Raw genomic sequence first — 46,431 nt, forward strand, 5'->3', positions numbered from 1 at the left:
CTTTATCTCAGTATAATCATAATGCAAAGCTTGTTTTATATAGCATGGATTTTGGCGAAGTGACAACTTTATTACAAAATCAACAATATGAGGAAGTGCAAAACCAACTCGTTCAAGTAGCAAAAAAAGTAGAACATTCCGGTGCAGATTGTATACTTATGTGTTCAAATACAGTACACCAATTTGCGGAAGAAGTAGAACAAGCAATCTCTATCCCCCTTCTCCACATTGGAGATGTAAGCGCTGAAGAAATTGTTGAACATGATGTGAAACGGATTGGTTTACTTGGAACAAAACAGACAATGGAACAAGATTTTTATAAAACGAGACTAGCTAATTATGGTATTGAAACAATTATTCCCGAAGAAAATGAACGAAATTTCATTCATCATGTCATTCTCCACGAATTAAGCAAAGGTATTATTTCACATCAATCCAAAGACCGTTTCTTACAAATCATTCAAAAACTCATTGAAAATGGCGCAGAGGGAATTTTATTAGGATGTACAGAAATACCGTTACTCATTTCACAACAAGACCTTTCTATCCCTGTATTTGATACTGCTTTTTTACATGCTAAAACTGCAGTGCAATTCGCCGGCTAATAAAGAAAAGAAGCTGTCTTACAAATAATAAGACAGCTTCTTTTCTTTATTGTAACTCTATATTAATTTTCCTCATTGCTTTCTTTACAAAACCCCTGTTATAGATGGCATAGTCGAATGAGAAGTCACCTGCTCACTTTGAAACATGGGTAAATAAATAGTAACCAATGTTCCTACTCCTACCTCACTCATAATACTAATTCTTCCGTGATGACTCTCAATAATTTTATAACTGAGCATTAATCCAATACCCGTTCCTTTTTCTTTCGTACTATAGAAAGGTTCGCCTAGCCTTTTTATTCTTTCCTCAGGAATTCCTATGCCCTCATCTACCATATTAATAATAACTTCCTCACACTCTGATTTTTTCACAGAAATAGAGATTTTCCCACCATCTGGCATTGCTTCAATTGAGTTTTGTAAAATATTAACAAAAACTTGTTTTAATTGATTTTCACAACAATCAATCATTAATTCTTTTGACTCTATATACAGATCAATTTGAATATTTGTCATAATTGCCTTTGTGTTGATTAACGAAACGACATTTCTTAAGATCGAACAAATATTTTTCTTTTCAGTTGGAATGACATCAGTCTTTGCAATCGATAAAAACTCATGAAGTATAGATTCAATTCTTTCAATCTCTGATAGCATAAGATCAAAATATTTATCTTGATCTTCTTGGTTTATTTGAAATAATTGAATAAATCCTTTGATTACTGTTAATGGATTTCGGACTTCGTGGGCTACCCCGGCCGCTAATTGTCCAATTGCTGCAAGTGTATCTGATTTATTCAATAACTCTTCAGTCTTTTTCCGTTCGGTAATATCCCGAACAATTATCATAATCTTATCTTGTAAAAGTGGTAAACACCTAGCTTCAAAGAAACTAATACTTCCTTTAAGTGTTAGCGGATACTCAACAATAACTGTCGATTCCTTTTGTTGTACTTGATGAATGGCTTCTTGAAATTGCTGTGCTACAGGTGATGGCAAGACTTCGTAAAACTTTTTCCCCATAAATGATTCTGCAGGTACGTAAAATTTAGCTGTTGAACCGGCTTTATAATCTATAATTGTTCCATCAGCTTCAGTTAAAAAACATAAATCAGGTAATGCTTTGAAAATAAGCTCTAGCTCAGAAGTTTGCTGTTTTAATTGCTCTTCAATCCCTTTTCGATGAGTAATATCAACTCCCACTGCCCAATAACTATAACCAGGTACTGGGAATTGCTCTGAAATATTTGACCACATGATTGTTTTTATTTCTCCATTTTTGCATGTTAAATTCATTTCCCAATCTCGAAAACTTTTTCCACGAGTAGAAAATTTCTTTTGGATTTGCTTGCGATAGCTTTCATCAGGGTATAGCAATTCAAGCGCTTTGGGATTCCCAACGATCTCTTCCGCAGCATAGCCCGTTACAAGCTCGCATTCACGGTTCCATAATAGGAAATTTCCATCCTTATCAAGAGCATCGACTAAAATAGGCATGTTTTGCAAAATTGTATGTAGCTGTTCTTCTTTTTGAGAAAGTAAATGTATATTTTTCGTTTGGTTTTGAAGTTTATTCATTGCACTATCGACAATGAGATTTGAAAGCATTTCGAAGTATTTTTGACAAGTACGGATGTCATTTTTTTCTGAACAAGCAACAAATGACCCAAGACGTTGTTCATGTAAAAAAAACGGAATTTCAATCTTTGTAAATTGTATATTTTCTTCTTGATTTATACCAAATGAAAAAACACATTCCATATTTTGATCAAGAAGTTGATGTGAAATGTTTGTTAATTTATAAAATTGTTCTGCCATGGTTTCTATTGTGTTCACATCAATGAGTTCCAATAGCCGAGCATTCATTCTCTTTCCACCTCTATATGTAAAATTAATACCATTTTTTATTCACGCTTCTCCATTATACGAATAATGTTCTCGTAGGTATATAGTAAGAGCGTAATTATTCAAATAAATTTTATTTTTCAATAAAAAACGTTCGAAATGCTATATAATTCCCTTTCCATAAATGTGTTATTCACAAAATATTCACAAAAAAATTTAAAAATATATACAATTCTTCCAATATATTCTATAAAATAAAATGTAATAAGGCTTCTATGAATCTCATAGAATACCTTACCCCTAATAAAAATAAAAAAGAATCCTTGTTGGATTCTTTTTTATTTTTTTACCATGACATATTGGTAAAGAGCATGTGCAACGCCGTGTTCTTCATTCGATAGTGTTTCATAGTGACAAATTTGTTTAATTTCGTCCACTGCATTTCCCATTGCGATAGATATATTTGCCTTTTCCATCATAGAAATATCATTTAGACCATCACCTATTGCAATAGTATTTTCTACTGGAACATTAAGATGTTTCGCTAAAGTATATAAACCATTACCCTTTTGAGCATCACAATGATTAATCTCCACATTATGCCAATATGAAGCGGTAATTGCTAGCTCTGTATTATGTTGAAAATGCATTTTTAACTTTTTTAATTTCTCCATATCATAGGAAAATGGTAAAAGTTTATGCACATAAATCTCTTCTTCTAATATGGATTTACAACTTTCTGTTATATGAAACGCTGTATGTTCAAGGTATAACGCTGCGATGCTTTCAACCTCTTCTTGATCAATATCTTTATTTGACCTTTTTATCCATTCTATTTCATGATTCACACTTTCTTCACCATACGCCGGAACGTATACACCTCTGTCTGTATACAGTTGATAATACATACGATTTTGTTCAAGATACTCGACAATTTCAAGTGCCTGTGTATTTTGAATTGGATATCGCTTCATCATTTTTTGATCCGTATAAATAAGAGCACCGTTTTCTGCAATAATAGGACATTGTAAATTAGCTTCCAGTAGTAAACGTTCAATATCTACGATAGAACGTCCTGTACAAATCGCTACCACATGCCCCTGCTCCTGACATTTCCGAATCGCTTCTGCATTTTCTTTACTAATCACTTTATTTCCCGAAAGAAGAGTCCCATCTAAATCAATTGCAATTAGTTTCATTGTTCCGTCACCACTTTCTATAAATAAACATGCTCGTATAGATACATACACTAGGTATCGTTTTCATACTTGCGACATCAAGCACAACTTAGTTATAGTTTATGAAAAGCGTTTCAGGTCAAGGGATATTTTTCAGTTCGCTTGAAAATTTGTAGATATTATTAGGAATGGTATGACACTGTATTTTTTGTTGAACGAGACTCCTGCGCATTTTGCGATTAATTAAAATGGCTTCTTGCATGAAAAAAATATAAAAAATAACAAGAAAAGAAAAAATAGTGAATGAAAATGAGATTTATTATCAATACTATAATTAATAAAAGGGCAACCCCATACGGTTACCCTTTATCGTTTAAGCTTCAGGAATAAATGTTTTGCAATCAGTTTCTTCCGTCTTAGATGCTTGGTTACCTTTATGACTCACTACATAAATTGCATCTGCGTTACATTTGTTTCCGTTACCCCAATATTTACAGTTGTTTACTTCACATAAAACATCTTGTGCCATAAGTATCACACCTCCTTATTCTTTTATCATTAACAAATTTGTGAGGTATGATACCATTTGGTGATTCATTTTTTTACTTTTGACGTACTTTTTTGCTTAGAGTGATCTTTCTTAAAGCTCCCATATTCCCACTTACAATTACATCAATATTGTTAGAAATAGTCTTACTGTCCAAGTCCCACCACTTTATTTCTAACAATTCATTTATTATATCATTTGAAAATCTCTTTTTTATCTCAATAGCAGGATTACCACCCACAATTGTATATGGCGGAATGTCTTTTGTTATAACAGCCTTCGCAGCAATAATCGCTCCATCACCTATTTTAACTCCAGGCATAATCGTCGCATCCATACCAATCCATACATCATTTCCAATTACCGTATCTCCTTTAAACGGTAAATCAGAAAGTGTAGGCGTGAATTTCTCCCAGTCATGACCGAAAATATTAAATGGATACGCTGAAAATCCATCCATTCTATGGTTTGCGCCATTCATAATAAATGTAACACCGGGTGCTACGCAGCAGAATTTCCCCATAACCAATCGATCTCCAAAAATTTCATAATGATATAGCACTTGATCTTCGAATGTTTCCCCATCTTTCGAATCATAATAAGAATAATCTCCAACAATAATATTTGGTTTTGTTATTGTCTTTTTAATAAAATGAACACTCTTGTTTCCTTCAATCGGATATTTCACATTCGGATTAGGATTCATGCTGGACGGCACCCTCCTCATTTGAAGTTCCTACTACTGGTTTCAAATTGTATATTGGCAAAATAAATAAGGAACCAATAATAAATAGTAATGCTGTTCCTTCATACATTGTACTAAGTGAAAATACTTCTTTTAATGAACCGGCAATACTCATCGTTAATACCATTGAACCTGTAAATAAAGGGCTTAAAATCCCATTTACCCGTCCAATAAAGTCTGTATCTGAGTTTTGAATAATGAGTGTGTTTATCCCAATTTGGATACAAGGAAGAGCTAGACCACTGAAAAACTGAGCGATAAGAGTAATCCATAAATTTGTAGAAAATCCAATGATACCAATCCCAATCGCCTGTGCAAACATCCCCAAAATTAACATCTTTTGCGGAGCAACATTTTTGGCAAAAACCATTGCTAAAGCTCCTCCAATAATCATTCCTGCTCCATTTACAGTCAATAACCATTGTAAGCCTTCTTTTGATAAACCTAATTGTTCTGTCACGATAAAAATCCCTAGCGGTTGAATGAGACCGATGCCCAATCCAGCTGCCATAAAACAAATTCCGAGTAATGTTAATGCTTTCTTTGCTTTTACATATTTAATCCCATCCACCATTTCTTGTAGTAAGCTAACTTTTTTCTTTTCTTCTTGTTCTTCAACATCTTTTGGCAGAAATAACAACATTAAAGCCGCAAGTAAGAAAGCAATACCTGTCACAACAATGGAAATGTAAATTCCAAAGGCTTGAAATATAAATGTTCCAAGTATAGGGCCTAATATCATAAAAATTGCAAAAATGGTCTGATATAAAGACATGGCCAATTGTACTTCTTCTGTAGAAAGATGTTGTTTAAATAACTTCATACCTGAAGGCTGTGAAAATTGTGAAAGAATCGCAGAGATTAGTGTAACAAAAAATACAACTTTCCACGTACCAAACATAAGTGTGAGAAGTACCGCAAAGACAGATAAAGAGCTTAAAGTTTCACACCAAATCATTGTTCTTTTTGGTTTCCATCTATCCGCGAACGTCCCTCCTATAAATGAAAAAATAAAAATTGGTGCAAATTCTGCAACTGAAATCATAGAAATGGCAAATGCATCGCCATTCGTCATATCCATTACATATAGCAGTACCGCAAAGTTTCGGATCCAAATCCCTACTTGGAGAAATAATGCCGAAGCAATGATCGCTTGCACAAATCGATTTTTTAATACTACAGACATATTATTCTTTGGTTTCGTTTCTACATTCATTGACATAAAAAAGCCCCCTATTTCGCATTCTAAATAGGAGGCAGCACAATCATATCATAAAAGACAGGTCTATTCGCAGCGCGAAAATACATCCCTTTTACATATAAAAATGTACATACTAATCCTATTCAGAAGAATATTTCGTTTTATAACGAAGATTTCTTGAAAAATAGAATTAGTTGATCATTGGGATGTCTTCACCCTTCCGTTTCGATTTAAAAATGACACATACATACTCTATGTAAACCATTTAAAATATATGCATGTCTCAATAACCTATTTATTCTAGAAAGATAATGGTAATTCCTCTAAAGAACGCATTAAATAATTACCTTGCCACTTAATTTTTTCTCGCTCACCTTTTATTTCTATGCTAGGCATACGCTTTAGCAATGTGGCAATTGCAATCTTTGCTTCTAAACGAGCAAGCGGTGCTCCTAAGCAAAAATGGCTTCCATGTCCAAAGGCAATGTGCCTGTTATTTTTCCTTGTAATATCAAAAACCTCTGGATTTACAAAAACATTCTCATCACGATTCGCTGAAGCTAATGAAATAGTCACCATATCCCCTTTTTGAATTTCTTGATCATGTATCATAAAAGGTTCAGCTGCCCAGCGTGCTGTCGTAACTTCAACAGGAGAATAATAACGTAATCCTTCTTCAATTGCCGAATCAATAAGCTCTGGTTGTTCTTTTAATAGCTGTAGTTGACTTGGATTCTCCAGTAAAGCCAAAACCGTATTTGTAATTAAATTCACAGTCGTTTCATGTCCAGCTACAATTAGCAACATAATCATTGAGTAAAGCTCTCGGGCACTTAACTTACTACCTTCACTTTCAGCTTGGATTAATGCACTGACCAAATCTTCTTTTGGATTTTTCCGTTTTATATCTACTAAATATTGGAGATATGTAATGAATTCAGCTAGTTTCATTTCAGTTTCTCTTATTTCTTCAGGAGTTTCTGGTGAATCAATCACTGCATGAGACCACACTCTAAATTTTTCTTGATCCTCCTTTGGTATACCAAGCATTTCACTAATTACATTGATTGGTAATGGGAACGCATAGTCATTAACAAGGTTTAGAGAGCGTTTCTGTTCGGCATGATCTAATAAAGTATCTGCAATATGCTGAATACGTTCATCTAATTGTGAAATCATCTTGGGAGTAAATGCTTTCTGGACTAATGATCGTAATCGATTATGATCGGGCGGATCCGAATTTAACATATGAGTCGTTAAATAGTCTCCATTATCTACAGAAAGAAATGGATTAACCTCTACTTTTTCAAATACATTTTCAGGGTTTTTCTTTAAACGAGAATCTTTTAAAAACGCTAATGCATCTTCATATCTTGTAATAAGCCATTCTGTCCCGAGTTCACTCTGATTTACGAACAAAATAGGTTGTGATTTACGTGATTCCTTATAAATATCATAGGCATCTTCTTTAAATTCCTGAGAAGCTAACTGAATACCTTCTGTTATTTTTTGGCCAACCTTATTTTTAGAAGACATCGTACTCCCTCACTTTCATATATTTGTAAAAATCACTTCAATATATGAATTATAACTTAATAAAAATGCGAAAATTGTAAATTTAGTGTTATGATCTTACTTTACATATTGAAAAATAATAAAACGATGACATGTTCAAAAAAATAGGCAAGAAGAATGTATTTTCCTCTCGCCTACTGAAAATTTCTTTTCCACAGTTTATTTTATTACTAAGCGAAACACATGAAATTACTAATTTGCTGATATCGATAACTTACTTTTCGGCGACGTCCACCTTGCCATGTGTATCCTGATACCCCATCTCGTCTCACTTCAGTCGGGAAAAACCATAAATCTCTTCCAAAAGGCCCTGGGCGATGTAAACGTAAGTATCCCCATCTTCCTAGACAATTACACATCCATGCTTTTATATTACTGCTTTGTACAGGAGATGCGAATGTTGATGGTACGGCAGGCGCTTGTGATGGAGGGGGCCCTGTTGGAGCATCTTCAGCATCATCTGGTCGATATTCTTCAAGTTCGACATCTCTCATTTCATCAGATGCTTCATAGCTAGGAATTTGCGGGTTATAATATGCTGTTTGATTATAATCTGCATACGGAAAATACGTTGGTTGATTATACATAGAAAAAATCACCTCTTATGATTTATTACTCTATCCATTCATATGTTGTATCGCTTTTATATGAAGCTTATTTATATAGCCCAAAATAGAAGTTGAAGGATTCTGTATTGAAATTACTGTAAAACAATAAAGGGGTTCTCATTTCTTTCTCTGAACAAAAAGCCCAATTTCTCAACTTTAATGCTGAGAGATTGGGCTTTTTATAATGGACACTGCAAAGTACTCCTTTCTTAATGGTTCCTCTTCAGATTGACACTATAATAGCGCATCGCTTTCAAAGTACCCTCCATTTCAAATACACCTTGCTGGATTAATGTACGCAAGCGATATTCAAGAAAAACATCTCCAATTACTTGCTCAATATGTCCAAGCGCTTCCCCTATTAACCTTGGTGCCTTACAGAAAGAACTTGTTGCTTCTAATCTTTCTGCACATTCAATAATGAAAGAATCGAAGTAATCTTCTTGTACAGATTGAACTTGGTTTTCATTCCAAATTCGTAATAAGTCCATAGTTTCAGAGAGTAATTCCCATTCTCGTTCAAGAGTTTTCCGTGCCTCATTAGTCAGTAATGTATCTTTACCGTACTTTTCATAAATAACTGCTAGTTTCTCTGAAGATAACTCCCCTGTCCCGCGTATATCATAACCTTCTGGGAACAGTTCTCTGTATGCTTCTGATGTGTTAATTACACGAATATTATCTCGACTTTGTAAATGTGCAAGTACAAAACAAAGCCCCACATGTTCATGCGCATTATCTGCTTTCCATATTGTAATTGGTATATCTTGAGGAATAGACTGTAATTCTTCCATTGATTCTCTAAAGATTGATAAATATTCTTCTTCAAAATAAAGATCATAAGAGTTTAAATTTCTAGATAGCCATTGCTGGCGAGCTACTTGCCCAGCTTTTAACTCTAATTGATGAATGGGACCGATAGAGAATGCATCTGAGAAACAGACGACATAGTCTTCTGTTAAATCAGCTTGTTTCAGCATGTACTTAATACCCCCAGCTGGAGAATCACCAAATGCAATATGTATATGCTTACTCTCCCTAATATGTAGTTTAGGCTTTTGTGATTCAATAAGTTGTTTTGGAATTTCTGTTAATATTTTCATTCTATCTTCACTTGGCTCTGTTTCCATTAAATCAAGTTGAATTAAGATGAGACGGAGTAATGATTTTGCTTCATCTTCTGGCATATTATCGATTACTTTACTTAAATTATCTATCATCTATTTCCCTCTATTCATAAACTAATGTAATTTATAGTGTAACATACTTAATCTCAACTAATAATCGCTAAAAGAAATGAAAACGACAAGAAACCACAAAGTGGAATAAACAACATCGTATCCATCTTCGCAAAATACGTATCTTTTTTTCTTTTAAATATACCAAAGTAATTGAATTCTCCAATCACCCTTAATCCAAATACAAACATACAAATCCAAGAACCGATTTGAACGATGACACGTGGAATAAAAGAGGAGGTAAGGTTTGCCTGTAATAATAAAAGTAACGCCGCTACACATAGTAATAGCGCAACTAATAATGTCATTCCAGTTCCAGGAGTAAAAGCTTTTTCTCCGGAATCAGTTGGAATTGCTGCCTTTATTCCCCATTTCCCACCAAATGCCCAGTAAACATGCAATAAGCTAATACTTACTAAGAGACATGCTGATATAGTGATGATAATAAGCAATATTAACCCCTCCGTCAATGTGCTTCTTTTAAAATTAAGAATATTCAACAAAACAACAATGAACAATCTATTTCTAAATTGTTCACAATATCGTCATTTGTAATATTATTTAATCTTCATTTTTGATATTCCGATACCGTATAAAAACAATTAAATATAAAGGTAGTATAAGTTTACTTGTAATTAATGGGCGGATCGCTCTAATTAAAAAGGATGTGATTCCGGTGAAAAACATAGAGAAAAGCGATTTTCTATTCAAAACTGAACGAAAAATCGCTTTTCCAATTCTTTTACATACGTTTATTTCTGATTATTCATTTCAAATACTTGCTGTACGTCTTTATCGCCGCGCCCAGATAAATTAACAATAATACTTTGATTCTTTCGTAAGGTTGCTGCTAATTTCATAGCATACGCCACTGCATGAGAACTTTCCAATGCAGGAATAATCCCTTCAACACGAGACAATTTATGAAATGCTTCTAATGCTTCATTATCATTAATTGCTACATATTCTGCACGACCAGTTTCTTTATAATAACTATGCTCTGGTCCAACCCCCTGGTAGTCCAGTCCCGCGGCAATGGAGTGCGCCTCTGCAATTTCTCCATTTTCGTCTTTCATCATATAACACTTAAATCCATGGATGATACCAGGCTCTCCTGCTGTAAGAGGTGCTGCATGCATCCCTGTTTCAATCCCTTTACCACCTGGCTCAACACCTACCATTTTTACTTCTTTATCATTATAAAATGGGGCAAATAACCCAATTGCGTTACTTCCTCCACCTACACAAGCAACCAAATAGTCAGGTAGACGCTGTTCTTTTTCAATGTGTTGTGCTCTTGCTTCTCTTCCAATTACAGCTTGGAAATGACGAACGATTGTTGGGTATGGATGTGGGCCCAGTGCAGAACCTAATAAATAAAATGTACTTTCATAGTTTTGAGCGTAATCTTCAAGTGCTGCATCTACCGCTTCTTTAAGGGTACGCCCTCCCTCTTGAACAGCAACTACCTTCGCACCTAATAGTTCCATGCGAAATACATTTAATTGTTGACGTTCTGTATCCATTCCTCCCATATAAATCGTGCAGCCTATTCCGAACATCGCACAAGCAGTAGCTGTAGCAACGCCATGCTGCCCCGCTCCAGTTTCTGCAATGATGCGTTTTGCTCCCATTCTCTTTGCAAGCAAAATTTGTCCTAATACATTGTTAATTTTATGGGCTCCTGTGTGATTAAGGTCTTCTCTTTTAAGGTAGATTTTTGCGCCACCGATTTCTTCACTCAAACGATTGGCATAATACAATGGATTTGGACGCCCTACATATTCTTTAAGGTAGTATTCATATTCATTTATAAACTCTTGGTCATCTTTGTATTGATTAAATGCGCTCTCCAGGTGAAGTAAAGCCTCTTGGAGTTGTTCTGGCACAAAACTACCCCCAAATTCTCCAAAATATCCATTTTCCGCTTGTAATAAATTCATGTTAATTCCTCCCTCTGGTTTTTAATTGTTGAATAAGAAAAAGCGCTGAACGCAAAAAGCCCCCTACATGCATTAAAGCATGTAGAGGGCGATATATACGATTATACCGTGGTGCCACCTCTTTTGATTCTTTGTCACGTAGACTCAGAATCCTCTCGTTTTTGGATACGGAAAAACAAATTCGATATCCTCATCCTTGTAACGGCGGAACCCGGGTCGCATACTCCTAATGTTTCAGCGTACCTCTCCTAAGTCCATTCGGTATAATTTATCGTACTGGATCGCACCAATCCCAGCTCTCTGCAACGCATCAATTAAACGTACTCTTCTTAGTCAACGATTTTTTATTATTTAAATTTAATTATGATATTATCGAACTCTTTTTATTTTGTCAACAATAAATAATAGGAAATTCAATCTTTCTGAACAAGTTAATCAATTTATTCATTCTTTTATCATTAATCCTATATTTTAATACCGGTTTTTTCTTGTTCTGCAATCGGGCCATTTTCTTTAATAAGAAAAGGAATTATTAAAAGTAAATCGAAGCTTTAAGTTATTCAAATAACGGAGCTGTTTAATGTGATAATGAATAATTAATGAACTAAGTAATAATAGTATTTTAAGTACAAGATTAGCTTTATTTTTTCAATCTTCTTGTGTAATCAAACAAATTTTTCACATTAATAAAATCTAATTATAAAGGAGGCCAAAGTTATGAAAATTTCTAAGGGAATAGAGATGCTGCACCTTGAATTTCATGGGAATAGTATTCATCCAACCCTTTTATGGGATCAGGAAATGGCTATTTTAATAGACACTGGATTCCCTGGACAAATTGAAGATTTACACGTAGCAATGGATAAGGTAGGAGTGTCGTTCGATAAACTAAAGGTTGTGATTTTGACGCATCAGGATATAGATCATATAGGCAGTCTTCCTGAAATATTGCAGAATTGCGGAAGGAATATTAAAGTTTATGCTCACGAACTAGATAAGCCTTATATCCAAGGGGATTTACCTCTTTTGAAAGACGGGCACATAGAGAATCCACCGAAGGGAAAAGTGGATGATACCTTGATTGACGGTCAAGAACTGCCGTATTGTGGCGGGATTCGTATCATCCATACTCCAGGGCATACTCCAGGCCATATCAGTTTATATTTGAGGCAAAGTAAAACGCTTGTTGCCGGGGATTCGATGTACAGTGTAAACGGAACACTGGGGGGGATTCATGTTCCAACCACTTTGGATATAAAGGCTGCTCGACAGTCTTTGAAGAAATATTTAGACCTAGATATTGAATCCGTGATTTGTTACCACGGAGGATTAAGTAAGGGAAATATTAATGAGCAAATCCAAAAATTATAGAGGATACTAATAACAGATGATTATTTATTGAGGCGTTGTTGCTAAACGGGTGTGAAGGTTGAAAAATAGTTGTTCCTTTTGGGTAGCTCTATTTTATCTTTTTCGTTCTTCAACAATACTAACAGTCAATATAAGGTCGGCATTCTTCAGCAAATGGGGGCCATTGTGGAACAATACAAACAGAATATGATCAAACTTTTTTATAAAGAAATTTCCTAATTACATTAAATAGGAGCATGTTTTGAACAATCTTTTTCAATGACATGCTCTTTGTATTTTCTCTTTTATTAAGGTTATTAGCATCAAATTAATCAAACTGTATTTTAAAGTTACAAGAAACCAATCATATGTCTCACCTTTATTTACAACTATAGGTTTTGTAATAAAACCTAGCTGGTTTTCGATACCATACAAATCTGATTGATGGCTTGTCTCCCCACCTATAATCCAATTCATGTTCTTTAATATTATTTTATACATATTAAACTATATTTTTAACATACAATAACAAATCTAATATATATAAAAACAGAGGATAAACGCCCAGTTATTGAACATATTATCCTCTATTCATTATAGTCTATTTAAATCGTATAAAAGGGGATTGCGTTTTTAAATATTTGTCTAGAGATATCCTCTATGCATTATAACGATTTCTTCTTCGTTCCATCCTTGTTTGACCTTGTGATGTTTCCATTTCATGATGGTGATTATCTGGTTGTATTGTATGATACAGTGATGTTCTTTCTTCATGATTCGGTTCATACGTACGTGTTTCTTTTGAGTTAGAAGATTTTTTACTGAACTTTGGCATCTTCACTTTCAATCTTGGTAAACTAGGAATGCGAATTTTAAATTTCGGTTTGATTCTTTTCTTTTTTTGTTTGAATAGATTTGTTTTTTCTTGTTTTTCATTGATACTACCACGTTTTAGCATGTTGGCAAACAACCCACCAAGTATAAATCCGACTACTAATAAGAGTAGATACAATCGTTCTGAAGTCAATAAGTTCATCATACTTCCAAGAACAGTTAATGATTTGGCTTGTTTCACATCCCATAATAAACCGCCCCATAATGCCAATAATCCTATAGTAATTGCATAGGTACGAAATCGGAGTATAAGTGGAATCACGGCAACACATGCAGCGATTTTGGCATTTGCTAGCAAAGAACTAGTTGTTACATATTGATCCCAAATCGCCAACAAGAACGTGATAAATATTGTGTAAGCGAGCCAACTACATATTCGTGAATACATTCGTTTTGCATAATAGCTTCCAAAACTCGTGAAAAACAACAGTCCTCCTAAATAAAATGACAATTCAAGAGGAATTTGTTTCATAATACCTGCAATTGGGAACAGGAAGCTGAGTACCATTAAAAGCACATCAAGTTTCTTCAAAACTCTCATCCCTTTCAGTTTTCTATCTTTTTTCTATATAACAAAGCAAATTTTGTTGTTTTTAGCATATTCCTCACTTCCACCAAATTATAGTGTACATGCATGCGAATAATAACATTCCTAAAAAACATCTTAATCCTATTAGTACTAAAATGTAAACAAAAAAACAAAATGATAATTGACAATAGAGATCTAGATTTGTATAAAGAAATGACAAATCCCGCTATTTGTAAATTAGCGGGATTATCAAATTATCCTATTGTACATCTAACGTACTTTCTCATCTTCAAAAATGTGATGGACAAGAGCGCGACAACTTGGATATACCTAATTTATATGATTATACTTCTCCCTCACAACGCAGCCACTTCGCATAATAGAATTTATTATTTCTCATTTACTCCCAAAGCCTCACGTGCCATCTCCATATGTGCTTTCTCCTTCGTTTGTAGCGCAAACAATCCAATCATTACCGGATAAGCAGCGCCAAGTTCAATAATATGTTCAAACATTCTCGGCCAAACTTTTCCTCCTGCTTTTTCATATTCGTTTAATAATACTTTCAAATTATCCTCTCCAAAGATTGTGAGATACAGAGTGAAGTCAGTAGCCGGATCCGTTACTTTCGCTTCTGTCCAATCTAACAGACCTGTTACTTTGGTATTTTCATCAACTAAAATATGCGGTGGATGTAGATCCCCATGAACAAATGCAGAGTGCTTTGGCCAATACGATTCATCCCCAAGCCATGTTTGCCAACGCTCCCATAGTTCATCTGAAACTCCAAGTTGTGATTTTATTTGATGCATTCTATCTATTAACAATTGCTTTGCTTCAGCAGGTTGAAGAATTTCAATGCCATACTTAGTTGCCTCATTATGATTAATCGAATGCAAAGCAACGAGAGATTCTGCTAAAGATCGAACAAATGTTATAGATGGTGGGTTATTTTGAATATGCCACACATAATTTTGTATTTCTAAATCAATCACTGCTGCAGGATTCCCCTTTACTAATGGATACGCAATTAATTCTGGTGTGTTGATTTTCCAATTTGGTACTGCAACAGGTACATATTTTTGAACAAGCTCAAGTATTTTTCCTTCTAATGCTCCTCTTTCAATGACGTCTGGTCTTCTTGGTTTCCGGAGAACCCATGAAACGCCCCTCTCATCAGTAGCAAATACAACTTGAAAGTCCATTCCTGATTCATTTAATTCAGCGCTTTCTTTATTCAATTGTAAATCATTCTTTTCAGCGATTTTTAAAATTTCTTCTATACTTTTCTGTTCATTTGCATTTGTCATAGATAAACACTCCTCTGAAATTCTTCATATAAGTACAGAAAACACAGACTGGGTGCCCGTGTTTTTGTAAACGGAATGAGCTCTCACAAATATACTGTCCCTATTTTCATTTCGATTTTCCTTGCACCCAAGTAACAATATCATTTATAACATACTCAGGGATATTGGCAGGACTATAATATTCATCCGGTTTACTTAATTCCCCATCTCCTTCTGTAAAGAAATGATTTAACTTTGGATAAAGTCGATAATCAACGTTATCTCGCTCTTTTAATTGTTCTTTCCAGAGAGGAATTTCGATTTTTGATTGAACTTGATAGTCTCTTTCTCCTTGAATAATAAGAAGCGGTGTCTTTTGTTCTTTTGACATTTCTGCTGCCTTAATTTTACGGATAGAATCCCAAAATACTGGTGAGCCTAAATGAAAATCTTTTGGAGGGTTTTTGCTAGAAAAATTAGGATCATTTAATAATGCAAATTGCGCCTTGTAAAATTTATATTCTTCAGGTTTCATTCTACCGATAGAATACAAGTAATCAAACTGATCTAAAACAACATCCTGGATCGTACGAGCTGGTCCTCCCATCACAATTGCCCCAGCAATATTTTGATTTTGATCCTTTTCAATCATTTTCGGAACCATCATTCCACCTTGACTATGACCAAGGATATAAATTTGATTCTTGTCTACCATTGATTCATTTTGAAGAAAACGTGTGGCAAAAAGTGCATCGTCTGTTGTCTCTTTATCGACTGTATAAAAAGGGCTTAATTGTGTTTTTAAGCCATGTTCATACGTTCGTTTATTGTAACGAAGAACAGCTATTCCTTTTGAAGCAAGACCTTCAGCTAGATCGCGAAATGGTTTTAAGGCAAACGCCGTTTCATCCTGGTCGCTTGCCCCAGATCCTTGAACAAGAATAACGGCTGGGAAAGGTCCCTCTCCCTTTGGAACAGATAATGTTCCTGATAATGGAAACGCGCCACTCCCGACTACAACTTCTTTTTCAATAAATGATTCTGGCTTACTATATGATGGGCGCTCTGCAACAGGACTAAACGACATGCTAAGTTGAAAATCATCTATTTTTCCAGATGGATCTAATTTTATTAGTAAAGGCACAATAAATTGTTCAAAAACTAATCCAATCTCTACATTTGTATGAATGGAATTTGTCTCTTTTTGTTTTACCTCTCCAATTCCCATAAAAGAACCTGCTTGTAATTGCAGGGGAAGTCCCTTCCAATAACTCTCCAGCCATTTTTCAGATATTATCTTCTGTAAAGGTCGAGAAGTTAAATCAAATGCAGATTTATAATTTTCAGTATGCATATAACGGATAAATGTAAGAGTAGTAGATATAACAGGGTTTTCATCATCAGCATTGTTTATTTCTTTTATATTTGTGTTTGTTTCTTTGAATGTTGAGGTAAATTGATGGTTGAATGGATTATTATATGTATAGGGATAAAAATTTATTTTCAATGCATCTGTATTTCCCCTCTCATATAGACTTGGAGAAATCGCAAAATTTTTGGGTGGAATTGATTCTGCTGCGTATGAAACTGTGGGAATGCTTATTGCACAAATTGTACTAACGAGTAAAATCTTGTTCGTTATCCGTTTTCTCGTTTTCATATTTATTGACTCCTTTCAAAATTAAATTCTTTTAATACAACATTCCAAGCATTATAAGGAAAATAAAAAATATCAAAGAGATTAATAAACTTCTTTACGCCCCCTAACAAAGAATGTGATTATTATAAACAACCTTCAATAAAAACTACCTTCTTCCTTCTTTTTATTATGTAATTTTTTAATAATATATAAGCATCTAATTAGTGAAATTGATTTTTCTAAAACTAGAAATTATTATTTTCGTACAAAAAAATGACTAAACTAAGTTAGTCATTTTCTATACTATTGCATGCTTGATGAGAGACATATCTTTTTCTTATAAACTTACATCCTCTACTTGTTTTTCTACTGGCCATTTTTCTAATGTGTAAGCCATCTCCCAAAATGAATATTCATATTGACTGCTAATTACAAAATGCTGTTTCATACGCTTGCGATCAGCTTCTGTTACTGTTTCTGCAATAGCATCTAATCTTGCAATTTGCTCTTCTACTAAAGTACGGAACCAGTCAGAACCATATGCAGAAATCCATTCTTGGTAAATTGGTTCTTCCGGTTTACATTTCTTAAGTCGTTCACCAATTTCATAATAAAGCCAATAGCAAGGTAAAATGGCTGCGATAACATCCCCAATATGTCCCTCATATGCAGCGCGATACATATGTGATGTATATGCATAAGCTGTCGGTGCAGGAATGAACGATTCTTTTTCTTCTTCTGTAATTCCTAGTTTTTTCGCAAAATTCTCATGCAGTGATAATTCAGCTTGATATGTATTTTGTGCATGGTGCGCCATACGAGCTGTCGTTTCTAATTCAATCGCTTTTGCTGCTCCTAACGATTGAACTCTTGCAAAATGACTTAAATAATATGAATCTTGCAGAACGTAATAGCGGAAGTTAGCTAAATCTAATGTTCCAGCTCCTAGCTTTGTGACAAATGGATGATTAAAACTTGCTTCCCAAATCGGATTAACTTCTTTACGTAATAACTGTGAAAATGACATTATAGGCCCTCCAATTAACGTTTTGATAATAAAGAATGAAACAAGTTTCTTAACGAATTGCTCGTTAACTACTAGACTACTGGGATCTACTTCAAATAGGTGCGCAAAATAAAAAAGCTTTCTTTACACACACGTAAAGAAAGCAGACTGGACATCATCAATATTGTAAAAATATCATTTTCTGTCACTTCCACTTCCCTACGCTGGTATTACCCAAATCAGGTCCTAAGAGTTTCAAAAATATTCGTTGATCTCAGCCTTTAAAAGGCCCCCCTAGTGGATAGATATATAAAACTATTTAACTTTGATATTAATCATAACATATTCTAGAATACTATCAAATAGTATTTGTAAATTCAGCACTTATAATATAAAGGTGCACAAATGTTATCTATCTTCTTCTACTAACCTCTTAATTTGCTCCTTCACATTCGAATCACAAACACCACCGTGATAACAAATTACTCTATCGATATCAAATTCTAAAAATCTTCTAAGCGATTCTGTAGCTGTTTCCATATCTGGTGTCGTATGCGGAACTGGCCCTCTTAGTTTTCCATCAACGCATACCATCGCGTCACCCGCAATTAATGTTTTATATTTTTCACTATATAAACTAATATGTCCGGGAGTGTGCCCTGGTGTATGAATCACTTCAATGCCTCCGAAAAATGATAGTCTTCCTCCGTCTTCTAATGTCCGATTTACTTTTGCATTCGGAGGATTTTTATATAGAAATTGCATAACCTCTGGAAGTGCCTCCCATTGGTCTTTACTCATTTTACTTGGATCCGTTTTCATTAAATGCGCTTGTCCTTCAATATACGGCTTGTCTAATTCATGTGCGTATACTTCAATAGAATGGTCTGCCTTCTGCTGTATTTCAGGAAGACTTCCAATATGGTCTATATCTTGATGGGTTAAAATAACTGCTTGTAATTGCTCAAAAGGCACACCAATACCAATCATTGCATCACGAATCCCTTCTAATTGGCCTGGCATACCAGTATCGATTAATATAGCTTCTTTTTCATCCCAAAGTAACGTGGGATTTAATTCGAACTCTTGAATTTTTAATTTTAACACCGCTAGACCGTCTTCTATTTTCATATTACACGTCTCCCTCGATACATAAATTAGTGAAGTTATTTCACTTACTAAAATGTATCACGCTAAGGATAATTGTTCAAATGATTAATTTTTTATTATAACATAAAAATATTTATTTGTCAAGTTATTTCGTCTGGTTCACAACTATTTTTTTCATCAAACATCTTTTCGATACAAATTAATTAAATCTTTCAGAGCTGCAGCTGCTGCTCCTCTCGGGCTTGAAGCTCCCCCAGTCGAAGTAACTTTTCCCATCGCATCAGTATGAAAAGTGATTCCTTTTTCTGTTCCATTCACATGAGCCAGTGGATGTTCTTTCTCTATTTCACGCGGGCATACTTCAAGTTTCAGATTTCCTGAATGATCTTTATATGCCGCTCCAATTAGTTTTATAGATTTACCTTGTTCTTTCGCCTTCTCTATATCTTGTTTTGTAACATCCTCTATCCCATTTATACTTACGTAATCAAGAGAGTATTCTGACTGAAATAGACTATTCGCTAACAATAATAATTTACAGGCACTATCCATTCCGCTTACATCTAATGATGGGTTTGTTTCAGCGATTCCCTTTTGCTGTGCTTGATGCAATGCTTCCTCGAATGTTACATCTTCTTCGTACATCTTTGTAAGAATATAATTTGTTGTTCCGTTTAAAATACCTTCTATACGTTCAATTTGGCACCCTGCTAAACTAATTTGTCCAATATCTAATGTAGGGAGGGCCGCTGCAGTTGCACCGCTATAACGAATACGTACGTTTGCTAGTTTTGCTTTTTCATTTATTTCTTTCCACGCAGTAACAAGTGCGCCTTTAGAAATAGCTACTACATCCATATGGTTTTCAATCGCTGTTTCAATGTATGTTCTTCCTGGTTTACCAGTTTGAAGATTAGTTGGTGTTGATTCTATTAATACAGTACCAAGAGGAAGTTTTTCACTTTTATCAAGTGGATGTGGTTTGATATATTTTTCTAATGCATAAGAACCAGTACCATAAGTTAATAATTCTTCAATATGTAAGCCTTTGTCATTATAAAGATTGACTGTACTCCCAATAATTCCAGTAAAGATCAGTTCGATGCCGTACATTTCTTTTATATAGGAAGTTTTCTCAAATACCAATCTTGCAAACTCTTTTCCAACAGCTCCATATCCAGATATCACCATATTAACCCTCATATTATCACCTCAAACTATTATGCTATTTTAATGTTAACTCCATTATACTCCAAAGGTACGAGGTAATTCATGAATTGAAAACTCCCTCGAAATATTTGGAGGGAGTTTTTATCTTTCAACATAAATATGAAGACAGTTATTTTGGTAAATTGGATAACTTTTCAGCAATATCTCGATAAAAAGCATGAATATCAGAAAATCCTAACGAATCCGAAATACTCAGTCCTACCATATCAAGGTGATCCCAGTTTTGTTTTGTCTCAATATGATTCCATTTTCCAAGCTCCGCTGCGCCATTATTATTTATAATTGTATCAGTCGATGGTCCTACCATTGAGTTTGTATTCACTACACCATCATTTTGCCACCAAGATGAATTGATGAATGTACGATTCTGTTCATACCTTGCATATGATCCTAAGAAAACCGCATTTCCCATTAATGCCTTATTCATGGTAAGGTGCGGAAAATGAAGCCCTGTTATAGGGGCTGCCTGTGTGGCATGTCCACTGTAAGAAAAATAATATACATCTGGTTGTGCTTTTACCCAGTCATTCAGTTCCTTTGCTCCATCTGTACTTAAATCCCATTGACTTATATCTTTCGTATCCTTCAAAATAGAACTATTTAATACACGGTTTGAATATTGATAAAATGATTCTCCCGCTTTCTTTTTAATTCCCCATTGATCTAACTTAAAATCATATAATGCTAGATTATTATTTTCTCCAATTCCAGCTGTTGCGACGAGTAATTGCTTTACAGCAGGCAAAAGTAGACTTCCATCCGCAAGAGTTGTCCCGTTGTGAGGGGTTGCCAATGTCGTTACACTATGAACGTATGATTTTCCCCCCTGAAACAACGGAGACATTTTCACATCCGCATGTTCTTTTGCATACTCTCTTTCTTCTTGATTTCCTTCTTTCAATAATTGAACGAGCGTACGTATCGTTTGACCACCCATACTATGTCCTACTAAATGAACCTTATTTGTCTCACTCCAATTTTGAACAAACCCTGAATATGTTCTCCCATATCGATCGTGTCCATGCTTTTCAGCATGAGCTGTCCCATAATCTACTATTCCACCATTAATTTGAGCATATAACTCACATGCACGATCCCAATTACTTGATAACGGTCCAACAGCGGCAGTATATACATTGTATCCATCTCTCTTTAAGTTTTCTTGTATATCATGTACACCGCCCCAATACTTTACACCCAATAATTCATCTCTGCCCCATCCTGTAAAGCCATGCACTAAAATAATAGGATTGTTATTTTGCTTTCCTTCCTCTGCTTGTGTTGGCATCGGTAGCATTACACTCGAAGCGATAAAGCATAAAATTAATAATCCCCAAAATAATCTTTTCATTTTACATCCCCTTTTCTTTTTCTCCTTTTAAAATAAAACGCTTTCATTTAACTAGATTTTATGTAATAGAAAAAGATCCACAAAGATATACCTCCGCAATTTGCAAAGGTTATATAGTGTGGATCTCCAATTCTCTATCACATGTATTAACTTAAAAATACTGTAAACTATATTGTTTGAATTGTCCATCAATTATGCAGTATTACATAGTTGATAAATTTTTATTGACTATTCTCTTGTTAGCTCTCATCCTCAAAAGTAATAAATTTCACCGATATTAATTTATGAAAATCTTTGACTTGTCTTTTTAACTTTAAATATTCAATTACAATTGTATTATCTGTTGACATCTTAGGTTTTTCATATCCTAATGACTTTTTGAAGCGAATGAGTTGCAATTTTGTTTCATTAGCTTTTATTTCTTTATATACATCATTTTCCGCAACAATAAGGTACCATTGAGATTTGTAATCACGAGAGTTTCCAATCCAAGCATCGCTGTCATATGAAACAGGTATCTCTTTACTGTTTAAATCGATACTCGTAATATGATTTTCATCTTTATGCGTAAATATTAGCGAACTCCCTTTAGGAATATCCGGTAATTTTTTTATTGAAATAGAATCCGAACGATTATTTACATCATTCGTCCGCAAAATTTTAGCTTTTATCATAGCTTGAGCTGTAGATTTATCTATAATGAGTACTTTATTTTCATCTACGGCACCCGTTTTTACTTCAAACACCTCTTTTTCCTTTATATTTTCTTTATAACGTTCAAAAATAGGTAAAGTATATTGTTCATCCCCAATCATTACGATCCCGTTCGCAGGCTGTTTATTTTCTTCAGAGAAAGAACAAGCACTTAGGCTTATGACAATCAGGACAATTAATATAAAAAAAGATATTGTTTTTCTCATTATGACTCCTTTCATTGTCTAAATTAATTTTCAAGTATACTCATTATGGTTATTTTCCGTTTACCTTTGATACAATCAAAACTTAATAGTCATATTTTACTGATCCATAGTCCTATAAAGTTTTTGTAAGTAACGCCAACGAGTCATAAAGAAATACAAGATTTGTATACATACAAATGAAATTAAGATGATAATTGAACTATTTAAAATAGAAAAATCCACTAATTGTTGCAGTGCGGTATATGCGACTGCAGTATGAATTACCGCAACAACAATTGGTAAAAAGAACATGATTAACAACTGTTTTGTTACAACACCTTTTAGTTCTCGCTTACTTAATCCCATTTTTGAGATCATTTTATATTGTTGTTGATCCCGGTCTAAATCTGTATATAAACGGAAATAAATAAAGCTCGCTGCAAATGTAAAAAAGACAATTCCCACTAAAACACTTGCCATAAGTAACAATCCATTTGTTTGTTTCGCTTGTAACCACTGCAATGTTAGGGCCTCGAAATAAAAACTACGCTCTCCACTCTCTCTACCCAGTATGCTAATTAATTGATGTGAAATTTCCTTTGTTCTCATCCAATCATCTACAACAAATCCGTAAATACGCTCTTTAGAGAACGTGATATCCTCACGAGCAATGAATGGAACTTTATCATATACTTGGTCTTGTACTGCAATTAAAGTATTTCCTACTTCATGTGGTAGAACTAAGTTCTTTACAGCTTTCTTTACATGAAATGTTTTCATCCAATCCCCATGAATCACTTCAATTTCTTTTTTAAATTCACCATCTTTAAACTCTTGTTTTTGTGCTATCCATCCTGGGACTAACAAAATCTCATCTTCTCTATCAAGCGTTTCCCTTTGAAAACCAAGAGCTTTCGCAAGGTCATTATATTCACTTAATTTCATAACAGAAACATTGCTTTCTGTATATTTAGTAGAGGCAGAGCCCATTCGATAAGGAATATTTGCCTCATTAAGAGATTTCTTAATTACAGAAAGATGCTCATTTTCCATCTTATTTTCTTCAAAACTCATATACGTAAATGTATACGGATTGGTCATTCTTGACAGTTCTTTATTTCCAAGTGCAGCGGTAGTTCCGATTGCGGTGAACGCGACTGCCGAAATGATAGACACAATAAAAAACATCGTTGCATTATCTTTCATTCGATATATTAGCTCTGAAAACGTCAATATATTTGTTTTCTTTAAAAATAAAGATTCTCGCTTTTTGGCAGCTTGCAACAGAAAAACACTGCATTGTGTATACAGAAAATAAGTACCGATTATAACCAATAACACACCTAATCCTAGTAACGGAAAAGAGATAATTCTTCTAAAGTTAATATAAAGTACGATTCCATATCCAGAACTGATACTAACAAATGATAGAAGCGATAAAATAATAGAAGCTTTCGGTTCAGGTTTTGGTTTTTCTTCTGCTTGAATGAGTTCCACAAGCTCTGTTACTTTTATCATTTTAAAAGTAAACAATGATACAATTAAAAATAAGAAAAGAAATGTAATAACAGTTAATAATACTGCTTGAGTTGGAATATAGAAAGGTAATCCATTGTTAATCATTAAAATACTCGCACTAATGAGTAGTACCAATTTGGAAAATATAAGGCCGATCATAATGCCTATAAAGATTGAACCAAATCCAATTAACATATTTTCAATGAGCACTAACTTTTTCAACTGTCTTATAGACATTCCTTGCATCATTAAAATGCCAAACTCTTTTTTACGTGTTTTTAAAAATGAGCTTACTGAATATAAGATAAAGAAAAATGAAAACACAAAAATCAAGCTTTGTGAGATCTTAAATCCAATTGTACCAAGTTCACTTATCGTTTCACTTGTCGATTTTAACTCACCAGTTAAATCAGGGTGAAATAATAAAAGCGCATATGTAAAGAAAATCATAATAGAAAATGTACTGCTTAAAAAATGAGCGGCGTATGTCCGTTTATTACGGAAAACATTATTAAATGCGAATTGACGAAAAGTCATGTCTTTTCCCTCCTAACAACGAGAGAACATCCATAATTTTTTGATAAAAAGCTTGTCTACTTTCACCGCAATAAATTTCATTATACAATTCACCATCTTTAATGAAGATAACGCGACTACAATAACTTGCTGCATATGGATCATGAGTAACAAGCATCATCGTTGCATGTTCTTTCTTATTCAGTTCTTCTAACATACTCATCACATCATTCGAAGACTTAGAGTCTAAGTTTCCCGTAGGTTCATCCGCTAATAATAATTGTGGCTTATGAATGATTGCACGAGCAATTGCGGTTCGCTGTGCTTGACCACCTGAAATTTCATATGTTCTTTTATGCAAAATATCGAGAATGCCTAATTTTTCTGCAACCTCTCCCACCCGCTTATTCATTTCCTTTACAGACATCCCGTCTAACGTCATCGGCAACACAATATTTTCTTTTACAGTAAGCGTACTAAGAAGATTAAAAGACTGAAAAACAAATCCTAGCTGTTGTCGACGGAATAACGCTAGTTTTTCAGATGACAGCTGAAAAGGATTCATACCATTTATTAAAATGTTTCCTGATGTTGGTGAATCAATCGTAGATACCATATTTAACAATGTTGTTTTCCCACTACCAGACGGTCCCATAATACCAACGAACTCGCCTTCTTGAATAGATAAATCAATATCAACAAGAGCTTTATAAGGAACTTTCCCCTTATATACTTTACTAATTCCTTTCGCCTGCAATATTTCCATATCACATTCTCCCTTCATTTATCCTGCTTAGTTTGAAGTGTAAAGGAGTTATCTTACATCTCATATTGATTCGTCTTTCATTTACCTTACAACTTTGTAAGATTTCTAAAAAAAGCTGATGAAAAAGTTTATTTCATCAGCTTTTTATGAGATATAGAAAATAATTCGTACAGTTGTACCTTTTTCAACTTCAGAATGTATTTCTACTTTATGTCCTAACTGTTTCACAATTTCATATACGAGGTATAATCCCATCCCAGTAGACTCTTTGAAATCTCTACCATTTTCTCCTGTAAAGAAAGGTTGAAACACACGTGGCATATCTTGTTTTGGTATACCTACTCCAAAATCTCTTACTTCTAAGGTGACAGTCTTATCTACATTATATGCTTTTATTATAATTTTTTCTCTACTACCGGCTGAATACTTAATTGCATTAGATAAAATTTGACCAACTAAAAATCGAAGCCACTTCGCGTCACTTTCTACAACGATGTCTTTTTCTATTTTGACTTCTGGATATACAAAATTCCGAATAAAAAAACGCTTATGTTCATGTATTGCTTCGTTTACTAAATTATATAATTGCACTCTTTCTACGTAGAAATCTTGTGTGAAAGTTTCTAGACGCGCAACATATAAAGCCATTTCTAACCCTTTTTTTAGTTTATCTGCTTCTTCGTTAATACTCTCAAATCGAGGGTCAACTTCATCTTGTGTCATTAATTCAATAACAGATAAAGGTGTTTTCATTTGATGAATCCATTGATTCATAAAAGTCAAATGCTCTTCATTTTTGCGTTCCTGCACTTGTAACTGATTCTGGTAGTGCCGATATTGTACTTCTAATAACTCATGTAATGCAGTTGACAAAGGGGAAAAGTCAGACTTTTGTACAGATTCATCTAATGATTGCATTGGGTTTGCTAACCTTTCATAAAAAGACTTATGAGCAAAATAGCGATATAATAAATAGGCAAGTAAAAAACATACTCCTAAAAACATTGCATAAAGCGCGGTGGTTACATGGCGATAGCCATCAAACCAATACACAAGAAAAATAGCGATGAGCTGGAAAGCTGTAAAACATAAAAGCGGAATATGTTCTCGCAGAAACAGTTTTATCATTTTCCCCCACCATTTTCCCATGTAATATGTAAACGATAACCAACACTTCGAATTGTTTCAATCGCCTCTCGAATTCCTAATGCTTGGAGTTTTTTACGAACACGCGTTGTGTTGACGCTTAACGTATTATCATCAACGTAAGATTCACTATCCCAAAGCTTATTTAATAATACTTCCCTACTTACAACACGCGGATAATTTTTCATTAGCATCTCTAACAAAATTGCTTCATTTCTTGTTACATCAACTTCTTGACTGCGCAATTGTAATACTAAGCGCTCTGGAAACAAAGTAAGTCCTTGCTGCTCAATCATTCGCTCTTCTATTTTTGGTGCATAATCTCCATATGCACGTCTTAGTTGACTACGAATTTTCGCCATTACAACTTCATAATGAAACGGCTTTGGTATATAATCATCCCCGCCATTTTCTAAAGCCATGACTTGATCCATCGTACCTTCACGAGCTGAAATAAATAAAATGGGACACGTAGAAACAGCGCGAATTTGCCTACACCAATAATAGCCATCAAAACTTGGTAAATTAATATCTAATAACACCAAGTCTGGTTTTGCTTGTAAAAAAATATCTAATACGCGTTGAAAATCGACGATAACAATTCCTTGATACCCATATTTTTCGATGTAAGAAGATAATAATTCTGCGATTTTAGGATCATCTTCCACAATCATAATTTTAACCATTTGCTAATTCCTTTCTTATAACCTTCTTTTATAGTCTCTTTGTAAACATATACTACCATATTTTTTATCACTTACTAAAAAAATCCTTGTATTGCCTAGTAAACACTTAATTTCTTCGCCTGTACAAAATGGTATCAAATAATATTAAGTGATGATGGAATCAGTTTTCAACATGATTCGCTTGGTTTTGGAATTCAATCCATTAAGGACTAATTCCAGATGCACATACAAACATTTCTTTATTTGGGTGTTTTCGAATCAGTTCATGCGCTATTTGATACGCCCAATGTATATAATTCACCTCGGTATAATTTTTTTGTTTATCAATTTCTTTTTAAATACAATAAAAAAACTCCTACCCCAAAGATTATTCATCTTGAGGACGAGAGTTGTTCACTTCGTGGTACCACCTCAGTTTATTAATATGTCACCATATTAATCTCTTCAAGTACGGCAAAATTTGCTTATACCCTATCTCTATAACGGGAAAACCCGTCGCATCATCCCTAAATCTATTAGTTCCATGCGCAGCTCCAAGTCTTTTTTTATTAAGATTCTTACTCCTCCTTCTCAGCTACTGGAGTTCTCTGTATGTAATCATTCTTAACTACTCTTCTCTTCGTTGCCATTTTTTTATAAGTTATTTTACATAAAAAAAATTACAAAGTTTCAATTGTAAAATTTTTCCATAACAAAGGATATTCAATCCTTTTTAGCGAATATATATTGGTTAGTTGTGCAGAAAGGAGAGGATACATTGCTAGGAAAATTAGAATTAGTTATCGATGCTAAAGCCAGATTAGGTGAAGGTCCTTGTTGGGATGAGCAGAAACACCTACTATACTGGGTTGATATTTTAGAAAAAAAGTTGTTTATATATAATCCGATCACGAATACAAATCGTGAAATTTCATTTGACCAACAAATTGGATGTATCGTTCCAGATGCATCTGGCGGAGTTATATTAGCAATGGAGCGCGGTTTCCATTCTCTTAATCTTGAAACAGAGGAACTAATGCTTATTCATGACCCAGAGCCTCATTTACTAGAAAACCGCTTTAACGATGGAAAATGTGACCCTGCTGGGCGTTTTTGGGCAGGAACGACAGATTTATATGGGATTAACGAAGCAGGTTCTTTATATTTCTTGGATACGGATTGTAGTGTGAAAAAACAACTAGAAAATGTAAATACATCCAATGGCTTAGCGTGGTCACCTGATCATCAATATCTTTACTTCATTGATACACCTACTAAAACAGTTACTTGTTTTGATTACGATATACATACTGGAACAATTAATAACCCAATATATATCATTACTATTCCTAATGATGATGGACTACCAGATGGCATGACAATTGATGAAGAAGGTTGTTTGTGGATTGCACATTGGGGCGGAGCTAAAGTCACAAGATGGGATCCAATAAGTGGTGAAAAAGTGTTAACGGTTCCTGTGCCAGCGCTCAATGTGACTTCCTGTACTTTTGGAGGGCCAGACTTAACAGAATTATATATTACTACTGCTAGAACAAGAATGAATCCCAATCAATTAAAAGCCTATCCAAATGCTGGTGGCGTATTTCGAATGAAAACACAGATAAAAGGCAGCCCAACGTATCCATTTCATTATAAGAAATCGCAGGTGAAAAAATGAATCGAATAGCGTACATTAGACAAGAAGAAAAAAAGTATCATGACCTTTGTTATGAGCAATACAAATTGTTCGAGGCCGGCTCTTGGCTTCACAAGCCAGTAAAAACAGTAATGGATATGATGAGTTATTTTGAAGGGAAAAAGCAAGTAAAAGTACTCGATCTCGGTTCTGGTGTCGGAAGAAATAGTATTCCAATCGCACAAAAGATACTCAATAATGGCGGAAAAGTTACATGTGTCGATTTACTAGACTCTGCATTAACAAAGTTAAAAGAAAATAGTAAAGAACACCATGTACTTGACGCAATCGAAATAATAAAAACTGAAATTGAAAATTATGATATTCAGCCTGAAAATTATGATTACATTATTGCGGTGTCGAGTTTAGAACACGTTCAGACAAAAGAATCCTTTGAAAAAGTACTCTTATCAATGAAACGTGGGACAAAACATAACGGCGTCAATTGTCTAATTGTAAATTCTAGTGTTCAAGAAATCGATTTAGCAACGAATGAAGAACTAGACGCATTAATAGAAATAAATCTTTCTACTGAAATCGTGCTGAATACACTTAAAAATATGTATAAGGGATGGAAAGAAATCCATATAGAAGTTAACCATTTGACGTATAACATCATGCGTAACGATACATCAATTCAATTAAAAACAAATGCGGTAACTTTTGTTGTTCAAAACGTGTAACCTGCAAAATCAAAAAAGGCCTCCCACTTAATCCATATGTACAGTGGAAGGCCTTAAATATTCTTTCATATGTGTTAAAAAAAAGGACAATCTATTTCATCAGTTAATGCCCACGGCTTATTTTCTACACGTTCAGTCGATTCTTTCTTTCTCACGGTTACATTTTGGGTTACATTTTTAAAAGGATTTACTTCAATTTTAAACATAGAAGTAGGTTCAATGTAAACGGAAAAAACATGGCTGCTTGGTAACGTTTTTGATACATCAATATCCCCTACTTGTTTAAATAGTTGCTGCACACCGTATAAAAAAAAGTTTGTTACATCAGATTGCTTATTAATCCAAGTAATCATTTCAGGAGATACAGATTTATTTAAATATATTTTTACCCGATCACCACATTTATACTTCTTACGCCGCATACTCACACCAACTAACTAATTGTTAGATTCGTAAACCCTAATTCTTTTTGTTTATATTCTCTATATCGTGGTGAACATGTGTAAACTAATAATCCGCGTGCATTTGTAAATAAAGGGTTATCTACAAATGTTACATTTTTTAAACGGCCTTTTTGTTTTAAAATAAGTTCCAAGCTATTTTTAATGATAACCGCTCCACCACCATAAATAAATACATATGGATCATCTTTCATATCATCAATTTTATTAATAATGTCCGTTGCAACTCGTGCAGCCAATCCTAGAAATGCTTGCTGTGACTCTTCTACTAGCATTGCATGCCTTGGGTGTTTCTCATTTAAATAAATTTGATTAAACTCTGTAATACTATCTATCGTTTTTGTTGGATGCTTCCGATTCCATCTTGTAATAATCTGCAATAAAGTTTCTTTCACTCCATAGGACAATCCTTTACTTAATTGTGGTCTAAAATTCACTCCAAATGAAACTACTTCTTCAGTTGTGCCAGCACCTATATCAAAAGATAATAATGTTTTGTCAACGAAATCAATCTCAGTTGTTTTATTTTTTTCACCTTCGACTTTGTGCTTTAAGACATTACCATCTTCATCGTATACGATTCCCCAAGTTCCAGATGCTCCTTCAGGCAAACATTTACAATACTCAATGGAGACATTTATCGTTACATCTCTTCCGTTTGGATAATGAAAAGTAACTTTATGATTTCCCATATAACGTTTCGCATTTTCTGCTGCTACTTCTTGCGTAATAGTTTGCATTGGAAGAGCAACTGATAAATCGTAGCGAATATTAATATGGTCTAATTTCGGACTATGACGCATAGCACTAATTGCTAAACCTGATAAAATCGTTAGAACCATTAATTCATCTGTAGATTTATCAGACTTCTTCTCTACTTCTGTCCCTTTTAACTGATCATTGATAACCTTTTGCCCAACAATGTAACGTACATTATTTAACATGAGAGATGGTGAATTTATAGTTACATCAATATGATTTTCCACTTCAGTTATCGGTACATCTTCTTCATCCAATAAACCTGTCGTCTCCCCAATATATAGTGAATATATACTTGGAATATAAATCGGATTTTGGCCTTTTACCATTAATTTTAAACCATTATTTCCAGCGTCTGCACCCGCTTTTAAAAGTATGGACATATTTACCCCCCAATTTAATCTGACATCCCTTCCCAATATATGCGATTTATCACTTTGACATTCAAACCAAATAAAAATCTTTTTCATTTTTGTTTTTTATATTTGTCCCTAAAATGAGAAATCAATTGTAAAGTTTTTTAAGATTATCTATTTGTGTAAAATATATTTGACATTAACCTCTACCATTTTTATACTAATAATTGTAAAGAGTTTTTTACAGTTAGTTGTAAAGGAGGAACTATATTGAATCAGAAGAAGTTTATTTTTCTAATTTCTCTACTATCATTACTTGGGGTATTCATACATGGAACATATAAATATGTAACTGGAGGAGCTATGTTAGGAGGGACTATTTTTGGTGGTTCTTTAATAATTAGTTACATAATAAATCATATTACATGGGGAGATCCAAACGGTGTGTCAGAAGAAAGTCAAGATGAAATGGGACAACACATTACATCTAAAAGTTTCAAAATTGGGTATTTTGTATTAGTTGTTATTATGTTTATTTTATTAATTTGGTCAGAAGGATTTTCTGCCTTATACTCACTTGACAATGTTCAAAACCTTCCTTTGTTTATTGCACTTTGTTCTTCATTCATTGTCATTCCACTTGTAGAGTTCATTGTTTCAAAACGATATGTATAAAGAAATATATCATAAGAGAAGACACTCCTTTACTTAGGAACGCCTTCTCTTTCTTCTTCATATTTTCTACAAACTCGTTCTAATTCTTCTAACATGTCATGAATTGATAATACTTCAAATAAAATAATAGCTTCACTTGAAAAATGATGATGATAATCATGTGGTTTATGTTCCGCTAAATCATTTTTATGATTCCAAAATTGTTGATCCAGTTCATCGATAAGTCGGTAATGTTTAAAATCAATTTCATAACAATTATTCCGCAATATCGATATCATAGATATAATTACACCTCGCAGCGCTTCTTTTTCTTTTTGGGACCATCTACATTTTTTTGTATATGTACTTGTTAAATTTTTAAGGTGATAAATAATTTGCTGCAAGATGTGAAGTTGTTTTTGAATAGCTAAAAATCTACGCATTTCTTTTTTCGTATGACGATGATATTTCCAATCCTTTTGTTCATAATGAACAAATTGAACAGCCTTTTGTAAAAGTGCCGTCAGCTTCTTAAGCTCTCTTGCTGTCTCTTTTTCGATACCCTCTCCTTGGCTAACTTGCTTTGACCATTCCTCCATAATATTGGCTGTTTTCATAAACAGTTCATTTTTGCAGTTTACGATCGTTTTCGTATAATGCGGAGGTAAAATGAGAAAGTTTACTAGTGTGGATACGATAATTCCTGTTGAAGTCGTAGCTAATCGAACAAGAAAAGTTGAAAAATAATGATCCGCAGTAACTGGTATCATTGCCACCGCGGTTAAGGTCGCAACTAACGTACCAGCATGCAATTTAAATTTTTGACATGTTACAATTGTAAACATCACTGCCAACGCATACGAAATAGCTTGGTGACCAAATAAAAACGTAAATGTCATCGCATATGCCGAACCAATCGTTGAAGCCGGAAAGCGAATCAATCCTTTCTTTATCGAGTCTGTTGCGGCGGTTCAATTGTTACAATTGCTGTAATAACAGCAAAAATTGTAGGGATATTGAGAAAGTCACAAACTAAAACTGTAAGAAAGACCGCAATCCCAGTTTTTATGACTCTTCCCCCAATTAAATTCTATTTTCTTACTTGATACATTCACGAATTCCTTCATTTCTGTTTCATTTTTACATCTTTACAAAATATTATTCCACCCATATCGTAACAAATAAAAAACCTTACTGCATAAAATATTTTTTGGAGTAAGGTTTTTTACTATAATTATTTACTTTTCTAATGGTAAATATAAAACAAGTTGTCTTCCAATCGGGCCCATTCTTCTTTGACCTCTATCTTCAAAGCCTACTTTTAAATATAACTTTTGAGCAGGTATATTCCGTTCGTTTACAGCTAGTACAATTTCATTTTTATTCGGAAAATAGGATGCAACAAAGTCATGCAACGATGCTAATCCTTTTTGGGCATACCCTTTTCCTTGTTTCTCATAATTGATAGAAAAGGCAATTAAAAGTAAAGCATTCGGATTATCTGTGTATTCAGCTACCCTTGCTCCTGATTGCAATGCAAAAACTCCAACTGGTATTTGGTTTGCTGTAATGACTACAACATTTCGTGTTGTATCTTTTTTTGCTTTTTCTAGTAAGTCACTTGGTTTTGCTGTAAATTGAATTTGTTCACCAGGTAAAGTAAATATTTCTATGATTTCTTTATATTTTTCATCATATGGAATTAGCTGAATCTCTTCTGTTTGTAAATTCACTTTTATTTCCCCCATCTCTTTTCGATTATTTAAAAATATTTCGATAGAACTTTGTGAATTATCGAACTTCAAATCCCTAATTATAATTAAAACATATACTCACCTTTAAATAAACTGAATATTAATAGATAATAAAAAACATCTCGCACTATATAGCACGAGATGTTTTTATTATCTGTTAAGATGATTATTCGATTGATCATTTTGTTCTTTTCTTAATTCATTCTCTTCATCTTTCCGTAATTGTTTATCATTATCTTTAATCGGATTTGTTTCTTTATTCTCTATCATATCATTTGGTACTTGCGGCATAACACGTCCCACAATGGCAGCAAGCTCATCAAGAATTCCTTCTCCTGCTTTCCCATGTCTAATTTGATTACCCATTTGTTTTAATCTTTCATACGTATCAACATCAGCTACAACTACTGCATTTGCACCATTTGGATCATGTTTTAGACTTTCAGCAACAGCATACTTGATTGATTCTACTCGGGAGCGATCCAATTTTGCTTTTACATCTATCCCAACGACTGCGTATTTTCCTACAACTACTGCTGTCGCATCTCTTACGCCTGGTATACTAGCAGCTAAAGATGCTAAATGATCAGCTACCTTTTCATTTGGTCTGTTTTGATCTGTCCTATAATTAACGTTTCTCATAGAAATATTTTTTTGTTCTGGTTTTTCTTGTGCATTATCTTGCTTCCCAACGCTACATCCAGTAATAGCAAAACAAATCATAAGCATGTATATAAGAAGTTTCATTATTCTCACCACTTTATCATTGATGTTTAATCATAAACCTTTTCTACAGCCTGCATCTTTTGCACTTTTTCTTCTGTTCCGTCATTTGCATTAATAAAAATTTGATACGTGTCTTTTCCTAATGTACCAACAAATTCATAACACAGTACTTCCTTATGCACATCATTTACAACAACAGCTTGACGTTCTTCCATTACTTTTACATCTGGATTGATTTTCTTTCTTGCATCAGCAACTGTTAATTGTGCAGTTGGAATAGTCCGTTTTTGATGTGATGCTAAATAGTCCTTTGCTGAAAAACCAACAATTGATCCATCATCTAAAGCGATTTTCATTTGAATTGCTTCTGGATAAATACGCACATTATTTTCATTAACAACGTACGTAAACACACCAATATTATCGTATTGTGAACTATCATAGAGCTCCATATTGGTGAACTTATGGTCCTTTAAGAATGTTAGTCCTTTATTCCCTGCTTCATTCAAACTTATTTTTTGTTCCTTAATCTCGCGGTTATTCATTACCCAAATTGGATATCCACCTTTTTCGGTAATATCCATATAAAATTCATTCTTTGTTGCAGGATCTTGAATTTTCACACTGTAAAAAGATTCTTTCGCACCTTTTCCACTTTTCTCAACTTCTACTTTTTCATGTCCTTTTAAATTTAAAAACGTTTTTGCGATTTTTGCCGCTTCATCTTTTGAAATTGCTTTACCCGTTGCTTCAAATCCGCCTTTTTTAGCTTTTTGCATACTTGTAAAAGTCGGCCCAAAATTATTTGACGAATAGGATGCGACGTTCTTTTCAACCGTTTTGAGCCCATCAATAATTGTGTTATCTGCTGGATCTTTATTTGATGCAAGCGCAAGTTCTACATCCATCCAACGCAAATTATTTTTTAAAACAAGATGTTGCACTTTCCGAAGCTCGTCTTGAATATCACTTGCATTTGAATATAAATTTTGCAATGATTTGTATTCTTGATCATTTAAAGGTTCTTTCTCTAAATCACGAATTGCAGTGCGATAACTAAAATCACCAATATTCGCTAGAAATTCCTCCGTTTTATTAAACGGCATTAATGTTAAAGGGAGTTGTCCTACATCAGAACGAGCTTCCGATGTTAGACGCCATACATCCGCTAATGCCGGTGATAAAGATGTGCGCGAATTCATTGCGAGTGTCGTTCCAATTTTATCGTGCAGTAAATCAACCTCATATGCTAAATCATGAAATGCACGCTGATAACTATTTTCAGCTCGAATCAATACCGCATTTTTTTCTTGGTGTTCTTTATACCCCCAATATCCTGTTCCAACTACGCCGATTGTTAATAATACAATTACGATACCTCTTAACATGTCTTCACCTCCGCTCTATTTACAGAAAATATGTTTGCCGATTTTTTTAATTTGCGGTCGAGTCCAAATCCATTTACTCGTTGCCGTATCTGGATTGAAATAATACAGTGCATTTCCGGTAGGATCCCAGCCATTAATCGCATCTAATACAGCTTTTTTCGCCGTTTCATTTGGCGTTAAATAAATTTGTCCATCAGCAACTGCTGTAAATGCACGTGGTTCAAAAATTACCCCCGAAACTGTATTCGGGAATGATGCACTTGTCACGCGATTCAAAATAACTGCCGCAACTGCTACTTGCCCTAAATATGGTTCACCACGTGATTCACCATAAACTGCATTCGCCATTAATTGAATATCATTTTGCGAGTAACCATTTGGTACATTTGTACCTTTATTCTGGGCTGGTTTTTTACCTTGTCCACCCGTCTGTCCTTTATTAGCAGTCGATTTCTCATACTTTGTCGCTTTTGCGAGCATCTGCTTCGTCTTAGCCCCTGCTAAGCCATCTACAGGTAAACCAAACTTTTGTTGAAAGTTTCGCAGTGCCCAATATGTACCCCAGCCAAATACACCGTCCACATTTCCTTTATAAAATCCGTTATATTTCAAGCGAGACTGTAATTCAATAACATCCTCTCCAGAGGCACCTCTTTGAATCACTTGATTAGAAAAGGCTTGGACATTTCTCGTTTGCCCACTACTAACAATTACAGATATACCGATTAATACAAATATAATCAGTATTTTAAAAATAACTGTATGACGCATATGTTCCCTCCTTATTTGCAGTAATGATTTCATGGTTATGTTTTGTAAATAAAATACTTTTATGTAAAGAAGACAAAAAAATCCAAACTTATATGATTTAGACTGCATGTATACAATAAGGAAAACGAATAAAAGGAGTTTATTATGAAGCGCATTTTTGCATGTTTCGTATTAGGAATTGTATTTTTTTCAACATATTGCAATACGTATACTCATCCATCTGTCGTTTATGCGCAACCACCATACGCAAAATGGGGGAAACTTGCAGTTGAAAAAACGAAAGAAAAATATCCAAAAGCGCAAATTATTGATTACCTTCATATTGGAAGAAAACCAAAGACAGTGAACATAACAACTGAAAAATTTAAATTATGGCTGCGTGAAGATGGAAAAGAGTATGGGGTTTTTGTTGATGTAGAGTTTGATACGAAGACTGAGAAGTTTTTGAAGATTACATTTCAGAAAAGCAGTAGATAAAGTTTAACTAACCAAGCTGATACAGGCTTTTATTTTCTCACCTATATTCTGTTATTTCTTTGATTCTTAACATTATAATCTTACTGTCAACGAATAGCGGGATTAAAAAAGAGGGAATCATTTCGATCCCCTCTTTTTTATTACTATTTAACTTTACATCCACATAAAAAACAAGAGTTTATGAAAACTCTTGTACATGCTCTATAAATAATTTTAATGGTACTAATCCACGCTTTGGCATTTGACTACTTATGACTGCCACAAGTTCTAACTGTGGAATAATGATAATGTATTGTCCACCGTATCCCATTGCAAAATATATACAATACGGTATGTGAAATCTTCTGTTATCTAATACCCACCAGTGATAGCCATATGCTCCAACATGTTCATATGTTAAAAAACGATTCTTACTTGATTGTTCAATCCAACTTGAAGATATAACCTTTTCTCCATGCCAGTATCCATTTTGTAAACATAATAGTCCTAATTTTAATAAATCGTCCGCTTTCATTTTCATGCCAAATCCACCAACATAAATATCTTGTGGATCTTGTTGCCACTCATATTCGGTAATTTGTAAAGGAGTAAATAGATATTCCTTTGCGAACTGCTCTGTTGTCTTTCCAGTTGCTACTTGTACAATATAACTTAGAAGATGCGAAGAACCTGAATTATAATTCATTTTTGTACCCAACTCTTCTATTAAAGGCTTCTGCAAAATATATTTTACCCAATCATCTGATTCCACAAAATCGTTTGGAAATACAACTCCATTTCCGAACTCCTTCCATTCTTCACCAGTTGTCATTGTTAGTAAGTGATAAATGGTTAATTCTTTCTTTTCTTTGGGTACATTCGGAATCCACTTTACTATAGGTGTATGTATATCATTTATATAACCTTTGTCTATTGCTATACCGATTAAAATCGATACGATACTTTTCGTGATAGAATTAATTTTATATAAATTGTCTGCACATTCTTTTGTTTTATAATAATTTGTCGTTAATTCACCTTTTTGGTATACGAGAAATGCATTCACTTTCTTTTTCATAAATATATTTTCTAACTTGTAAAAATCCAATATATGTTCCTCCAAATGCATACTTTTTCTTGTTATTCTTTACTATTCTACGCAAATCCAATAAATATTTCTATTTATATATACCTTCTTAGAAAAAGTGAACCTTTAACCAGTGAAGATTTCCCTCACCTCACTACTTTGTTGTTCCATTATCATGAATATACATTTTACTATTTGCCATTCTATAAATGGAGGTGAGTGAAATGAAAAAACAATACGCTAAGGAAGTAAATGTAGATAAAAATAAAAATGACTATAATACTGTTGGACTTGATCAAGATGAACAAGCTATGAACGGCCTATATGGAATGCCTGAAACAAATATTGAAGATAGAGCTAGAAAAAATAACAACGAATTATAAAAAAAAATCAGCATCTCTTAGGAGATGCTGATTTTTTTATAATTTTGTCCGCACATTCCAAAGTTCAGGGAAAAAGCGTTGATCAAGAACACGTTTTAAATACGATACTCCAGACGATCCACCAGTACCCATTTTATGACCAATAATACGTTCTACTGTTTTCATATGACGGAATCGCCACTGCTGGAGCCAATCTTCAATATCGATTAATTTCTCCGCAAGTTGATATAAATCCCAGTATTTTTTCACATCAGCGTAAACTTCTAACCATGCTGCTTCAACTGTCGCGTCTTCTTCATAAGGCTGTGTAATATCACGATTTAATAGATCTTTATTAATTGGGAACCCTTCCTTTACAAGCGCCTGAATCGCAACATCGTATAGACTTGGTGAATGAAGTGCTTTATGCAAACGAGCGTGTAACTCTGGGTCTTTTTCATAAATCTTTAATGCGTGCGGTGTTTTATACCCAAGCGCATACTCGATCATACGGTATTGATAAGATTGGAACCCTGATGCTTGACCGAGTGAATCACGAAACTCAATATATTCAGATGGTGTGAGCGTCGCAAGAATATCCCATGATTGAATAATTTGCGATTGAATTTTTGAAACGCGCGCAAGCATTTTAAAAGCTGGTGCCAATCTTTCATTTTGAATCGATTCAATCGCTGCGCTCAGTTCATGTAAAATTAGCTTCATCCACAGTTCACTCGCTTGATGAATAATAATAAACAGCATCTCATCATGATGGTCGGAAAGTCTTTTTTGACTTCCTAGTAGACTATCTAATTGTAAGTACTCTCCATATGTCATATTCTCTTTGAAATCTGTGTGGATTCCTTTTTCCATAATTACTTTTTCGTTTTCTTTCATAAGCTGAACTCCCCTTCTATGCATTATGACTATTCTATAGTGGTCTTATTACCGCACGAACTGGACTACCATCTGCATCTGTTAATGCAAGCGGCAAGGCAATCAGTTCATAATCTCCGTCTTGTACGTGATCTAATACAACGTTTTCTAAAATATGAATACCGTGCTTAAATAGTTGGTGATGCACTGCTAATTCTTTATCATCAAGCGGATCTACAGAAGGTACATCCACTCCAATTAATCGAATGCCTTTTTCCGAAAGAAACGGTGCAATATCAGCACGTAAATACGGTATTGTTTTAGGAAATTGTTGTGCATTTCCATGTGAAGAGGTCCGTAGTAACAATCTCTCTACACCATCTAACACAAATCCCTCTAATTCTTTTGCGCCAATACTTTCCATACCTGATACATCAATGATTCGAGCTTTCCCAACATAGATATTAACATCTAAATCTAGTACCCTTTTTCCGTTGTTATCAAAATGGAATGGTGCATCAATATGCGTTCCCGTATGAATGCTCATCGTTAACTTTCCAACATTGACAGATCCACTTTGTTCTTTTGACCACGAAACTTCATATGAAAACGGTGTATCTCCTGGCCATGTCGCAATCTCATTATTTAATGGCTGTGAAATATCAATCCAGTCAGATTCTTTCATTGCTTAAGCCACAACCTCTCGCTTATTTTCAAATTTTTTATATTCTTCATCCTTCATGATTTTCTTTAAAATTTGCACAGACTTCCAAACCTCTTCGTAAGTGTTGTATAAAGCAACTGGCGCAAGGCGAACTCCATTTGGTGCACGGAAATCTGGAATCACTCCATTTGCTTTTAAGGCTTTACATATACGTGCTGCTTCTGGATGTTCTAAATAAATATGGCCCCCGCGTTTATCATCTTCTAATGGATTTCCAATTGTAAATCCCATATCCTTCAATTCATGATTGATTAAATTTAGCATATAGCCGGTAATGTGTAATGATTTTTCTCGTAATCTTTCAATACCAGCTTCTTTGAAAATCTCAAGTGAGCCGATTAGTGGAGCTGTACTTAAAACATGCGGTGTCCCAATTTGATATGCTCCGGCATGTTCAGCCGCTGTTAATATATGTTCCATATCAAATTGCTTATCTTTTCTTGAACTAAACCAACCAGAAAGCCCTGGCAGACGATCGAAATGTTTCTTGTTTACATATAACCCAGCAACACCACCAGGGCCTGCATTTAAATATTTATAATTACACCATACTGCGAAATCAACATCCCATCCCTTGAAATCATGCGGAATGGAACCGATGGAATGGCATAAATCAAAACCAATATGGATACCACGTTTATGTGCTTCAGCGGTTAATCGCTTCATATCAAGAATTTGCCCACTACGATATAACACAGCTGGTAATAAGATTAACGTAATATCATCCGTCATTGCATCAATAATATCTTCCTCTTGAAGTGTTCTACCATCTCGGCTCTTTACTCGTACAAGATGTTCATTTGGATCTAGTCCTTTTAAACGGATTTGACTTTGCAAAGCATAAATATCAGATGGGAACGTTAATTCATCGGCAAGAATCTTTGTTCGAATTCCTTTCGGTTCATAAAACGTCGCAATGACTTGATGAATATTTGTTGTCGTGGAACCGGTTACAATTACTTCTTCGGGCAAAGCGCCAACAAGTGGAGCAGTTAATTCACCTAATCGCTCTGAAAGAAAGAACCACGGATGTTCTCCCTCTGTCCATCCGTCAATACCATACTCTTTCCATGAATCTAGCATAGTAAGTAAGGATTTCTCTGCTCTTTTCGAAAGTAACCCCAGTGAATTTCCATCTAAATATATTGTATCTACTTTTTTATAAAATTCTTTTTGAAAATCAGCAAGATCATCGTGTTTATCACATTCCATTGCATACTCATAAGACGGTTCAAATGGTTTTTGATACATTCTTTCACCTTCTCTTAATTTTCTTTTTATTCTAACTAGTTGAAATATACCATTATAACTGACATAACGTCAATGATATTATGTCAGTTGACTTTTAGTATTCACTTCTACTAGAATAAAGTTATATTTTCAGATATTTCAGTATAAAAGAGGTGTTATTTATGGAAAAAGGTCTTCTTTCAACAAGACAACAGCGATCTATAGAAACGAGAAATAAGTTATTAAAATCCGCACGCGATGTTTTTTTAGAAAACGGATTTCACAAAACAACAATCTCTCAAATTATTAAACATGCTGAAACTGGTTATGGTACAGCATATGTTTATTTTAAAAATAAAGATGAGCTCCTTATTGTCCTTATGGAAGATGTTATGAATCGTTTTTATCAAATTGCCGAACGATCCTTTTTTCCTAAAACAAAAAAAGAAGCTCACGGTATGATACAAAATCAAGTGCGAGCTTTTTTACAATTAGCTGAGGAAGAAAGAAACATTCTACAAGTCGTTGAAGAAGCTATTGGTACATCAAAAGAAGTTCGCAAAAAATGGAATGAAATTCGCGAACGTTTTATTAGCCGAATTATACAAGATATTACCTATTCTCAAAATAATGGATTAGCTAGAAAAGAATTAAATAAAGCAATTGTGGCACGCAGTTGGTTTTATATGAACGAAATGTTTCAATGGGAGATCGTCCGAAATGAGATTGATGTAAAACTAGAGAAGATTGTTTGTACATTAACAGAGATGTATACAGCAGGCTTATATAAAAATGAATAGCACACTCTCGTCTCTATAAAGAAAGTGTGCTATTCAATCGTTTATAGGAATATTTCTTCTGGATATGGCAATGCTAGTTTTGGTCTTTCATGTAATGAAAAGTATTGAAGTTTTAATGATTCTCCATCTATCGCCTTCAATTCTCCTTCTATTACTTCGCATTCAAACACAACAATGATATATTCCACCTGATCTCCATTTGAGTAGGTATGGCGAAAGTCTTCTCCTCCATATACGCCTTTTATCCCTTTTATTTGTACTCGTAAACCTGTTTCCTCCCACACTTCGCGAACAACTGCTTCTTCTGGTGTTTCACCAGGTTCAATTGCACCTGCAGGAAGACTCCAAAATTTTCCGCCGGGATATTGAAATAAGATCTCTCCTAACTCATTTTTTATGACCGCCGCTACACTTGGCATGAAAATAAGATCAGATCCTAATTTTTCACGGATTTGTTTGTAGTATGTAGAAATTGGCATATTTATTCTCCTTATATATTTTCTATTTATACAAATCTTTGTAAGTAATTCTTTTTTTATGTATGTATTCCTTCCTTAGTAATTTTTTATAAACTATTATGTAATGGATTTGCTTCATTATGAAATCTATTGAAATACTCACAACAAATAAGCCACCGAGGTTGTCTCGGTAGCTTATTTAGAAATCAATTAAAAAATCAAACTTGAATTAACTTTCCTGCATCAATTTTATATTGCATTTCTGCTACATGATTGATAAAGGTTTGATCATGAGATACAAATACGATTGTTCCTTCATATGCGGCCATAAACCGTTCCAAAGCCTCAATCGCATGAATATCTAAAAAGTTGGTCGGTTCGTCTAACAATAAAATGTTATATTCCCCCAAGAACAGCTGGCAAAGCTGAAGACGAATTGCTTCTCCCCCGCTTAATGATTTCACACTCTTTATTATATCTGTGCCAACAAACTGCATCGAGTGTAAAACACTTCGTAAAAATCCTTTATCATATTCCGAACGATTTTTCACAAATTGCAATACCGTTTCAGTACTCGTAAATTGATAGCTCATCTGATTAAAGTAGCCAATCTTTGCTTTTGGTGAAATAGTTAATCCCGCGCCATGATTCGCAATATGGTGAAGCAAGGTACTTTTACCACTACCATTTGCACCAGTAATCGCTATTTTTTTACCGAGCGGTAATTGAAAACTTACTTCGTCTAATAACACCTTTTCCTGCACTTGAAGAGTTATCCGATCTGCCATAATTGGGAACTTATTATGCAGTTCACTCGCCTTTGATTGACGGAACACAATTTTTCGTTCCTCTTGTACAGCTTCAATTTTTTGCAGCCTTTCCATTCTTTGTTCAATCGCTTTTGCTGCGCGATGCACTGCTTTTTGACTCGTGCCTTTCGATTTCGATTCAAACATACGATTCGCTTTCGCCTTTGATTCTTTCTTTGACATATTTCCCGCTTGCGCGATTTTGTTAGCCTTTTTCATTTTTTCCTGCGCCGCTTTTTCAAGTCGATTTTTTTCTTTTATAAATTGCTCGTGAGCTTGCTTCTGTTGTTCCCGTTCTAACTGCTTTTGCATTATATATTCGCTATAATTTCCGGAATATACGTGCACCTTTCCTCCATGTATTTCCCAAATCGTTGTAACAAGTTCATCTAAGACAGCACGGTCATGACTAATTAAAACTAACGCTCCATAGTAATATCGCAATTCATCAAGTAAAAATGAAATGCCGCTTTGGTCCAAATGTGTTGTCGGCTCATCAATTAGTAATACTTCGTGATAATGTGTAAATAGTTGTGCAAGCTTTAATCTTGTTTGTTCTCCGCCGCTTAGCCCATTAGAATTTTTCGGAACAGCTAATCTTCCGAGTAATGCTGCATCAACTTCGCTAGTTGTAGGAGCTTCAAGTTGTTCAAAATAACCTGGGTCCACATAACGTTTCACTACACCTTTTGTTGGCTTAACTTTACCAGCAAGTAACTTTAATAACGTACTTTTCCCAACGCCGTTCTTTCCCACAATACCGATGCGATCAAATTGATGCACGGCTAATCGTTCCATTTTTAACACTTCTTTATCTAAATATATTACTTCAACATTCTCTAATTCAAAACATAATTTTTCCATATTCGCTACCTCCGAAATTTTGTGATTTCGTATCGATAGCTAGGATCGATACGAGCTTCTATTTCAAGCTCGTATCAATAGAAAAGTAACATCATCATATAAAGCCCTCCAATCATTAAAAAAGAAAATAAAAAAACCACAGACAATCCGCCTGTGATTCAGAGTAAAGGGATTAAACCAATCCTTTAAAGATAAATAGAAATAACATTCACCAAATAAACCTCCCTTTTTGCTAAATACAAAAAAGGAAATTTATACGAAAATAAAGAAAGGCAGAACAATCCACCTTTCTTCATATTACATAATTGTATTGGAAATGAAGATGATTAAAAAAGGACAGACTACTCCCGTTTACTCTGCATATACAAACAGAGTCTTTGAACGTATTCAATTACTGGTTCAAAGTTGGGAAACGTAATTTCATTGCGTGTGTCATTTTTTAATAATCCTCCTAAAAAATTTATCGTATAATGACATTATTATAGAATTCCTTTTACAAAAAGTCAAAGAAAAATAATACCTTCTCGCCTAAATTACTTCTTTCATTTTAGCACAAACCTTCATAGTATTTATCGTCTTTTAGACATTCAATTAAGAAAGGGATAACGATTATTTAAAATATTTTAACAAGGGAACAAATATATAAAATCGCTACCGCCAAACAAATAATTCCTACAAGCTTATTTTCGTTCTCGTTCCTCCTATATGTTTGTAGACCGATACCAACGACCATACACCCTAACAGCAACTGTGTAATCAGCATACTTTGTTTCGAGCCATCACCCCAGCTATAAACGGTGTATCCCATTAAAACGATTGCTAATACAAAGGTCACAGTTCTTATAATCAAACAGACATCTCCTTTTTATCTTATTTTATTGCAATCTACTCACAATCCCAAAAATAAACTTATACTCATTTCGCTTCTTTTTTACTTTCTTAAACCCTTCTTTTGAATCAAAAATCAAACAAGTTTTTCTAAACCAAACTCGCAAATAGTATGATTCAACATTTATAGGTTTTACAACTCCTTTTTGCTCATACTCTGTTCCATCTTCTCGTTCTATTTCTGTTCGAACCAACCATCTATTTCCGATTCCAATTTCTATGTACTTCACTTATAACTCCCCTTTTATAAAATGCTTGTAATCTTCTCTTAGGAAATGTTGTTCTAAACATTCTACTATTTCCCTGGTAAGCGCATGTTTTGACAGATTTCCCTTTGTTTCTCCGTTAATAAAAGTTAGAGAAAGGAGAAAGTTTTAAAATACCGAATAACTCAAAAATCAGTAAATATTTTCTTTAGAAAGGTATGTGTGTTATGAATAATCAATTTACTACTCTATTAAGTGAAATGATTTTTGTAGAAAGACGAAATAAATTTCAAAATCCAGATGTTGTTCTCTATCATCCTGGTCATTACACCGAATTAAATGAACAAATTATTACATTATTTCATGAGGAAAGCTTTAAAACAATTATGATTCCAAGTGTACATAATGCATTTTTAAATGCAAATGAGTTTATTTTTCATAAAGAAATACTAGTTAAATCAGGAATTCCTAAGGAGCTAGTGATTCCAATAACAGGAGAAGCCAGTACAGCTAACGATGTTATCAAAAACGCAATGCTTCATCTATGTACAACAACCGTACACAAAAATATTTTATTAGCAGGTAAAACCTTTTTTATGAAAAGATTCTTACTTATTGCAACAGCATTTGCTACGAATGACATGACTATTGATGTTCTTCCATTACAAGATCATAGAAACCTTACGAAAGATACATGGCCTTTAACAGATATCGGTAAAAAAAGAGTGTTGAATGAATATCATATGATTTCCCGATTCCTTCAAGGGGTCCTACCACACATCCATCAACTTAAGAATTTTATAACGCCCCCAAATAAGATTTTTTTACATTTTTACCCCAGAAATATCAATTTTACTGTTTTGGGGGTGTTTTTTTCACTAGCTTGATGGGTATGGGGTAGTGCCACACATCCATCAACTTAAGGTATATTTTCATACAAAATGCGGTCTTTTCATATAGTTTATTATTATCTTTTATAGATTTTATAAAAGTGGGCATATCAAATAAACCCTGACGGGTTTCAATTTTT

The 46,431-nt window shown here is 34.1% G+C and carries 45 protein-coding genes, 3 pseudogenes, 1 riboswitch and 2 other annotated features (1 of these 51 cut by a window edge); of the genes and pseudogenes, 9 read left to right on the forward strand and 39 right to left on the reverse strand.

The window, feature by feature from the left end; translation table 11 throughout:
* Nucleotides 1–605 carry the 3' portion of an aspartate/glutamate racemase family protein gene (locus AAIE21_RS11860; protein ID WP_343266946.1) on the forward strand. The gene continues 76 nt to the left of window position 1, outside the view, so 605 of the gene's 681 nt are visible here — the last part of the coding sequence; the start codon falls outside the window, past its left edge; its stop codon occupies nt 603–605.
* Nucleotides 606–689: 84 nt separating this feature from the next.
* Here AAIE21_RS11860 and AAIE21_RS11865 read toward each other — a convergent pair whose 3' ends face one another.
* The 10 genes from AAIE21_RS11865 to trpB all read right to left on the reverse strand — a co-directional run bounded on the left by AAIE21_RS11865 (nt 690) and on the right by trpB (nt 11,485).
* Nucleotides 690–2,471 carry an ATP-binding protein gene (locus AAIE21_RS11865; protein ID WP_343266947.1) on the reverse strand — a complete coding sequence of 594 codons (1,782 nt, stop codon included), beginning with the start codon at nt 2,469–2,471 and terminating at the stop codon, nt 690–692.
* Between the two features lie 317 nt (nt 2,472–2,788).
* A complete protein-coding gene (locus AAIE21_RS11870) occupies nt 2,789–3,649 on the reverse strand; it encodes a Cof-type HAD-IIB family hydrolase (protein ID WP_343266948.1) in 861 nt (286 codons plus the stop codon).
* 352 nt (nt 3,650–4,001) lie between these two features.
* Nucleotides 4,002–4,157: a DUF1540 domain-containing protein gene (locus AAIE21_RS11875; RefSeq protein ID WP_343266949.1), complete on the reverse strand. Its 156-nt coding sequence runs from the start codon at nt 4,155–4,157 to the stop codon at nt 4,002–4,004.
* 73 nt (nt 4,158–4,230) lie between these two features.
* A complete protein-coding gene (locus AAIE21_RS11880; RefSeq protein WP_343266950.1) occupies nt 4,231–4,881 on the reverse strand; it encodes a Vat family streptogramin A O-acetyltransferase in 651 nt (216 codons plus the stop codon).
* Nucleotides 4,871–6,142, reverse strand: a complete 1,272-nt coding sequence (locus AAIE21_RS11885) for an MFS transporter (RefSeq protein ID WP_343266951.1) — start codon at nt 6,140–6,142, stop codon at nt 4,871–4,873. The genes AAIE21_RS11880 and AAIE21_RS11885 overlap by 11 nt, the downstream gene beginning before the upstream one ends.
* Before the next feature lie 279 nt (nt 6,143–6,421).
* Nucleotides 6,422–7,657, reverse strand: a complete 1,236-nt coding sequence (locus AAIE21_RS11890) for a cytochrome P450 family protein (RefSeq protein ID WP_343266952.1) — start codon at nt 7,655–7,657, stop codon at nt 6,422–6,424.
* Nucleotides 7,658–7,866: 209 nt separating this feature from the next.
* A complete protein-coding gene (locus AAIE21_RS11895) occupies nt 7,867–8,283 on the reverse strand; it encodes a hypothetical protein (protein ID WP_343266953.1) in 417 nt (138 codons plus the stop codon).
* Nucleotides 8,284–8,513: 230 nt separating this feature from the next.
* A complete protein-coding gene (locus tag AAIE21_RS11900; RefSeq protein ID WP_343266954.1) occupies nt 8,514–9,524 on the reverse strand; it encodes a DUF1835 domain-containing protein in 1,011 nt (336 codons plus the stop codon).
* A gap of 53 nt (nt 9,525–9,577) precedes the next feature.
* Nucleotides 9,578–9,994: a DUF3995 domain-containing protein gene (locus AAIE21_RS11905; RefSeq protein WP_343266955.1), complete on the reverse strand. Its 417-nt coding sequence runs from the start codon at nt 9,992–9,994 to the stop codon at nt 9,578–9,580.
* Nucleotides 9,995–10,294: 300 nt separating this feature from the next.
* On the reverse strand, nt 10,295–11,485 hold the full coding sequence (trpB, locus tag AAIE21_RS11910; RefSeq protein WP_343266956.1) for a tryptophan synthase subunit beta: 1,191 nt from the start codon (nt 11,483–11,485) through the stop codon (nt 10,295–10,297).
* An 81-nt stretch (nt 11,486–11,566) separates the two neighbouring features.
* Nucleotides 11,567–11,831, reverse strand: a binding site (T-box leader).
* Between the two features lie 371 nt (nt 11,832–12,202).
* On the opposite strand from trpB, the gene AAIE21_RS11915 reads away from it, so the two are divergent.
* Nucleotides 12,203–12,856 carry an MBL fold metallo-hydrolase gene (locus AAIE21_RS11915; RefSeq protein WP_343266957.1) on the forward strand — a complete coding sequence of 218 codons (654 nt, stop codon included), beginning with the start codon at nt 12,203–12,205 and terminating at the stop codon, nt 12,854–12,856.
* 637 nt (nt 12,857–13,493) lie between these two features.
* Here the strand turns inward: AAIE21_RS11915 and AAIE21_RS11920 are convergent.
* The 13 genes and pseudogenes from AAIE21_RS11920 to AAIE21_RS11980 all read right to left on the reverse strand — a co-directional run.
* Complete coding sequence (locus AAIE21_RS11920; protein WP_343266958.1) at nt 13,494–14,261, reverse strand: DUF3959 family protein; 768 nt, start codon at nt 14,259–14,261, stop codon at nt 13,494–13,496.
* 386 nt (nt 14,262–14,647) lie between these two features.
* Nucleotides 14,648–15,568 carry a macrolide 2'-phosphotransferase gene (locus AAIE21_RS11925; protein ID WP_343266959.1) on the reverse strand — a complete coding sequence of 307 codons (921 nt, stop codon included), beginning with the start codon at nt 15,566–15,568 and terminating at the stop codon, nt 14,648–14,650.
* Nucleotides 15,569–15,674: 106 nt separating this feature from the next.
* Nucleotides 15,675–17,207, reverse strand: coding sequence for an alpha/beta hydrolase (locus AAIE21_RS11930; RefSeq protein WP_343266960.1), 1,533 nt, complete (start codon nt 17,205–17,207; stop codon nt 15,675–15,677).
* 316 nt (nt 17,208–17,523) lie between these two features.
* Complete coding sequence (gene tenA / locus AAIE21_RS11935) at nt 17,524–18,213, reverse strand: thiaminase II (RefSeq protein WP_343266961.1); 690 nt, start codon at nt 18,211–18,213, stop codon at nt 17,524–17,526.
* Nucleotides 18,214–18,391: 178 nt separating this feature from the next.
* Nucleotides 18,392–18,498: riboswitch (TPP riboswitch) on the reverse strand.
* 102 nt (nt 18,499–18,600) lie between these two features.
* Nucleotides 18,601–19,323: an MBL fold metallo-hydrolase gene (locus tag AAIE21_RS11940; RefSeq protein WP_343266962.1), complete on the reverse strand. Its 723-nt coding sequence runs from the start codon at nt 19,321–19,323 to the stop codon at nt 18,601–18,603.
* 156 nt (nt 19,324–19,479) lie between these two features.
* Nucleotides 19,480–20,505, reverse strand: a complete 1,026-nt coding sequence (locus AAIE21_RS11945) for a homoserine dehydrogenase (RefSeq protein ID WP_343266963.1) — start codon at nt 20,503–20,505, stop codon at nt 19,480–19,482.
* Between the two features lie 136 nt (nt 20,506–20,641).
* Nucleotides 20,642–21,829 carry an esterase/lipase family protein gene (locus tag AAIE21_RS11950; protein ID WP_343267007.1) on the reverse strand — a complete coding sequence of 396 codons (1,188 nt, stop codon included), beginning with the start codon at nt 21,827–21,829 and terminating at the stop codon, nt 20,642–20,644.
* A gap of 293 nt (nt 21,830–22,122) precedes the next feature.
* A complete protein-coding gene (locus AAIE21_RS11955; RefSeq protein ID WP_343266964.1) occupies nt 22,123–22,803 on the reverse strand; it encodes a lipoprotein BA_5634 family protein in 681 nt (226 codons plus the stop codon).
* Nucleotides 22,804–22,899: 96 nt separating this feature from the next.
* Nucleotides 22,900–24,837, reverse strand: coding sequence for an ABC transporter permease (locus AAIE21_RS11960; protein ID WP_343266965.1), 1,938 nt, complete (start codon nt 24,835–24,837; stop codon nt 22,900–22,902).
* Nucleotides 24,812–25,582, reverse strand: a complete 771-nt coding sequence (locus AAIE21_RS11965) for an ABC transporter ATP-binding protein (protein ID WP_343266966.1) — start codon at nt 25,580–25,582, stop codon at nt 24,812–24,814. Before AAIE21_RS11965 ends, AAIE21_RS11960 begins: the two co-directional genes overlap by 26 nt.
* A 144-nt stretch (nt 25,583–25,726) precedes the next feature.
* Nucleotides 25,727–26,710 carry a sensor histidine kinase gene (locus AAIE21_RS11970; protein WP_343266967.1) on the reverse strand — a complete coding sequence of 328 codons (984 nt, stop codon included), beginning with the start codon at nt 26,708–26,710 and terminating at the stop codon, nt 25,727–25,729.
* Entirely contained in the window at nt 26,707–27,414 is a 708-nt protein-coding gene (locus AAIE21_RS11975; RefSeq protein ID WP_343266968.1) for a response regulator transcription factor, read from the reverse strand. The genes AAIE21_RS11970 and AAIE21_RS11975 overlap by 4 nt, the downstream gene beginning before the upstream one ends.
* Nucleotides 27,415–27,619: 205 nt before the next feature.
* Nucleotides 27,620–27,706 (reverse strand): annotated as a pseudogene (locus AAIE21_RS11980) (lysine--tRNA ligase); the annotation flags it as partial.
* An 83-nt stretch (nt 27,707–27,789) separates the two neighbouring features.
* Nucleotides 27,790–28,046, reverse strand: a binding site (T-box leader).
* Nucleotides 28,047–28,171: 125 nt separating this feature from the next.
* On the opposite strand from AAIE21_RS11980, the gene AAIE21_RS11985 reads away from it, so the two are divergent.
* Nucleotides 28,172–29,071 carry an SMP-30/gluconolactonase/LRE family protein gene (locus AAIE21_RS11985; RefSeq protein WP_343266969.1) on the forward strand — a complete coding sequence of 300 codons (900 nt, stop codon included), beginning with the start codon at nt 28,172–28,174 and terminating at the stop codon, nt 29,069–29,071.
* The gene (locus AAIE21_RS11990; protein WP_343266970.1) at nt 29,068–29,772 is read left to right on the forward strand and encodes a class I SAM-dependent methyltransferase; all 705 of its coding nucleotides are present in this window, start codon (nt 29,068–29,070) and stop codon (nt 29,770–29,772) included. Before AAIE21_RS11985 ends, AAIE21_RS11990 begins: the two co-directional genes overlap by 4 nt.
* A gap of 74 nt (nt 29,773–29,846) precedes the next feature.
* Here the strand turns inward: AAIE21_RS11990 and AAIE21_RS11995 are convergent, their stop codons facing one another.
* Nucleotides 29,847–30,194, reverse strand: coding sequence for a hypothetical protein (locus tag AAIE21_RS11995; RefSeq protein ID WP_343266971.1), 348 nt, complete (start codon nt 30,192–30,194; stop codon nt 29,847–29,849).
* A gap of 11 nt (nt 30,195–30,205) precedes the next feature.
* Nucleotides 30,206–31,375 carry a ParM/StbA family protein gene (locus tag AAIE21_RS12000; RefSeq protein WP_343266972.1) on the reverse strand — a complete coding sequence of 390 codons (1,170 nt, stop codon included), beginning with the start codon at nt 31,373–31,375 and terminating at the stop codon, nt 30,206–30,208.
* 243 nt (nt 31,376–31,618) lie between these two features.
* Here AAIE21_RS12000 and AAIE21_RS12005 point away from each other — a divergent pair, with 243 nt between their 5' ends.
* Nucleotides 31,619–32,023 carry a hypothetical protein gene (locus AAIE21_RS12005; protein ID WP_343266973.1) on the forward strand — a complete coding sequence of 135 codons (405 nt, stop codon included), beginning with the start codon at nt 31,619–31,621 and terminating at the stop codon, nt 32,021–32,023.
* Nucleotides 32,024–32,052: 29 nt separating this feature from the next.
* Here the strand turns inward: AAIE21_RS12005 and AAIE21_RS12010 are convergent.
* From AAIE21_RS12010 to sleB, 5 genes and pseudogenes are all read right to left on the reverse strand, one after another.
* Nucleotides 32,053–33,086 (reverse strand): annotated as a pseudogene (locus AAIE21_RS12010) (aromatic acid exporter family protein).
* Between the two features lie 154 nt (nt 33,087–33,240).
* Nucleotides 33,241–33,750, reverse strand: a complete 510-nt coding sequence (locus AAIE21_RS12015; RefSeq protein WP_343267008.1) for a GNAT family N-acetyltransferase — start codon at nt 33,748–33,750, stop codon at nt 33,241–33,243.
* 156 nt (nt 33,751–33,906) lie between these two features.
* Nucleotides 33,907–34,503 (reverse strand): YhcN/YlaJ family sporulation lipoprotein, encoded by a 597-nt coding sequence (locus tag AAIE21_RS12020; RefSeq protein ID WP_343266974.1) that lies wholly within the window; start codon nt 34,501–34,503, stop codon nt 33,907–33,909.
* Between the two features lie 26 nt (nt 34,504–34,529).
* Entirely contained in the window at nt 34,530–35,870 is a 1,341-nt protein-coding gene (ypeB, locus tag AAIE21_RS12025; protein ID WP_343266975.1) for a germination protein YpeB, read from the reverse strand.
* A 15-nt stretch (nt 35,871–35,885) separates the two neighbouring features.
* Entirely contained in the window at nt 35,886–36,641 is a 756-nt protein-coding gene (gene sleB, locus AAIE21_RS12030) for a spore cortex-lytic enzyme (protein WP_343266976.1), read from the reverse strand.
* Between the two features lie 144 nt (nt 36,642–36,785).
* On the opposite strand from sleB, the gene AAIE21_RS12035 reads away from it, so the two are divergent.
* Nucleotides 36,786–37,118: a YqzG/YhdC family protein gene (locus AAIE21_RS12035; RefSeq protein WP_343266977.1), complete on the forward strand. Its 333-nt coding sequence runs from the start codon at nt 36,786–36,788 to the stop codon at nt 37,116–37,118.
* A gap of 178 nt (nt 37,119–37,296) precedes the next feature.
* Here the strand turns inward: AAIE21_RS12035 and AAIE21_RS12040 are convergent, their stop codons facing one another.
* Nucleotides 37,297–38,205 (reverse strand): serine hydrolase domain-containing protein, encoded by a 909-nt coding sequence (locus AAIE21_RS12040; protein ID WP_343266978.1) that lies wholly within the window; start codon nt 38,203–38,205, stop codon nt 37,297–37,299.
* Between the two features lie 203 nt (nt 38,206–38,408).
* Here AAIE21_RS12040 and AAIE21_RS12045 point away from each other — a divergent pair, with 203 nt between their 5' ends.
* Complete coding sequence (locus AAIE21_RS12045) at nt 38,409–38,567, forward strand: DUF4021 domain-containing protein (RefSeq protein WP_343266979.1); 159 nt, start codon at nt 38,409–38,411, stop codon at nt 38,565–38,567.
* A 36-nt stretch (nt 38,568–38,603) separates the two neighbouring features.
* Here AAIE21_RS12045 and kynA read toward each other — a convergent pair whose 3' ends face one another.
* The 3 genes from kynA to kynU are packed head-to-tail and all read right to left on the reverse strand — an operon-like array spanning nt 38,604 to nt 41,397.
* Nucleotides 38,604–39,443 carry a tryptophan 2,3-dioxygenase gene (gene kynA, locus AAIE21_RS12050; RefSeq protein ID WP_343266980.1) on the reverse strand — a complete coding sequence of 280 codons (840 nt, stop codon included), beginning with the start codon at nt 39,441–39,443 and terminating at the stop codon, nt 38,604–38,606.
* Nucleotides 39,444–39,477: 34 nt separating this feature from the next.
* Complete coding sequence (kynB, locus tag AAIE21_RS12055) at nt 39,478–40,107, reverse strand: arylformamidase (RefSeq protein ID WP_343266981.1); 630 nt, start codon at nt 40,105–40,107, stop codon at nt 39,478–39,480.
* A 3-nt stretch (nt 40,108–40,110) separates the two neighbouring features.
* Complete coding sequence (gene kynU, locus AAIE21_RS12060; protein ID WP_343266982.1) at nt 40,111–41,397, reverse strand: kynureninase; 1,287 nt, start codon at nt 41,395–41,397, stop codon at nt 40,111–40,113.
* A 161-nt stretch (nt 41,398–41,558) separates the two neighbouring features.
* Between kynU and AAIE21_RS12065 the strand changes: the two genes are divergently transcribed.
* The gene (locus AAIE21_RS12065; RefSeq protein ID WP_343266983.1) at nt 41,559–42,176 is read left to right on the forward strand and encodes a TetR/AcrR family transcriptional regulator; all 618 of its coding nucleotides are present in this window, start codon (nt 41,559–41,561) and stop codon (nt 42,174–42,176) included.
* 41 nt (nt 42,177–42,217) lie between these two features.
* Here the strand turns inward: AAIE21_RS12065 and AAIE21_RS12070 are convergent, their stop codons facing one another.
* From AAIE21_RS12070 to AAIE21_RS12085, 5 genes are all read right to left on the reverse strand, one after another.
* The gene (locus AAIE21_RS12070) at nt 42,218–42,655 is read right to left on the reverse strand and encodes an NUDIX domain-containing protein (protein ID WP_343266984.1); all 438 of its coding nucleotides are present in this window, start codon (nt 42,653–42,655) and stop codon (nt 42,218–42,220) included.
* Between the two features lie 197 nt (nt 42,656–42,852).
* A complete protein-coding gene (locus tag AAIE21_RS12075; protein WP_343266985.1) occupies nt 42,853–44,307 on the reverse strand; it encodes an Msr family ABC-F type ribosomal protection protein in 1,455 nt (484 codons plus the stop codon).
* Between the two features lie 391 nt (nt 44,308–44,698).
* On the reverse strand, nt 44,699–44,743 hold the full coding sequence (locus AAIE21_RS29595) for an erythromycin resistance leader peptide (protein WP_135111488.1): 45 nt from the start codon (nt 44,741–44,743) through the stop codon (nt 44,699–44,701).
* A 177-nt stretch (nt 44,744–44,920) separates the two neighbouring features.
* Nucleotides 44,921–45,157, reverse strand: coding sequence for a hypothetical protein (locus AAIE21_RS12080; protein ID WP_481858674.1), 237 nt, complete (start codon nt 45,155–45,157; stop codon nt 44,921–44,923).
* Nucleotides 45,158–45,182: 25 nt separating this feature from the next.
* Complete coding sequence (locus AAIE21_RS12085; RefSeq protein WP_343266986.1) at nt 45,183–45,425, reverse strand: DUF3977 family protein; 243 nt, start codon at nt 45,423–45,425, stop codon at nt 45,183–45,185.
* A gap of 203 nt (nt 45,426–45,628) precedes the next feature.
* On the opposite strand from AAIE21_RS12085, the pseudogene AAIE21_RS12090 reads away from it, so the two are divergent.
* A pseudogene (locus AAIE21_RS12090) lies at nt 45,629–46,165 on the forward strand (hypothetical protein); the annotation flags it as partial.
* Nucleotides 46,166–46,431 lie beyond the last annotated feature (266 nt).

It is taken from the genome of Paenibacillus sp. 102, from assembly GCF_039549175.1.
Taxonomy (GTDB): Bacteria; Bacillota; Bacilli; order Bacillales; family Bacillaceae_G; genus Bacillus_A.

Bases quoted from the DNA above. Each gene is read 5' to 3' on its own strand.
- AAIE21_RS11865 (WP_343266947.1), bottom strand. From the start codon at position 2,471: ATGAATGCTCGGCTATTGGAACTCATTGATGTGAACACAATAGAAACC.
- AAIE21_RS11870 (WP_343266948.1), bottom strand. From the start codon at position 3,649: ATGAAACTAATTGCAATTGATTTAGATGGGACTCTTCTTTCGGGAAAT.
- AAIE21_RS11875 (WP_343266949.1), bottom strand. From the start codon at position 4,157: ATGGCACAAGATGTTTTATGTGAAGTAAACAACTGTAAATATTGGGGT.
- AAIE21_RS11880 (WP_343266950.1), bottom strand. From the start codon at position 4,881: ATGAATCCTAATCCGAATGTGAAATATCCGATTGAAGGAAACAAGAGT.
- AAIE21_RS11885 (WP_343266951.1), bottom strand. From the start codon at position 6,142: ATGTCAATGAATGTAGAAACGAAACCAAAGAATAATATGTCTGTAGTA.
- AAIE21_RS11890 (WP_343266952.1), bottom strand. From the start codon at position 7,657: ATGTCTTCTAAAAATAAGGTTGGCCAAAAAATAACAGAAGGTATTCAG.
- AAIE21_RS11895 (WP_343266953.1), bottom strand. From the start codon at position 8,283: ATGTATAATCAACCAACGTATTTTCCGTATGCAGATTATAATCAAACA.
- AAIE21_RS11900 (WP_343266954.1), bottom strand. From the start codon at position 9,524: ATGATAGATAATTTAAGTAAAGTAATCGATAATATGCCAGAAGATGAA.
- trpB (WP_343266956.1), bottom strand. From the start codon at position 11,485: ATGAATTTATTACAAGCGGAAAATGGATATTTTGGAGAATTTGGGGGT.
- AAIE21_RS11915 (WP_343266957.1), top strand. From the start codon at position 12,203: ATGAAAATTTCTAAGGGAATAGAGATGCTGCACCTTGAATTTCATGGG.
- AAIE21_RS11925 (WP_343266959.1), bottom strand. From the start codon at position 15,568: ATGACAAATGCAAATGAACAGAAAAGTATAGAAGAAATTTTAAAAATC.
- AAIE21_RS11930 (WP_343266960.1), bottom strand. From the start codon at position 17,207: ATGAAAACGAGAAAACGGATAACGAACAAGATTTTACTCGTTAGTACA.
- tenA (WP_343266961.1), bottom strand. From the start codon at position 18,213: ATGTCATTTTCACAGTTATTACGTAAAGAAGTTAATCCGATTTGGGAA.
- AAIE21_RS11940 (WP_343266962.1), bottom strand. From the start codon at position 19,323: ATGAAAATAGAAGACGGTCTAGCGGTGTTAAAATTAAAAATTCAAGAG.
- AAIE21_RS11945 (WP_343266963.1), bottom strand. From the start codon at position 20,505: ATGAGGGTTAATATGGTGATATCTGGATATGGAGCTGTTGGAAAAGAG.
- AAIE21_RS11950 (WP_343267007.1), bottom strand. From the start codon at position 21,829: ATGCTACCGATGCCAACACAAGCAGAGGAAGGAAAGCAAAATAACAAT.
- AAIE21_RS11955 (WP_343266964.1), bottom strand. From the start codon at position 22,803: ATGAGAAAAACAATATCTTTTTTTATATTAATTGTCCTGATTGTCATA.
- AAIE21_RS11960 (WP_343266965.1), bottom strand. From the start codon at position 24,837: ATGACTTTTCGTCAATTCGCATTTAATAATGTTTTCCGTAATAAACGG.
- AAIE21_RS11965 (WP_343266966.1), bottom strand. From the start codon at position 25,582: ATGGAAATATTGCAGGCGAAAGGAATTAGTAAAGTATATAAGGGGAAA.
- AAIE21_RS11970 (WP_343266967.1), bottom strand. From the start codon at position 26,710: ATGATAAAACTGTTTCTGCGAGAACATATTCCGCTTTTATGTTTTACA.
- AAIE21_RS11975 (WP_343266968.1), bottom strand. From the start codon at position 27,414: ATGGTTAAAATTATGATTGTGGAAGATGATCCTAAAATCGCAGAATTA.
- AAIE21_RS11990 (WP_343266970.1), top strand. From the start codon at position 29,068: ATGAATCGAATAGCGTACATTAGACAAGAAGAAAAAAAGTATCATGAC.
- AAIE21_RS11995 (WP_343266971.1), bottom strand. From the start codon at position 30,194: ATGCGGCGTAAGAAGTATAAATGTGGTGATCGGGTAAAAATATATTTA.
- AAIE21_RS12000 (WP_343266972.1), bottom strand. From the start codon at position 31,375: ATGTCCATACTTTTAAAAGCGGGTGCAGACGCTGGAAATAATGGTTTA.
- AAIE21_RS12015 (WP_343267008.1), bottom strand. From the start codon at position 33,750: ATGGGGGAAATAAAAGTGAATTTACAAACAGAAGAGATTCAGCTAATT.
- AAIE21_RS12020 (WP_343266974.1), bottom strand. From the start codon at position 34,503: ATGAAACTTCTTATATACATGCTTATGATTTGTTTTGCTATTACTGGA.
- ypeB (WP_343266975.1), bottom strand. From the start codon at position 35,870: ATGTTAAGAGGTATCGTAATTGTATTATTAACAATCGGCGTAGTTGGA.
- sleB (WP_343266976.1), bottom strand. From the start codon at position 36,641: ATGCGTCATACAGTTATTTTTAAAATACTGATTATATTTGTATTAATC.
- AAIE21_RS12035 (WP_343266977.1), top strand. From the start codon at position 36,786: ATGAAGCGCATTTTTGCATGTTTCGTATTAGGAATTGTATTTTTTTCA.
- AAIE21_RS12045 (WP_343266979.1), top strand. From the start codon at position 38,409: ATGAAAAAACAATACGCTAAGGAAGTAAATGTAGATAAAAATAAAAAT.
- kynA (WP_343266980.1), bottom strand. From the start codon at position 39,443: ATGAAAGAAAACGAAAAAGTAATTATGGAAAAAGGAATCCACACAGAT.
- kynB (WP_343266981.1), bottom strand. From the start codon at position 40,107: ATGAAAGAATCTGACTGGATTGATATTTCACAGCCATTAAATAATGAG.
- kynU (WP_343266982.1), bottom strand. From the start codon at position 41,397: ATGTATCAAAAACCATTTGAACCGTCTTATGAGTATGCAATGGAATGT.
- AAIE21_RS12065 (WP_343266983.1), top strand. From the start codon at position 41,559: ATGGAAAAAGGTCTTCTTTCAACAAGACAACAGCGATCTATAGAAACG.
- AAIE21_RS12070 (WP_343266984.1), bottom strand. From the start codon at position 42,655: ATGCCAATTTCTACATACTACAAACAAATCCGTGAAAAATTAGGATCT.
- AAIE21_RS12075 (WP_343266985.1), bottom strand. From the start codon at position 44,307: ATGGAAAAATTATGTTTTGAATTAGAGAATGTTGAAGTAATATATTTA.